This window comes from Polycladomyces subterraneus (genome assembly GCF_030433435.1).
GTDB classification, from domain to species: domain Bacteria; phylum Bacillota; class Bacilli; order Thermoactinomycetales; family JIR-001; genus Polycladomyces; species Polycladomyces subterraneus.
Genome location: NZ_JANRHH010000031.1, coordinates 115344 through 168657 on the forward strand (window position 1 = coordinate 115344; position 53314 = coordinate 168657).

General features: G+C 50.1%; 48 protein-coding genes, 2 pseudogenes and 1 riboswitch. Of the genes and pseudogenes, 36 read left to right on the forward strand and 14 right to left on the reverse strand.

Annotated features, from left to right (window positions below):
* Positions 1 to 94: 94 nt before the first annotated feature.
* The gene (locus tag NWF35_RS07600; RefSeq protein ID WP_301238453.1) at positions 95 to 853 is read right to left on the reverse strand and encodes a DUF3153 domain-containing protein; all 759 of its coding nucleotides are present in this window, start codon (positions 851 to 853) and stop codon (positions 95 to 97) included.
* A gap of 142 nt (positions 854 to 995) precedes the next feature.
* Here NWF35_RS07600 and cobT point away from each other — a divergent pair, with 142 nt between their 5' ends.
* Positions 996 to 2072, forward strand: coding sequence for a nicotinate-nucleotide--dimethylbenzimidazole phosphoribosyltransferase (gene cobT, locus NWF35_RS07605; RefSeq protein WP_301238454.1), 1077 nt, complete (start codon positions 996 to 998; stop codon positions 2070 to 2072).
* A gap of 114 nt (positions 2073 to 2186) precedes the next feature.
* Here the strand turns inward: cobT and NWF35_RS07610 are convergent, their stop codons facing one another.
* From NWF35_RS07610 to cydD, 8 genes are all read right to left on the reverse strand, one after another.
* Positions 2187 to 2903 carry a GNAT family N-acetyltransferase gene (locus tag NWF35_RS07610; protein ID WP_301238455.1) on the reverse strand — a complete coding sequence of 239 codons (717 nt, stop codon included), beginning with the start codon at positions 2901 to 2903 and terminating at the stop codon, positions 2187 to 2189.
* A gap of 32 nt (positions 2904 to 2935) precedes the next feature.
* Positions 2936 to 3793: a carbon-nitrogen hydrolase family protein gene (locus NWF35_RS07615; RefSeq protein ID WP_301238456.1), complete on the reverse strand. Its 858-nt coding sequence runs from the start codon at positions 3791 to 3793 to the stop codon at positions 2936 to 2938.
* Positions 3794 to 4126: 333 nt separating this feature from the next.
* Positions 4127 to 5071, reverse strand: coding sequence for an L-lactate dehydrogenase (locus tag NWF35_RS07620; protein WP_301238457.1), 945 nt, complete (start codon positions 5069 to 5071; stop codon positions 4127 to 4129).
* A gap of 54 nt (positions 5072 to 5125) precedes the next feature.
* A complete protein-coding gene (locus NWF35_RS07625; protein ID WP_301238458.1) occupies positions 5126 to 6769 on the reverse strand; it encodes a lactate permease LctP family transporter in 1644 nt (547 codons plus the stop codon).
* Between the two features lie 411 nt (positions 6770 to 7180).
* Positions 7181 to 8194, reverse strand: coding sequence for a cytochrome d ubiquinol oxidase subunit II (gene cydB / locus NWF35_RS07630; RefSeq protein ID WP_301238459.1), 1014 nt, complete (start codon positions 8192 to 8194; stop codon positions 7181 to 7183).
* A 43-nt stretch (positions 8195 to 8237) separates the two neighbouring features.
* A complete protein-coding gene (locus NWF35_RS07635; protein WP_301238460.1) occupies positions 8238 to 9623 on the reverse strand; it encodes a cytochrome ubiquinol oxidase subunit I in 1386 nt (461 codons plus the stop codon).
* A 95-nt stretch (positions 9624 to 9718) separates the two neighbouring features.
* Positions 9719 to 11506 (reverse strand): thiol reductant ABC exporter subunit CydC, encoded by a 1788-nt coding sequence (gene cydC / locus NWF35_RS07640; protein WP_301238503.1) that lies wholly within the window; start codon positions 11504 to 11506, stop codon positions 9719 to 9721.
* A gap of 20 nt (positions 11507 to 11526) precedes the next feature.
* Positions 11527 to 13380, reverse strand: coding sequence for a thiol reductant ABC exporter subunit CydD (gene cydD, locus NWF35_RS07645; RefSeq protein ID WP_301238461.1), 1854 nt, complete (start codon positions 13378 to 13380; stop codon positions 11527 to 11529).
* A 578-nt stretch (positions 13381 to 13958) separates the two neighbouring features.
* On the opposite strand from cydD, the gene hpf reads away from it, so the two are divergent.
* Positions 13959 to 14510 carry a ribosome hibernation-promoting factor, HPF/YfiA family gene (gene hpf, locus NWF35_RS07650; protein WP_301238462.1) on the forward strand — a complete coding sequence of 184 codons (552 nt, stop codon included), beginning with the start codon at positions 13959 to 13961 and terminating at the stop codon, positions 14508 to 14510.
* Positions 14511 to 14633: 123 nt separating this feature from the next.
* Positions 14634 to 15089, forward strand: coding sequence for an MDR/zinc-dependent alcohol dehydrogenase-like family protein (locus tag NWF35_RS07655; protein WP_301238463.1), 456 nt, complete (start codon positions 14634 to 14636; stop codon positions 15087 to 15089).
* Between the two features lie 142 nt (positions 15090 to 15231).
* On the opposite strand, the gene NWF35_RS07660 is transcribed toward NWF35_RS07655, so the two are convergent.
* The 3 genes from NWF35_RS07660 to NWF35_RS07670 form a co-directional block, all read right to left on the reverse strand.
* On the reverse strand, positions 15232 to 15543 hold the full coding sequence (locus NWF35_RS07660) for a cupin domain-containing protein (RefSeq protein WP_301238464.1): 312 nt from the start codon (positions 15541 to 15543) through the stop codon (positions 15232 to 15234).
* Positions 15544 to 15563: 20 nt separating this feature from the next.
* The gene (locus tag NWF35_RS07665) at positions 15564 to 16112 is read right to left on the reverse strand and encodes a hemerythrin domain-containing protein (RefSeq protein ID WP_301238465.1); all 549 of its coding nucleotides are present in this window, start codon (positions 16110 to 16112) and stop codon (positions 15564 to 15566) included.
* Between the two features lie 152 nt (positions 16113 to 16264).
* Positions 16265 to 16960 (reverse strand): Crp/Fnr family transcriptional regulator, encoded by a 696-nt coding sequence (locus NWF35_RS07670; RefSeq protein WP_301238466.1) that lies wholly within the window; start codon positions 16958 to 16960, stop codon positions 16265 to 16267.
* A 570-nt stretch (positions 16961 to 17530) separates the two neighbouring features.
* Between NWF35_RS07670 and hcp the strand changes: the two genes are divergently transcribed.
* Both hcp and NWF35_RS07680 read left to right on the forward strand, forming a co-directional pair.
* Positions 17531 to 18817, forward strand: coding sequence for a hydroxylamine reductase (gene hcp / locus NWF35_RS07675; protein ID WP_301238467.1), 1287 nt, complete (start codon positions 17531 to 17533; stop codon positions 18815 to 18817).
* Positions 18818 to 19624: 807 nt separating this feature from the next.
* Complete coding sequence (locus NWF35_RS07680; RefSeq protein WP_301238468.1) at positions 19625 to 20665, forward strand: zinc-dependent alcohol dehydrogenase family protein; 1041 nt, start codon at positions 19625 to 19627, stop codon at positions 20663 to 20665.
* A 510-nt stretch (positions 20666 to 21175) separates the two neighbouring features.
* On the opposite strand, the gene NWF35_RS07685 is transcribed toward NWF35_RS07680, so the two are convergent.
* On the reverse strand, positions 21176 to 21871 hold the full coding sequence (locus NWF35_RS07685) for a Crp/Fnr family transcriptional regulator (protein ID WP_301238469.1): 696 nt from the start codon (positions 21869 to 21871) through the stop codon (positions 21176 to 21178).
* Positions 21872 to 22416: 545 nt separating this feature from the next.
* Between NWF35_RS07685 and adhP the strand changes: the two genes are divergently transcribed.
* From adhP to NWF35_RS07765, 17 genes are all read left to right on the forward strand, one after another.
* Positions 22417 to 23427: an alcohol dehydrogenase AdhP gene (adhP, locus tag NWF35_RS07690; protein WP_301238504.1), complete on the forward strand. Its 1011-nt coding sequence runs from the start codon at positions 22417 to 22419 to the stop codon at positions 23425 to 23427.
* A 130-nt stretch (positions 23428 to 23557) separates the two neighbouring features.
* On the forward strand, positions 23558 to 24595 hold the full coding sequence (locus tag NWF35_RS07695; protein ID WP_301238470.1) for an aldo/keto reductase: 1038 nt from the start codon (positions 23558 to 23560) through the stop codon (positions 24593 to 24595).
* 423 nt (positions 24596 to 25018) lie between these two features.
* Entirely contained in the window at positions 25019 to 25936 is a 918-nt protein-coding gene (locus NWF35_RS07700; RefSeq protein ID WP_301238471.1) for a ubiquinol oxidase subunit II, read from the forward strand.
* A gap of 21 nt (positions 25937 to 25957) precedes the next feature.
* Complete coding sequence (gene qoxB, locus NWF35_RS07705; RefSeq protein ID WP_301238472.1) at positions 25958 to 27898, forward strand: cytochrome aa3 quinol oxidase subunit I; 1941 nt, start codon at positions 25958 to 25960, stop codon at positions 27896 to 27898.
* A 13-nt stretch (positions 27899 to 27911) separates the two neighbouring features.
* The gene (locus NWF35_RS07710) at positions 27912 to 28529 is read left to right on the forward strand and encodes a cytochrome (ubi)quinol oxidase subunit III (RefSeq protein ID WP_435873851.1); all 618 of its coding nucleotides are present in this window, start codon (positions 27912 to 27914) and stop codon (positions 28527 to 28529) included.
* Positions 28526 to 28840: a cytochrome C oxidase subunit IV family protein gene (locus NWF35_RS07715; protein ID WP_301238473.1), complete on the forward strand. Its 315-nt coding sequence runs from the start codon at positions 28526 to 28528 to the stop codon at positions 28838 to 28840. The genes NWF35_RS07710 and NWF35_RS07715 overlap by 4 nt, the downstream gene beginning before the upstream one ends.
* A 22-nt stretch (positions 28841 to 28862) precedes the next feature.
* Complete coding sequence (locus NWF35_RS07720) at positions 28863 to 29783, forward strand: heme o synthase (protein WP_301238474.1); 921 nt, start codon at positions 28863 to 28865, stop codon at positions 29781 to 29783.
* 41 nt (positions 29784 to 29824) lie between these two features.
* Positions 29825 to 30202 (forward strand): COX15/CtaA family protein, encoded by a 378-nt coding sequence (locus NWF35_RS07725; RefSeq protein ID WP_301238475.1) that lies wholly within the window; start codon positions 29825 to 29827, stop codon positions 30200 to 30202.
* An 8-nt stretch (positions 30203 to 30210) separates the two neighbouring features.
* A complete protein-coding gene (locus NWF35_RS16845) occupies positions 30211 to 30792 on the forward strand; it encodes a COX15/CtaA family protein (protein ID WP_363321578.1) in 582 nt (193 codons plus the stop codon).
* Between the two features lie 32 nt (positions 30793 to 30824).
* Positions 30825 to 31580, forward strand: a complete 756-nt coding sequence (gene hemQ, locus NWF35_RS07730) for a hydrogen peroxide-dependent heme synthase (RefSeq protein WP_301238476.1) — start codon at positions 30825 to 30827, stop codon at positions 31578 to 31580.
* A gap of 385 nt (positions 31581 to 31965) precedes the next feature.
* Complete coding sequence (locus NWF35_RS07735) at positions 31966 to 32712, forward strand: arginase family protein (RefSeq protein WP_301238477.1); 747 nt, start codon at positions 31966 to 31968, stop codon at positions 32710 to 32712.
* 238 nt (positions 32713 to 32950) lie between these two features.
* A complete protein-coding gene (locus NWF35_RS07740; RefSeq protein ID WP_301238478.1) occupies positions 32951 to 33904 on the forward strand; it encodes an aldo/keto reductase family protein in 954 nt (317 codons plus the stop codon).
* Positions 33905 to 34338: 434 nt separating this feature from the next.
* On the forward strand, positions 34339 to 35370 hold the full coding sequence (locus NWF35_RS07745) for a nucleotidyltransferase family protein (protein ID WP_301238479.1): 1032 nt from the start codon (positions 34339 to 34341) through the stop codon (positions 35368 to 35370).
* A complete protein-coding gene (locus NWF35_RS07750) occupies positions 35367 to 36557 on the forward strand; it encodes a glycosyltransferase family 4 protein (protein ID WP_301238480.1) in 1191 nt (396 codons plus the stop codon). The genes NWF35_RS07745 and NWF35_RS07750 overlap by 4 nt, the downstream gene beginning before the upstream one ends.
* On the forward strand, positions 36538 to 37659 hold the full coding sequence (locus tag NWF35_RS07755; RefSeq protein ID WP_301238481.1) for a glycoside hydrolase family protein: 1122 nt from the start codon (positions 36538 to 36540) through the stop codon (positions 37657 to 37659). The genes NWF35_RS07750 and NWF35_RS07755 overlap by 20 nt, the downstream gene beginning before the upstream one ends.
* Positions 37634 to 39052: a phosphomannomutase/phosphoglucomutase gene (locus NWF35_RS07760; protein WP_301238482.1), complete on the forward strand. Its 1419-nt coding sequence runs from the start codon at positions 37634 to 37636 to the stop codon at positions 39050 to 39052. Before NWF35_RS07755 ends, NWF35_RS07760 begins: the two co-directional genes overlap by 26 nt.
* 45 nt (positions 39053 to 39097) lie before the next feature.
* Complete coding sequence (locus NWF35_RS07765) at positions 39098 to 40069, forward strand: type I phosphomannose isomerase catalytic subunit (RefSeq protein WP_301238483.1); 972 nt, start codon at positions 39098 to 39100, stop codon at positions 40067 to 40069.
* A gap of 889 nt (positions 40070 to 40958) precedes the next feature.
* Here NWF35_RS07765 and NWF35_RS07770 read toward each other — a convergent pair.
* The gene (locus NWF35_RS07770; protein WP_301238484.1) at positions 40959 to 41501 is read right to left on the reverse strand and encodes a methyltransferase family protein; all 543 of its coding nucleotides are present in this window, start codon (positions 41499 to 41501) and stop codon (positions 40959 to 40961) included.
* Positions 41502 to 41788: 287 nt separating this feature from the next.
* Between NWF35_RS07770 and NWF35_RS07775 the strand changes: the two genes are divergently transcribed.
* The 14 genes and pseudogenes from NWF35_RS07775 to NWF35_RS07840 form a co-directional block, all read left to right on the forward strand.
* A complete protein-coding gene (locus NWF35_RS07775) occupies positions 41789 to 42409 on the forward strand; it encodes a PadR family transcriptional regulator (RefSeq protein ID WP_301238485.1) in 621 nt (206 codons plus the stop codon).
* 28 nt (positions 42410 to 42437) lie between these two features.
* On the forward strand, positions 42438 to 43106 hold the full coding sequence (locus NWF35_RS07780; protein WP_301238486.1) for a class I SAM-dependent methyltransferase: 669 nt from the start codon (positions 42438 to 42440) through the stop codon (positions 43104 to 43106).
* 239 nt (positions 43107 to 43345) lie between these two features.
* Complete coding sequence (locus tag NWF35_RS07785; RefSeq protein ID WP_301238487.1) at positions 43346 to 44257, forward strand: ABC transporter ATP-binding protein; 912 nt, start codon at positions 43346 to 43348, stop codon at positions 44255 to 44257.
* Positions 44254 to 44412 (forward strand): hypothetical protein, encoded by a 159-nt coding sequence (locus NWF35_RS07790; protein ID WP_301238488.1) that lies wholly within the window; start codon positions 44254 to 44256, stop codon positions 44410 to 44412. The genes NWF35_RS07785 and NWF35_RS07790 overlap by 4 nt, the downstream gene beginning before the upstream one ends.
* On the forward strand, positions 44369 to 44995 hold the full coding sequence (locus NWF35_RS07795) for an ABC transporter permease (protein ID WP_301238489.1): 627 nt from the start codon (positions 44369 to 44371) through the stop codon (positions 44993 to 44995). The genes NWF35_RS07790 and NWF35_RS07795 overlap by 44 nt, the downstream gene beginning before the upstream one ends.
* Positions 44996 to 45148: 153 nt before the next feature.
* Positions 45149 to 45385: riboswitch (cobalamin riboswitch) on the forward strand.
* Positions 45386 to 45561: 176 nt separating this feature from the next.
* Positions 45562 to 47775: a ribonucleoside-diphosphate reductase subunit alpha gene (locus tag NWF35_RS07800; protein WP_301238490.1), complete on the forward strand. Its 2214-nt coding sequence runs from the start codon at positions 45562 to 45564 to the stop codon at positions 47773 to 47775.
* Positions 47776 to 47931: 156 nt separating this feature from the next.
* Positions 47932 to 48966 carry a ribonucleotide-diphosphate reductase subunit beta gene (locus tag NWF35_RS07805; RefSeq protein ID WP_301238491.1) on the forward strand — a complete coding sequence of 345 codons (1035 nt, stop codon included), beginning with the start codon at positions 47932 to 47934 and terminating at the stop codon, positions 48964 to 48966.
* 181 nt (positions 48967 to 49147) lie between these two features.
* Entirely contained in the window at positions 49148 to 50278 is a 1131-nt protein-coding gene (cobD, locus tag NWF35_RS07810) for a threonine-phosphate decarboxylase CobD (RefSeq protein WP_301238492.1), read from the forward strand.
* Positions 50275 to 50814 (forward strand): bifunctional adenosylcobinamide kinase/adenosylcobinamide-phosphate guanylyltransferase, encoded by a 540-nt coding sequence (locus tag NWF35_RS07815; RefSeq protein WP_301238493.1) that lies wholly within the window; start codon positions 50275 to 50277, stop codon positions 50812 to 50814. Before cobD ends, NWF35_RS07815 begins: the two co-directional genes overlap by 4 nt.
* Positions 50811 to 51539, forward strand: coding sequence for an adenosylcobinamide-GDP ribazoletransferase (gene cobS / locus NWF35_RS07820; protein WP_301238494.1), 729 nt, complete (start codon positions 50811 to 50813; stop codon positions 51537 to 51539). The genes NWF35_RS07815 and cobS overlap by 4 nt, the downstream gene beginning before the upstream one ends.
* Positions 51540 to 51543: 4 nt before the next feature.
* Positions 51544 to 52140 (forward strand): histidine phosphatase family protein, encoded by a 597-nt coding sequence (locus NWF35_RS07825; RefSeq protein ID WP_301238495.1) that lies wholly within the window; start codon positions 51544 to 51546, stop codon positions 52138 to 52140.
* Positions 52125 to 52451, forward strand: a complete 327-nt coding sequence (locus NWF35_RS07830) for an endonuclease V (protein WP_301238496.1) — start codon at positions 52125 to 52127, stop codon at positions 52449 to 52451. The genes NWF35_RS07825 and NWF35_RS07830 overlap by 16 nt, the downstream gene beginning before the upstream one ends.
* A gap of 24 nt (positions 52452 to 52475) precedes the next feature.
* A pseudogene (gene tnpA, locus NWF35_RS07835) lies at positions 52476 to 52835 on the forward strand (IS200/IS605 family transposase).
* A gap of 4 nt (positions 52836 to 52839) precedes the next feature.
* Positions 52840 to 53314: pseudogene (locus tag NWF35_RS07840) on the forward strand (RNA-guided endonuclease TnpB family protein); the annotation flags it as partial.

The following is a 53314-nucleotide window of genomic DNA, read 5'->3' on the forward strand; positions in this document are numbered from 1 at the left end:
AAAAGGAAACCGTCTCCCGACTAACGATTACGTGAAAGCAGGAAACGGTTTTCCTTGATCAAAACGCCCCTGAAAAGGCTGATTCCCATCAAGGTCATGAAATATTGGAACCATTGCTGACGGTCGGCGGATGTTGACGCTTTTTGCGAACACGCCGCACGATCAACAAAATCACGACGATAAGGAGGATTGCGCCCCAGCCCAATGGGTTGGGAAACTCCGCTTCCATAAAGATGGGGTTATCTTGTCCTGGCTTCAGATCCCACGTCAAGATTTTACCATCGTCGGTGACGTTGTTGGCATTGTGGTGATCTGGTGCGATGGGCAACGTCAGCATCAATCTCAAGTGCAGGAGGTCACCTAGCGAGTCACCCAAAAATGTGCCCCCCAAATCTTTCATCGAGCGCAGGTCGACATGGGTGTCGACACGGAATTTCAGTGTAAAAAACCCCGGATCAAAATGAAAAGCGGGTTGACCGGAACTGCCGCTCTGCGGTACGGCATCGGTAGAAACGGCCGCCAAACTGGCGGACGGTTGATTGGGCAATAAGTCTTTGAACATGTTTTGATCCGGCGGTTCCTTCAATACGTTGTCGACATGCTTTTCGGCCACCCATCCCGTTTGATCTCCTTCATTCACCGTTTTGACCTGATATCCTTTTTGTTGGAGACGGTCTTTGATTGGTGCGATCTGTTCGGCCAACAACGGGTTGGAAAGCAGTTTCAGCTGATAAACACCGGAACCGTCGGAGTGAACAGTGATGTGCATGGTGGCGTTCACACAACCGGTCAACAGCATGACGCAGACCATCGTCAGCAGCACCCATCCGTAGCGTGAGCGTTTTGGTTTCATCGGTTCCTCCCTTTCTCCTGGATTCCGAAGTCAGTACAATAGAAAAAGAGCATGAACATGAACATATTAGCACAAAAATTGACCAATTGTTGGGAAACACATGTCGGATTCGCAAAAATCTCAGAAAAGGAGCAAAACGAACGTGCAACAACAACTGAATCGACCCGATCTCCTAGAATTGGAGTCGCTGACGAGACTGATTTCGCTTCCGGACGAGACACTCAAGCAACAAGCGAGAGAACATATCGACCAATTAACCAAACCGCCGGGTAGTTTGGGATTGTTGGAGGAGATGGCGATCCGCTTGGCGGGCATCACTGGTGAACGGACCCCTGACATGAGCAAAAAAGCGATCGTCGTCTGTTGCGGGGACCACGGCGTGGTGGAAGAGGGGGTGACGGCCTATCCCTCCGAAGTGACGGAAAAAATGATGGCCAACTTCGCGGCGGGCGGAGCAGCGATCAATGTGATCGCCCGGCAAACCGGAGCAGACGTTTTTGTGGTAGATGTGGGCAGTCAGGCGAGGACGGTTCCCGACGGCGTTATCGACTGTAAGGTACGTCCGGGTACAGACAATATGGCATCCGGCCCCGCCATGTCCCGCGATGAAGCGGTCCGGGCAGTGATGACGGGGGTGGACGTAGCCCGCAGATTGAAACAGGAAGGCGTCCGCGTCATCGGCGTGGGGGAAATGGGTATCGGAAATACAACACCGGCTACGGCCATTGCTGCGGTGATGACTGGCAGTCCGGTTGACCAGTTGACGGGACGCGGCACCGGAGTGGACGACACGGGAATGCTTCGAAAGATTCACGTCATCGAGCAGGCGATCCGCGTCAACCAACCCGATGCACAAGATCCCATGGACGTGTTGGCCAAAGTGGGCGGGTTGGAGATTGCCGCGATGGCGGGGGTGATGCTGGGAGGCGCGCTGGAGCGCATGCCGGTCGTGATTGACGGGCTTATTTCCACCTCTGCCGCGATGATCGCCGCCTGTCTGACTGAACGGGTGAAGCCGTATTTGTTTGCCTCCCATTTGTCCGAGGAACCGGCACATCGCATTCTATTGGAGAAGTTGGGATTAACGCCGCTGATCCACGCCCGGATGCGTTTGGGAGAGGGAACAGGAGCGGCGCTGTTGTTTCCGTTGATGGAAACAGCCGTGGCATTGATGCGGGAGATGGCCACCTTTGCTGATTTGGGTTTGGAGGGACCTTGACATCTTGTAGCCATTTCAGGCGATATTGTCAACAGCCTAAAAAGCCATTTTTCCAAGGGGACTTGGAAAAATGGCTTTTTTGCTATTTTAGCTTGTTGCATAATGAATAAGGGGTCATTGGATTTCTGCGATATTCCGCCTCCATCGTTCCCCTTGTGAAGACTTTGATGCATAGAAAGGATTTTTCCATTCCATCAGTGTTGCATAATTACATGATTCTTCATCCTCTAAATAGTTCGCCACCACTTTCACAGGGGTACGGCCACAGCGAAGCAGGAAGGTTATAACAGGGTCCTTCAATTCCCCTTTTACTACAGCTTCGAGGTATTGTTCCGCTGTCATCTCATCCGCTTTCTTATGATAGCCAGGCATTCTTCCTCCGCCTAACAACCGTTCCAACCCCTTGTGAACAACGACGTCAAACATGGAGAACATCAACCATTTTCCCAACCCTAATTTGCGATAGGAGGGGCGCACGCAAATATCAACGACATAGAGCGTGTTCCCGTTTGGATTATGGTTACGAATATACCCATTATCGGTAATCTCTTCCCATGTATGGTCCGGATGGTTGGGGTCAAAGTCCACAATCAACCCCGTCATCGATCCCGCGATTTCCCCATTCACCTCAATACATAAGGCTCCCTCCGGGAATAGCGTAACATGGTTTTTCAGCTGTTCCGTGTTCCACCATAACTCAGACGGGAATGGGGGAGGGAAACTTTCCTGTTGAATTTGAATCAAACCAGGAAAGTCCCTTTCTTCATAATTTCGGATGATCGCCGGGACAGGTTGATCCTGGTCAAAAACGTAAAACTCTTTTCGATACACCCTTCTCCCTCCTTGTAGAAGGCTAAATCTCCTTAGTTCCAATCCGGATAGAGATCTGTACGCCGATCACGCCACGTGGTGACGGAACCACTTTCACGAACCTGATATAACAGTTCTAAATCAAGATCGGCGGTGACAATCATATCATCATTGATTTCCCCTTCTACCAAGATCCCCCGGGGAGGGAACGGAATATCGTTTGGTGTAATAACCGCCGCTTGCCCAAAATTCGCCCGCATAAAGTCGACCGTGGGAAGGGAACCTACTGTACCCGTAGTTACGACATAGACTTGGTTTTCTACCGCTCTCGCATGGCAGGAGTAACGGACACGATGGAATCCATGACGATCATCGGTACAAGAAGGGCAGAAAATCACATCAGCTCCTCTGGCTTTGGCCATTCGAACGATTTCTGGAAATTCGATGTCATAGCAGGTTAATACGGCGATTGTTCCCTTGTCTGTCTCGAACACCTGCAGACTTTCGCCAGGAGCCATTTTCCATTCCCTCACTTCCGTTGGCGTGATATGAAGCTTTGGTTGTTCCGCGATCCTTCCATCCGGATAGAACAAATGAGCGACATTGTATAACCGGTCACCTTTGCGGATAACATGGGTTCCTCCGATAATGTGCATCTTCGTTTGCTTCGCCAAGGATGAAAACAAATCGCGATACTGCTCTGTGAAATCGGGTAAATCATTGATGGTTAAGGCATTTCCTTGTTTGTCACCGATGGACATCAATTGAGTCGTAAAAAACTCGGGGAATAATACAAACTCTGCGCCGAATTCCTCGGCTGTTTTGATATAATGCTCCGATTGCTTGGCGAAATCTTCAAAGGATCGGATCGTATGAAGATGATATTGGACAGCTGATACTCTCAGTTTCATATGGCTCCTCCTTTTACCTGGTTCCCGTCATGCTCTGCTTTTCTTCTATCTAAGAAAACAAGTTATAGTGGATGATACAGTAATTATTAGGTATATAGCGTTTATTAACAAGTACGTACTTTGTTTTAACTAATTATCCTTAATTATGAAGGAGTTAATGAATGATGGGGAAGTTTGAAAAGAAAAAGTACCTCCTGTTAACATACGAGGTGTCCATGTGCACAGGACCCTTTAAAACAGAGGAGGTACTCAAAATGAAATCAACTAACTTTCATTGCAGGAGCAGATGTTAGTAATCATCTGGGCCTGCATTCTCTTAATAAAAAGTGGTGCTTAGAATATTTTTTTCAACACTTGACTTAACACTTGTGCCGAATGATGCAGTTTTTCCAGTTCCTGCTCTTGCAAATTCAACTCGATCACTTCGCGAATGCCGGAACGATTCACCACTGCTGGAACACCGATATAAATATCCTTTAATCCATATTCGCCACGGAGTAGCGTGGAAACAGTTAACACTGAGTTTTCATCGTTTAAAATGGCGCGAGTTAAACGAGCCAGTCCCATTGCAATTCCATAGTAGGTGGCTCCTTTTCGTTCAATGATATGGTAGGCTGCATCGCGTACATTGATAAAAATTTGATCCAGTTCATCCTGATTTGGACCTTTTCCTTCTCGTAAATAGTCCGAAATCGGACGGGTTCCAATATGGGCATGACTCCACACGGGCAATTCTGTATCCCCATGTTCCCCGATGATATAGGCATGTACATTCTGTGGATTCACTTGATAAGCTTCACCGAGTAGATAGCGCAAGCGAGCTGTATCAAGGATGGTACCCGATCCAATCACTCGATGAGCCGGCATGCCGGAATATTTCCATGTCGCATAAGATAGGATATCAACCGGGTTTGTCGCAACCAAGAACAATCCATCAAAACCGCTTTTCATCACTTCGCTAATAATGGATTGAAAGATTTTCGCGTTCTTATCCACAAGATCGAGACGGGTTTCTCCAGGCTGCTGGTTGGCACCAGCGGTGATCACCACGAGGTCCGCATCTTTACAATCGCTATAATCTCCAGCCCAGATGCGCATCGGTGAACCAAATGGCAAGGCGTGATTCAGATCCATCGCGTCCCCTTCCGCCTTTTTCTTGTTAATGTCAATTAACACCAATTCGTTAGCCAAACCTTGGTTCAGTACCGCATATGCATAGCTCGATCCAACAAAACCGGTTCCAATTAAAGCGATTTTGGTTACTTTCGTCACTTTCATAAGGGGACAACTCCTTTGTTCTTATATAGTATTTGGCTGGCTTCCTGCTATAAATCACAGGAGAAAGCGGAAAATATATGCCAGCAGATAGGTAAAGATACAGGTGATGAATAGGAAAGCCAAACTATATTTCAAAGTGAAGCGGAACAAACTGGATTCATCGCCGGATTGACCAACAGCTGCTGTAGCGATCGCCACCGATTGTGGACTGAGCAATTTCCCCATCACCCCCCCACTGGTATTAGCGGCTACGAGCAAAGCCGGCGATGCCCCAATCTGTTGCGCCGTCACCAGTTGCAGGTGACCAAACAAAGCGTTGTTGGCGACAACCGAACCCGTCAGAAATACACCGATCCAACCCAGAACGGGTGAGAAGAAGGGGAATAACTTGCCGGTTTTCGATAAAGCTAAGCCCAAGGTGGACGAAATGCCCGAGTAGTTGGCTAGATAAGCAAAAGCGAGTACGAAACCGATGGTGACAACGGGTTTCCACAGTTCAAGCAATGTTTCTTTGATCAATTGTAATGTTGTTCGCATATTGACGCGGAACAACAGAAGGGTCAGGATGACAGAGAGCAAGATCGCGGTACCTGTCGAAGACAGCCAGTCCAGTTTGAAAACCGCATCATATGGCGTCAGATCCTTGGCGATCGGAGGAGCAATCAACACATGTTGATGCAGTCCGGGAATTTTAATCTTGGTGACAAGAGATTCCAATGGCCCTCCTTGGTCGAATAAATGTTTAAAAGCTTTGCTGCTCCAGATGCTGACCATGATCGTCAGGATGTAAAATGGAGACCATGCTTTGATGATTTGTCCCGTTGTCACACGCTTGGAGCGGACAGTTTGTGTACCATTATTAAGATGGAAGATGTTTTTTGGTTTCCAGAACTTCGAAAACAGCGTTAAAGCACCCATACTGATTAGTGAGGAAGTAATGTTAGCCAACTCAGGTCCGATTAAAGTGACGGTCAAGTATTGTGCCACTGCATACGATCCTCCGACAACGAGCAGAGCGGGAAATACTTCTCTCACACCGCGTAATCCATCCAAAATCCAAATCATCAAAAACGGCACAAGGAAGGAAATGATCGGTAATTGAATCCCCAGAATTTTAGACAACACGATTTTATCGATGCCGGAGACTTGACCGGCCACAATGACTGGAATCCCCATTGCCCCAAAAGCTCCAGATGCTGCGTTGGCAATCAAGCAAAGCGAGGCGGCTTGCAATGGTTGAAAGCCTAGTTCGACGAGCAATGCGGCAGAGATCGCAATCGGAACCCCAAATCCTGCTGCGCCTTCCAGAAATGCGTTAAACGAAAATCCGATCAGCAATAGTTGTAATCGTTGATCGTCGGAGATCGAGATGATACTGGATCGAATAACATCGAAATTCCCCGTTTTTACCGTGATCTTATACAGTAAAACAGCTGTAACCACAATCCAGGCGATTGGCCATAAACTATAGGCAAAACCAAAACCAAAACCAACCGCACCTAGTGTCATAGAAATTGGCATGCGATAAACGAAGATGGCAATCACGAAGGCGATGAACGTTGTATAGAAAGCGGCTATATATCCTTTTAGACGTAAGATTGTTAAAGATATCACAAAGAAGATGATCGGAATGGCAGATACGAATGCTGATAGCCATAACTGGTGAAGAGGATCATAGGTTTGTGTCCACATGTCCATAGGGAACACCCCTTAAAGAAGAGTGAAGGATGAGCTCGTACATTCACTGCAATGTAGTATTGATTGACCAGTTTCATTATACTCCCCAACGTAAATAAATGGGATGAACAATTTGTGAATGATTTCACTTATAATCATGAAATAGAATAATGAATATTTCGATCAAAAGCACAAACCCCTTATTTTCAAGGGATTTTTGCTAGGTAAGATGAAAAGGATGGAACGGTCATTATGTGATTTTATGAACAAAATGTCCGTGTGCATGGAACGCTGGCACATCCAATTGTGTCTGTACCTTGCTCACGTGAGTTTGTCTTGATGTGGTGTGACCCGGATAGCACAAGAAAAAGGGCCCTTTTTCAGGTGCCCCTTGTCTGGATGATGGCTTGAATTACAATTATTCGCTTAATCTTAATAATCCAAGTGACCACCTGGACGCAGACGATGTCGAAACACCCAATAGGTCCAAGCTTGATACGCCAACACAAAAGGTAACACAATGACAGTGATGATCGTCATCACGCGCAACGAATAGGGCCCCGATGCGGCATTATAGATCGTGAGACTCCAGCTGGGGTTGAGCGAGCTGATCATCACGCGCGGAAACATATGGAGAAAAACCGTGATCGACGAGAATACGATTGTCAGGCTGGTCATTAAAAACGCCCATCCGTCGCGTTTGGCGTAAATGAAAAAGGGCACCGACAATAACGTCATGGCTGCCAGTACAGGCACTCCACCGGGGTCGATACCGGTTTTGCTGAACAGGTCAGTATTATAGAAACATATAAGGGCAAACAAGAACATCACCAGACTGGTGAGCGCCCCGATTCCTCTTGCGGTTTCCCGCGCCCTTGCCTGCATCTCGCCTACTGTGCGAAGGGAAATGTACAGAGCACCGCTTAACGTTGAAAGCAGCAGCAAACTTAAGCCACCCATGATACTGAAAGGCGTAATGAGGCTCCAGAAAGTACCGACATAGTTCATGTGGGAGTCGATGGGCACACCACGTATGAAATTGGCGATTGCTACACCCCATAGAAAGGGTGGTAAAACACTTCCCACAAACAGGAGCCAGTCCCAAGTGGTACGCCATCGCGGATTATTGATTTTACTGCGAAACTCAAAGGCCACTGCACGCACAATCAGCGCCACCAATAGCAGGAAAAGAGCGATGTAAAACCCGCTGAATAAAGTCGCGTACCAGTGTGGGAAAGCTGCAAACATCGCTCCGCCTGCGGTGATGAGCCAGACCTCATTTGCATCCCAGAACGGACCGATCGTGTTGATAATCAGTCGGCGCTGTTCATCCGTCCGTCCAAGGAAAGGGGTTAAAATGCCAACGCCATAATCAAACCCTTCCAATACAAAAAATCCGGTAAATAATATGGCAATCAGAATGAACCAGACGATGTTAAGAATCAATGATCCTCACCTCGTTATCCATAATCGTTACATCTGCCGGTTTCTAAGTTGCCGGATGGGGGAGTTTGGCATCCATTTCTGACGGGTCCTCCTCGAAATCCGGCCCCTGACGGATAATGCGAACAAACAAATACACGTCGACAATCCCCAGAACAAGATACAGGATTCCAAACCCGAGCAACGTCGTCCATATCATGGGTGTGGTGACTGTAGATGAAACACCGTCAACTGTTTTCTGAAGGCCCATGACCACCCATGGCTGCCTGCCCATCTCCGTCATGATCCATCCGGTGCTGTGTGCGATGGGCGGTAGGAATATAGCCCCAATCATCGCTCGCAAAAAGGCGGGATGCTGGCTCAACTGGTTTTTCAGTACCAGATATACACCATAAAGGGCCAATAACAACATCAATATACCGGCCAGTACCATCACGCGAAAACTCCAGTACGTTACCCAAACGTTTGGAATGTAATTTCCCGGACCATATGTTCGTTCATACTGTTTCTGCAGCTGATTGATCCCTTCGACCTTACCGTAGGTGTGATTATAGGCAAGAATACTCAACAAATAAGGAATTTCCACATTCAACGTGTTACGGTGATGTTCTTCATCGATGAGTGCGAACACGGACCAAGGCGCATGTTCCGGGCTGGTATTCCATAGCGCTTCTGATGCTGCCATCTTCATGGGTTGTGACTTCATTAAATGTTGAGCCTGCGAATGTCCCAGCACAATTGTCAGAACGCTAGAGGCTAAAGCCACGACGATACCGATTTGAAAAGAGCGCGTAAACTCCTTCAGGTGCCGCCTTTTCAGTAAATACCAAGCACTGACACCGGTGATAAAGAAAGCACCTGTAGAAAGAGCACCAAACCACACATGTGGAAACTCCACCCATAATTGGGGGTTGCCAAGCAGTGACCAAAAATTGCTCATCTCCGCCCGGCCGTTATGGATCACATAGCCCCTTGGCTCCTGCATAAAGGCATTCGCTGTCAAAATCCAAAGTGCGGATATCGACACCCCGGCGGCAGTAAGCCAAATTGCGAGCAGATGCACACGTTTGGACAACCGATCCCATCCGAACAGCCATACCGCGACGAAAGTCGATTCGAGAAAGAAGGCAGCCAGTGCTTCGATCGCCAGGGGCGGCCCGAATACATCGCCGACGAAGCGGGAATAGGCGGACCAGTTCATGCCAAACTGGAATTCCTGCATGATTCCGGTGGCCACGCCCAGAGCGAAGTTGACAAGAAACATTTTGCCCCAAAATTTCGTCATCCGTTTATACGTCTCATCGCCTGTTCGAACATAAATCGTCTCCATCAAGGCAATCAGAACAGCCAATCCGATGGTGAGAGGTACGAATAGAAAGTGGTAGACCGTAGTGATCCCAAACTGCCAACGGGCTAACAAAACATTCAACATGCCTGTTCCCCTTTCACATACCGATCGGTTTAAATATCAGGTAGGTGGAACCCGAGCCTAGAATTAATTTGTAGGATATCCCATTAATAGGGGTTTTATCTGTTGATTTCCATATTCGCGTGCAGTCTGTCTCTCTCAACCTCCCACATTGCACGGTAAATGCCGCGCAAATTAAGTAATTCCATGTGTGTCCCTCTTTCTGCAATGCGGCCATCTTTCAGTACCAGAATTTCGTCAAAGGATTCCAACCCGCTTATACGGTGGGTAATGAGCAAAACAGAACGACCGGCAGCCACCATCTGAAGCGTCTTCATAAACCTTTGCTCAACGATCGCGTCCAAACCGGTTGTTGGCTCATCCAATAGAAGAATGGGCGCTTCTTTCAGCAATGCCCGTGCCAAGGCCAAGCGTTGCCGTTCCCCTCCAGATAAACGCGCACCGAGTTCGCCAAGAAGCGTATCGTATCCTTCCGGCAATTCCCGCAACACCTGATCGATCTGTGATTTTGAGGCGGCATCCTGCAGTTCCGTCAAGGTCGCTGTGGGGTGTCCCAGGCGCAAATTATCGGCCGCCGACTCATGGAACAAATAGGTTTTTTGTTCAATCACAGAAAACCAACGGCGGATCACCTTCGGCTCCACATCGCGCAGATTGACCCCGCCAAGCTCAATCTGTCCGTTCATTGGCTCCCAAAGACGCAATAAGAGGCGAATGAGCGTGCTTTTTCCAGCGCCGCTGGCTCCGACCAAGGCCATGTGTTTGCCCTGTGGCAAATCGAAAGAGATGTCTGCCAAAATTTTGCGATCCGAACCGGGGTAGATAAATGATACGTTACGTACACGCAAATCCGCTGACCGGGGAAGTTGTGAGCAACCCTGTTCCGTCACCGGAGGGGTTTGGTCTGTCAAACGAAACATCCTCCGACCGGCCTCGATGCACTCTCCCAAATGCTTGAACGCTGTCGGCAACGGCATCACCACTTCGAACACTGCTAACGCTGTCAGTACCAGCATGGCCAAGTACACCCCGTCCATGCGTCCGGTTTGCAAGTGCTCAATACCAAGCCACAACACAACCCACATTGTAAAATGGCTGGAAATGAACAAAAGCCCGTTGCCGAGGCCGTCCACATGGGCCAGCCATAATTGACGGCGGTTCCATATCTGTTGTTCCCTTTCCCATTCCTGCATCACCTTCGTTTCCAGGTTATAGGCCAACACATCAGCAATCCCCTGAACAGTGTCTACCAGCTTCGTTTGCATACGTGCCCGCACTTGAACCGATTCCGCTCCTGCTCGCCGTGCCAGGAAATGTGTAAGCAAAGGAACACCTGCTGCGGCGGTAACAAGTCCCGCAAACAAAACCAGAACCAAATCGCCGCCAAAGGGGGCCATCAGCACGAAGCCCAATCCCATCACCAGCAATGCCACCAATAGTGGTGCTATCGCCCGCAAGTAAAAATTTTGCAGTGTATCAATGTCTCCGATTGCCGACGCCAATACATCACCGCTGTACTGACCTTGCCACATCATCGGTACCAATGGCTCAATGCGCCGGTACAGCCACACACGGATCTGCCGGAGGATGCGAAAGGTCAAGTCGTGGGAGAAATATCGTTCAGCGTAACGGAACACGGCGCGGGACAAGCCAAAAAATCGAACCCCTACAATGGGCATCCACAGCAACAATATGGTGGCAGGGTGAAGAGCAGCTTTGGCAATCAGGTAACCGGAAGTTGCCATCAGCCCAATGTTTGCTCCTACAGTACAAAAGCGAAGCAGAATTGACAGGGTAAAGCGCCAGGGAAATGGTCGTTGAAATTGAAACAAACGGACGATCACCCTCCAGAGCGACAACTGTGTCTGTCTATTTTTCGGTGTCATCCTCTGTATCACCAGTCTGCTCACGCTTCTTCACCTCCGGCATACGCGGTGCGTAATCGCCGATACATTCCTTGAACAGCCATCAGTTCCGTGTGGGTTCCTTGTTCAACAATCTTTCCGTCTTCCATTACAATGATCCGATTCGCCCGCTTCACCGTGCTCAGACGATGAGCAACCACAATCACCGTGCGCCCCGCAAGAAGCCGCGCGATCCCTTCCTGCATCGAACATTCGGTTTCCGGGTCAAGGTGGGCGGTAGGTTCATCGAGCAGCACCAGCGGAGAGTCCTTGAGCAAAGCCCGTGCCACCGCCAATCTTTGGATCTGCCCCCCGCTTAAACCGTATCCGCCTTCACCTAAGGGGGTGCTATACCCTTGGGGCAAAGAGATAATCCAATCATGTGCCTTTGCCGTACGCGCAGCCGAAATAACCTCCTCCATAGAAGCGTTGGGACGAGCCAGGAGCAAATTATCCATAACGGTGCCGGCAAAGATATGCGTGTGTTGACGTAACACCGCCATTTGTCTTCGCCATTCCTCGATTGGCCAATCACTTAACGATTGACCGTTGATACGGATCTCCCCAGCCGTTGGGCGCAAAAAACCCTGCAATAGGTCGAGGAGCGTGCTTTTACCCGCTCCACTGGGCCCGACCAGCGCCAGTGTTTCACCGGGGTGAACAGTTAGATTGATATCGTGTAATATTGGCGGCAATCCGGGATCGTATGAAAAAGTGACATGGACGAAATCAATTGTGAACGGATCATTCCGCGATCCATGATGTGTTGGTATCCACGGTGCCCTCTTTGGCCCGTGTTTGGGTTGCAAATCCCTGTGGAGATCTTTATCAGATGCACAGGATACACGCACATCCTTTTCGATCTTCCAACCTTCCTGTACCAGGCTGGGCGATTTGGCTTCGAGAATCTCGAATATTCTTCCGGCAGCAGTCACTCCGTTGAGACCTGCATGAAACTCGCTCCCCAGTGCCCGAAGGGGCTGAAAAAATTCAGGTGTCAACAACAGGATCAAAAAAGCCGTGAAAAAGGGCATACGATCAGAAACCAAGCGTAAGCCGAGTGTAACGGCGACAACTGCTGTGCTTAGCGTAGCAAATAATTCCAGTAAAAAAGAAGACAAAAAAGCAACCCGAAGGGTACGCATCGTCGCCAAGCGATAGGCTTCACTTGCACGCCCCATCCACTCCGCCCGAGCGCGGCTGCGTCCAAAAACCTTCAGCGTGGTCAAGCCTTCCAAGACATCAAGAAACCGTGCAGCGAGCAAGCTTAATTGCTGCCATTGACGCGAGCTGGCCGATTCTGCCGCTTTGCCGATCAAAATCATAAAGAATATGATCAATGGCGCAGCCACTGCAAGAATGAACGACGTTAAACTGTCGCGTGTCAGCACGAAACCGAAAATGGCCAACGGCATCAACGCCGACAGTGCCATTTGCGGAAGATATCGGGATAAAAAGCTTTCCAACTGTTCAATTCCGGTCATCGCCGTGTTGACCAACTCGCCGCGTTGCTCTTGGGCTGTCCAAACCGGCCCAAGACGCAACAGATGTGCGATCAGCCGGCGACGCAAATCCGTTTTTACACGCACAGCCAGATGCGCTGCGACCGCCTGATCCAGCCAAGTGAGAACACCGCGGGTGATGATAAGACCGCATAAGATCCAAAGCCAAGGACTGACCTGATGCAATGGAGCGTGCTCCAAAAACACAGCGTTGACCACGCGGGCCAGGTAATAGGCCTGAAGGATCAACAGCACTCCGCTCGTCAACCCTACTCCCACAGTGACGGCCAGAAGCACGCGAACCATTCGTATTTGTCGTACAAGCTGCTTGATATGTATACGAATTTCCTTCAAATGTCGAAGCCCCTCCACTCACCGAATCAACGGTGGCAAAATGATCATTGGCCACTATTGATCATTTTTGCCGTTCACGATGGTCATATACCATTAGGATTTTCCATTGGGACTTCTAGCAATTTGTTGTGCCATCTGTGCCATCGTTTGGAATCTTGAATCGCTGTAGACAACTTGTCATGAGACGAGTAGTTGCTTCTTTCAAGAACCGCGGAGCGGACATAATGGCATTCAATACGGTTTTATCATGATGCATAAGTGGGTTTGTAAATCAGTTCACATGGTTTTCATTCACCCATGCTTTCACTTTTAAGATTAGTCACGTGATAAAACGTTTATCGTAATGCTGAGTTTCTGTGAACATCCCCCTTTATGTGAAATTTATCACATTCATTTCGATCCGTATGACTTATGCTAATGTACACAGACCAAATTTCAGTTTCACTTTGGGAGTGTGAAACCTTCGGAGAAATAGGTAAAAATTGGCGTCATGGCTCCTGCTTTAAAGGGGCGTAAACATCGAGGCTCATGATAACACGTTGATTAGAATGTATAAAGCGAAAAGGGGGATTCGCTTCATGAATTATGTCATTCGTGGGAATAACCTTGAAGTGACGGATGCTTTGCGGAGTTTTATCGAAAAAAAGATCAGCCGTCTGGAAAAGTATTTCAACACCCCTCCTTCCGCCGATGCACACATCTCCCTCAGCGTGATCCGCGATGATCACAAGGTGGAAGTGACGATTCCTTTTCCGGGCGTGCTGGTTCGCGCGGAAGAAAAAAGCGCGGACATGTATGCTTCCATCGATCTGGTCGTGGAAAAATTGGAACGTCAGATCCGGAAGTACAAAACCAAGATCAACCGCAAACTCCGTCAGGAAGGAAGCCTCCGTTCGCAGCTTGTTGAAAACGAAAACACAACAAACGCTTTCGTGAATGGGGAAGACGTACCTATCGAAGTGGTTCGTACGAAGCGTTTTCACTTGAAACCGATGGATGTGGAAGAAGCCATCATGCAAATGGAACTGCTCGGACATCACTTCTTTGTGTTCTCCAATGCAGAGACTGATAAAGTGAACGTAGTATACCGCAGAAAAGACGGGCGTTACGGTTTGATCGAGCCAGAGTGAGGATATGAAAATATAAGGAAATTGAGTTTCAGGTATAATGCCCTGCTGAGAAACAAAAGGGTGAAGCCGGAAAACACCTCTGCCCCCAAAAGAATTGAAAGGAACACAGAAAGGCCACCAGGAGTGAACAGCTCCACGGGAAATGTGGCTGAGCAAGTGATGGAATTAACCGACTGTAAGGGTGTCGATGTAGCGATTGAGGCTGTCGGTTTCCCGGTGACTTTTGACATCTGTCAGCAACACGGCAAGCCTGTCGAATTGCACCTGGAACAATTGTGGATTCGCAATGTCAAGATCACGACAGGGCTGGTTAGTACGAGCACGACACCGATGCTGATCAAAACGGTGCAGTCCGGGAAGATCAAACCACAACAGTTGGTCACCCACCGTTTTCCGCTAGACCAGATTATGCAGGTGTACGAGGTATTTCGCAATGCAGCCAAAGAAAAAGCGATGAAAGTGATTTATACCATGATTGACTCTTTGGACAAAGGAACGGTTCAAATCGTCTCCTTTGTCCGTTTTTGTTGCGTTCCCCCAGACAGTTCACCGCTTTGTAAGAATGCAGTTTGTGGATAAAGTGATGCGGGCTCCGATTTTCCGTCTGAAGGTCCGCATTCGACGAGAAAATGGGGCCCGCCATACGAGCGACAATTGAGCGCTTGCGAAACAGGAGCGAGAGGATAAACGGCGCACCCGAACACGAATGGTTCACCACATTTCAAGCATGAAGATTACAACCAGTTTGGGAACCTGTTTTTATAACGAGCAAGCTGGAATCTTGTATCGCTTCAATATCATGTTCCTCATACGGATTCATGTGAAGGAAGGAACCCGCTTTTAAGTGGAATCGTTGGTCAGATACACCAAACCATACTTCTCCGCTGATCACAAAAACGAGCACATGACAATTCGCATGGTGTCGGGGAATTTTTTTCCCCGCTTTTAATTGCAGGTTCACAACGATTCCTTGGTCAAACTCCAACACTTGAGTACGGGCAACCCCTTTTTCACCAGCAATTCCTTGTTTCATCTCAACGACAGTCATTGAAATCATTCTTTTCTGGTTGATGTATGAAGATGGACATCATGGGCGATCGCCGTTTTTTCCTCTTGAGTCAAAATCACGCTAAACAATGGGAACAGGTAATGATCCTCCTTCTCAATATGTTTTTTTAACAGATAGGCAAGCAGCCCCATTTTTTGTATGAGTTCATGTGAAGGGTTTTCGGGATCATGATTTTGAAACAGGGCCATTGCTTCTTGATAATGTTTCCGGATGATGTTGTGTTCGCTTTTTAATTTGGCGATGGGACCCACTTCCGTCTCTGTGATATGATTTGCCAAACGAGAAAGAATATATTTTTCTTCGTACAAAAAATGATGCTCCAATTCATGACCGATTGTATCCAAAGCCTTGTGGTAAAGCTCGGCATGATAGCCTTCCCTTACCTGATCCATCAACTGGCTTAAAGTAGCGTGTTCTTCGATAAAAGAATGTAGTTCGGGTGCTACGATCATTAGAATTTTATCGAATTCCCGTGTATCTGTTTTTTTCCAATCCGTTAAATCCAGATTGGGTTGATAGCTCGGTTTTGCCATATCGATTCACTCCTCACGAAAATGGATTACAGTGGTATCACTTGTGCGCAATGCCACCCCCCATCTCGTTGACCCCATGTCTCACTACAAATGTACATGAGTTAGATCAATCTCATTGTGATTTTTTGCATAAAAAAAGCCCCTGTTTTTTGTCATTCTTTAACAGGGGAGAGTGTACGTTGCAGTACATCCGGATCGTAAATCAAGATGCCTTTTCGATTGATATCAAGCAACTGATCTTTTTTTAGTTGGTTAAGCACACGGTTCACCGATTCACGTGACATTCCCAACATATTGGCAAAATCTTGATGGGTTAACGGAATGGAAACGAAAACCCCATCTTCCCTCCGAATTCCGTATTCCTCCACCAACCGTAACAAGGTCACCACAACTTTTCGATGGACATCTCCCGAAATCACCTCTTGCAAGCGTTTTTGCAAATAAAGAAGCCTTTTATCCATCATTTTCATGACTGATTTTGCGATGAGTGGATTCGAATCCAACAATCGATCGAAGTCATCCGTCGATACCGCTAACAATTGGCTGTCCGTAACAGTTACAGCCGTTCCGGGATACGGTGAATCGCCGAAAAATCCCACATGGGGAAACATATCCCCTTTTTGCAGAAGACAGATGACCTGCTCGTTTCCGTTTTTCTCGACCTTAGTGACCTTAACGATCCCCGATTGAATGAAGTAGACCGTGCGAAGCTGCTGTCCCTCCACAAAGATCGTTGAATTCTTTCGATAGTTTCTTAAAACCGTTATACGTGCGATTTTCTCCAAATCATCATCTGTTAGTCCACTGAACAGCGGAACACGTTTGAGAATCTCGAATTTCCGGTCCAACCATACCGCCTCCACATTTTTTATGCGGTAGTGGCAGCAAAGCTGCAATTAGACATAATTTGCCCAATTAAATTCATTACAATATCCCTCTGAGTAGTCAATGACAAAACTCCAATCGTAATATTGACTTTCTGTGAACAACCTATTTTTGTGAAATCCATCACATTCACTTTCTCCAACTCGGTTTACGCTAAGTATACAGACAACATTTCAGTTTGATGATGGGAGTGTGAAACCTAGAAAAAAGGGGGGGATTAAGCCGAATAAAATGTTTCTTTTGGGCTGCGTCCTTTTATTCCTTTTGCCTGGATGCAGTGACCAATTTGGTCCTGGTTGATGGAGATGAGAGGTTGGCCGTTTCTACCTCAGATGGTGACCTTTTTTGAATGCACTTCTTAGCTCTCTCCGACAAAGAGTGACCTTGACAAGCTTGGGCGACCGCGAACCATATCCATGGTATGGAATATATAACAAATCAATAGATAAGAGTAATTTATGTGGCTGACAAAGAGTTTGCTGCTATAGCTTGGATGGATTCACGTGAGTTATGTGAGAAGGAGGAAGGGAAATATGTTTTGTCACCAATGTGAGCAGACACCAATGGGTGGATGTAAAATTATCGGAGTTTGTGGAAAAAACGAAGTGATCGCTAGTCTGCAAGATATTTTGGTTTTTGGGTTAAAAGGGATCGCTGCATATCGTACACATGCTTATCAGCTCGGATATACAGACCCGTTAGTAGATGCTACCACACATGAAGCACTTTACATGACACTGACCAATTCCAACTTTAATGAGCAAGAGCATTTTGAGATGGCGATGAAAGTTGGGCAAGCAGCGATCCGGGTGATGGAATTGCTAGATCGAGCTCATACAGAACGCTTTGGGATTCCACAGCCCGTTCGTGTTAGCCAAAATAAAATAGAAGGAAAAGCAATTTTGGTAACAGGGCACAATTTGCTTGCACTTGAAAAATTATTAGAGCAAACGATGGATAAAGGGATCAATATATATACACATTCAGAAATGTTACCAGCACATGGTTATCCTAAATTGAAAAAGTATCCTCATTTAAAAGGGAACATCGGGAAATCATGGTTTGATCAAAGAAGGCTCTTTGAAAGATTCCCAGGCGCTATTTTAGCAACAACGAACTGTGTCATGCCCATTAAAGGTACATATGCAGACCGCTTCTTCTCTTACGATGTAGCTGGGCTTGAAGGAGTACAAAAAATTGAAAATGATGATTTTACACCATTGATTAAGCGTGCTTTAGAGCTTCCGGAAGTGAATATAGAGTCTGATCAAGAGCTCGTTACAGGTTTCCACCATGAGACAGTACTGGGAATAGCGCCGGAAATTATCCAGGCTGTGAAAGATGGAAAAATTAAGCGCTTCTTTGTCATTGCAGGTTGTGATGCTCCAGGGAAAGGTGGCGAATATTATCGAAAATTAGCCACATCCTTGCCACCAGAAACGGTTATTCTAACCACTTCTTGCGGCAAGTTTCGCTTTAACGATGTAGATTACGGAGTCGTACCAGGTACAGATATTCCACGCTATATTGATTTAGGACAATGTAATAATTCGATTTCCACTGTGAAGATTGCGGCTGCACTAGCCGAAGCATTTGGATGTGAGATAAACGAACTGCCAGTCAGTATCGTGTTATCTTGGTTTGAGCAAAAAGCAGTTGCCATCCTATTGGGGTTGTTTAGCTTAGGTATTCAAGATATCCGTATTGGACCGAAAGCTCCTGAGTTTATTTCGCCAGGCGTGTTGCAAGTATTACAAGAGAGATTTGGCTTAAAATTGATTGGGGATGTACAAGCAGATATGCAAGTCATGTTAACGTAGAGCTCTACACACCTGACCATCTCATCTTAAAAGGGAGCGCTATAGGATTTGGCCGATTATGTTTGGTTTAATACAGAAGTATGTGGCCGAGAAGGCCATAAGGGCTCTTGTCCCGCTGTCGGTCACGATGTTGGATCTCACTTGGTGCAAGTGGGATCTTTTATTTTTACATCGGAAGTTAGAGTTGCATTGGGGGAAAAGGGAGACTAGGACGAAACCGGTGGTTCCTCATGAACATGGTGAATGGGCATTTCTGACAGTGCCTTGTTTGCTTGGTACTGGGTTGATCCATTCTTTAAACGCATAAGTAGCATATAGAACAACAACCATCCCATAAACAACAAAAGATGATACCAACTGGGATTACCATTCCACGGAGAATCCTTAATTTCTTTGTCGGCAAATAGTACGGTAGCTGTACTGGTCAGCACACGTTTTGGAATGGGGGTATCGTTTGGTACATCTCTCCCCCGTAATACCCCAGAATGGCAAATGAAATGACGAATACAAGTGTCAAGCTGACCCCTTCTAAGACTCATTATCACAGGCATCGCGCTAATTTTTCCCATTTCACATGGATAGTTTAAACTACGCGATCGTTCATTATTTGAAATGATGATCAGCTGGTAGGTCCCCGTAAAAAATTGGAATGGACAGAAGAGCAAATTGGCATATTAACGATAGACAGTCATCGTTCGATTAGTTCAAAAGAAGTCCCATATAATCCCCGTTAGATTCGGACGGACAACCTTAAAATTGGGTAGCTTGAAAGACAACTTCGCGACAAAAATGAGGGGGCGCAGAATAATGAAAGCGCTTGTATTCCGTGGTCCGGGAAAATTTGAGTGGGTAGAGAAGGAAAAGCCGACGATTCAAAATCCGACGGATGCCATCGTAAGAATCACCAAAACGACGATTTGCGGCACAGATTTGCATATCTTGGGCGGTGATGTACCGGCGGTAACCGACGGCCGAACCCTGGGACACGAAGGGGTTGGAATAGTAGAAGAAGTCGGCTCGGGTGTCAGCAATTTCAAACCCGGCGACAGAGTGCTGATTTCTTGTGTCACTTCCTGTGGAAGATGCGATTATTGCAAAAAAGCGATGTACGCCCACTGTGAAGACGGGGGTTGGATTTTGGGGCACCTGATCGACGGTACTCAGGCGGAATACGTTCGGATCCCTTATGCCGATACGAGCTTGTATCATATTCCTCCGGGAACCGATGAGGAAGCACTTGTCATGTTGAGCGACATTTTTCCGACGAGTTTGGAAATCGGGGTGATCAACGGCGAAGTTCAGCCGGGGGAAGTCATTGCTATTGTCGGGGCCGGACCGGTCGGGATGGCGTCACTCTTGACAGCGCAACTTTATTCGCCGGCGGAGATCATCATGATCGACCTCGACGATAATCGCTTGGAGATGTCCAGAAAGTTCGGGGCCACCAGGACAGTGAACAGCTCCAAGGGAAATGCGGTTGAGCAAGTGATGGAATTAACCGACGGTAAGGGTGTCGATGTAGCGATTGAGGCTGTCGGTTTCCCGGTGACTTTTGACATCTGTCAGCAAATCCTGAAGCCCGGAGGACGGCTGGCCAACGTCGGTGTCCACGGCAAGCCTGTCGAATTGCACCTGGAACAATTGTGGATTCGCAATGTCAAGATCACGACAGGGCTGGTTAGTACGAGCACGACACCGATGCTGATCAAAACGGTGCAGTCCGGGAAGATCAAACCACAACAGTTGGTCACCCACCGTTTTCCGCTAGACCAGATTATGCAGGCGTACGAGGTATTTCGCAACGCACCCAAAGAAAAAGCGATGAAAGTGATTTTATATAACGATTAATACTCTTGGCAAAGAAACGGATCAACCCGTTTTTTCGCTTACACGTGCCCCCTGTAGCCAGCGCGCCACTTTGTAAGAATGGCGCGGTGGAATACCGGCGCCAGGTAGTTGATAAAGTTCGTGGGCTTTGATCTCCCGTCTCCGTGTCTGGCAAATTGATCAGGACGCAACGTTTCCCGGTAGAGCGACTGACCAAGCCCTACCGAGCGGAGAACCAGAAAGTGCAGGAATTCATCGCGTGCAATTTCCTTTAGTGAAGCGGACTTTGCCCGCGTCCTGTGCTCACCGGTTTGGAGCGGCCAAGACTGGCTTCCTTGCAGGGCGTAGGTGGAGCGAGCCGGGAAAGCCAAGCGGACAGACTCATCAGATACAAACTCAGCCACTTTGTCAGCAGTCTCATGACGGTGGAATATACATTAACCCCTTTTTCCTTTTTCATCTCAGCAACTGACATCAGATTGATGGATCAAACTCTTTGTGATTTTTGCATAAAAAAACCCCTGTATTCTTTCATTCTTTAACAGGGGAGAGTGTACGTTGCAGTGCATCCGGATTGTAAATCAAGATGCCCTTTCGATTGATATTCAGCAACTGATCTTTTTTTAGTTGGTTGAGCACACGGTTGACCGATTCCCGTGACATTCCCAACATATTGGCAAAATCTTGATGGGTTAAAGGAATGGAAATAAATATACCATCTTCCCTCAAAATTCCGTATTCCTCTACTAGCCACAATAAGGTGATCACAACTTTTCGATGGACATCTCCCGAAATCACATCTTGTAAACGTCTTTGAAAATAAAGGAGCCGTTTATCCATCATTTTCATGACTGATTTTGCGATGAGTGGATTCGAATCCATCAATCGATCAAAGTCGTCTATCGATATGGCTAACAATATGCAATCCGTGACTGCTACAGCCGTTCCGGGATACGGTGAATCGCAGAAAAACCCTACGTGGGGAAACATTTCACCTTTTTGCAAAAGACAAATGATCTGTTCATTTCCATTATTTTGCACCTTTGTGACCTTGACGATCCCCGATTGAATGAAGTAGTCCGTACTAAGCTGCTGACCTTCCACAAAGACTGTTGAATTCCTTCGATAGTGTCGCAAAACCGTAATATGAGAGATTTTCTCCAATTCATCATCTGTCAACTCACAGAACAGAGGAACACGTTTGAGAATCTCGAATTTGCGGTCCATCAATACCGCCTCCAAATTTATTATTGGGGGCAGAGGCAGCAAAGCTGCAACCAGACATAATTTGCCCAATTAAATTCATTGCAATATCCTTCTGAGTAGTCAATGACAAAACTCCAACCGTAATTTTGACTTTCTGTGAACAATCGTGAAACATATCACATTCACATAGTCCAATACTGCTTACACTTATTATATCTGTAATATAGATTTTCTGTGAACGAGCCATTTTTTGTGAAATACATCACATTTTCTTTCTCCAACTCGGCTTACGCTAATGTAAACAGACAACATCTCAGCTTGATGATGGGAGTGTGAAACCTTTGAAGAAAACAGGGCAATCAAATTGCCTGGATAGAGTGACTGATTTGGCCCTGATTGACGAGGGTGAGGGGTTGGCCGTATCCATCGTGGATGGTGACCGCGGTCATCTTCACTGATATCCACTACACCCCACGATTCTTCTGTCGACAATACAACACGGCAGATATTGGCACAATCATGGCGTTCATGCTTTGTTGGGAGGTGTGAAGAGATGGCTAAAAAAAATTCTGGCCGCGGTTGTACGAGACTTTGCGGAACCGGTTCGAATTGAGGAGGTGAATATTCCGGAACCCGGAGTAGGACAGGTTCGTGTGAAAGTCGAAGCCTCAGGATTGTGCCACACTGATATTCACGCGGCAAATGGGGAGTGGCCGGTCAAACCGAAATTGCCCTTTATCCCGGGACATGAAGGGATCGGTATCGTGGAGGTGGTCGGAAAAGGAGTAACGGGGATCAAGGAAGGGGACCGGGTGGCCCTCCCTTGGCTGGGTTACGCATGCGGAAATTGTGAATACTGCAACTCCGGCTGGGAGACACTGTGCCAGTCCCAGTTTAACACCGGTTACTCCATCGACGGCACCCATGCCGAATACACGATCGGCTACGCCAAACACATCGTCAAGGTGCCTGACGGCATCAGCCCGCTGGATGCGGCGCCCTTGACCTGCGCTGGGGTGACTACCTACAAGGCGGTGAAGATGTCCGGTGCTCGGCCGTCGGACCTCGTGGCCATTTTCGGCATCGGCGGGCTCGGCCACCTGGCCCTGCAATACGCCAAAGTGACAGGGGCGACGGTGGTGGCTGTCGATCTCTTCAATAAGAAGTTGCAACTGGCCAAGGAGTTGGGAGCGGACTATGTGGTCAACGCCCGGTACCAGGACCCTGTGGAAGAGATCAAAAAACTGGGCGGTGCCGATGCAGCCATCAGCGTGGCTGTCTCGCCCAAGGCCTTTGAGCAAGCTTTCCATTCCCTACGCCGCGGCGGCCGCCTCGTCCTTGTCGCGTTGCCAGCGGACAACTACATGCAGTTGCCCATTTTTGAGACCGTATTCAACGGTATCCAGGTGATTGGGTCCATCGTAGGTACCCGCACCGATCTGGAGGAAACGTTCCAATTGCATGCGGAGGGGCGGACAAAAGTCATCTATGAGACCAGACACCTTCATCAAGTGCACGAAGCCTTTGAAGAAGTAGAAAAAGCGCAAACGAAAGCACGACTGGTCTTCAAACTGTAAACACAATACAAAGCTCCAAACGGATTTTTAGCTATCGGTAAACAGGACGGTGTCGAGGTTTTCGACTGAACACACAGTATTATCCCATCGCCACCGTGCGATGTGAAGATATGAGAAGGAGGTTATTTTGATGAAATACCGCAACATGCCTGGCATCGACACATCAGTCTCCGAAGTTGGTTTCGGCGTTTGGTCCGTTGCTACACCATGGTGGGGCGTCAAAGACGATACGCTCGGCAAACGCCTGTTACGCATGGCATATGAAGATTACGGTATTACGTTTTTTGACACCGCGGACGTGTACGGTCAAGGAAAAGGAGAAACCCTCTTGGCGGAAGCGTTGGAAGGGCTTCGTGACAAAGTAGTGATCGCCACCAAATTCGGCTACGATATCTATGCCAAACGGGGCGACCGACACGGCAGACACTCCGAATTGCCCCAGCGCTGGGACGCCGCCTCGATCCGTCAATCCTGCGAAGAAAGCCTACGCCGATTGAAGACCGACGTGATCGACCTCTACCAATTGCATAACGCACGAATGGAAGCGATCCAGAGTGATGAAGTGCTTGAGACGCTGGAACGGTTGAAAGAGGAAGGAAAAATCCGCACCTATGGTGTTGCTTTGGGACCGGACCTTGGCTGGCGGGACGAAGGATTGGCCACGCTCCGTGACGAGCGGTACGTCATGGCGCAAATCATTCACAACTTGCTGGAGCAAGATCCTGCCCGAGAACTGATCCGGGAGGCCGAAAAACTGAATAAATCCTTGATTGTCCGCGTCCCGCACGCATCAGGTCTCCTCGACGGCACCTATGATCCGGACAAGCATTTCGATAAACGAGACCACCGCTCCCACAGGCCGATCGAGTGGATGAAAGCTGGTCTGGATGCGGTTCGCAGGTTGAGATTCCTGTATGAAGGAACTGACCGGACCATTGGTCAAGCAGCCATTCTCTTCTCTTTGGCGAGCCCCGCGATCAAATCCGTGCTGCCCAATATCACCAGTGAAGAGAACTTGCGCGAATTTGCGGAGGCGCCGGAGAAAACGCCGCTTACAGAAGAGGAAATGAAGATGATCGAAGTGTTGTGGGAAACTGGCATGAAAGAGCAATTGAAACAGCCGTTCTCCAATAGCAAAATCAAGCCGACACCCGTGGCGGCTCGTTAATCACCGCACCAAGAAAATTCCGGTAAATTCGGGCGGGGATCTTTCCCCGCCTGGATGTATCCCACTGTCGGCGTATAGATTGCGTCTATTTCCTTCTGCGACGGGATTCTGTTCAACGCGACATCCCTTTGAGCTGTTAAGTGACAAAAATGTAACCGCAATGTCGATATTCTGTGAACACCTCTTTTTTTGTGACATCCATCACAATTGCTTAGCCCGATAACGCTTACACTCATTTATACAGACAAAATTCAGTTTGACTATGAGATATAGCTTTGGAGTAGTTAAGTGACAAAACGATAACGAAACGCCGATATTCTGTAAACATCCTTTTGTGAAATTCATCACATTTATTTTGTCCAATGTCGCCTACACTCATTTCACAGACAAAATTTCAGTTTTGATTATGGGAGGGAGAAACCTTTGAAGAAAACGGGGATATCAAGTCGGCTAAAACAAGTTCTTTTCAGCTCTGTTCTGTTATTCCTGTTGCCAGGATGCAGTGACCGATTTGCCCTGCTTGATCCTGCTGGACCTGTAGCGCATACAGAATATCGGTTCATTGTGCTTTCAGCGATTTTAGTCTCGCTGGTAGTCATTCCCGTCCTTGGTCTCCTGATCTACATTGTGATCCGTTACCGGGATCGTCCCGGAAATCAGGCTCCTTATCGGCCCAACTGGACAGAGAGTAAAATTTTAGAAGCGATATGGTGGGGAATTCCCATACTGATCGTCGCTATTCTTGGAGTATTTACCGTTCGTGACACATACGCACTGACCCGGCCACCGACAAATCATAAGCCCATCACCATACAAGTGGTTTCGTTGGATTGGAAGTGGATGTTTCTTTATCCTGATTCGAAGATCGCCACTGTCAACTACTGTGAAATTCCCACAGGGGTACCGGTGCAATTCGTGTTAACTGCAGACGCACCCATGAACTCCTTCTGGGTTCCGCGGTTGGGCGGCCAGGTGTACACCATGCCGGGGATGGAGATGCAACTTTGGTTGCAGGCAGACCGTTCGGGGGTGTTCGAAGGGCGTGGAGCCAACTTTACCGGAAAAGGCTTTGCTCACATGAACTTTCAAGTGGTTGCGAAACCGCAGTCTGAGTTTGAGTCGTGGGTAAAAAGTGTCAAAGCATCTGCACCTGCTTTAACAAATGAAAAATACAATCAGCTCGTAAAACCAAGTGTCGTTAAACAACAATCTTATTCCTCTTACCCAACCTCGCTTTATAAAAATATCGTCAATAAAAACGGAGGGATGTATTGGCACGGGAAACATGAGCAACATCCAATGCCAATGGATGGACAACATCAAATGCCTATGGGAAATTGATGAGAAAGGTGGGAGTGGAGGATGTTCAAAAGTCTGGTTTTGTATTTGAAAAACGCTGACCCCTTGATACAGATGTCAGCGGTTGCGATCGTTTTGACTCTTATCGGTATCGTGGTCGCTCTGACGTACTACAAAAAATGGGGATGGCTGTGGCGCGAATGGATCACGACAGTCGATCATAAAAAGATCGGGATCATGTATCTGATTTGTGCCCTGTTGATGTTGTTTCGTGGCGGCGTAGATGCTCTGCTGATGCGAACCCAACTCGCTTTTCCAGGTATGAATTTTTTGGACGCACAACACTACAATGAAATCTTTACCACACACGGAACCATCATGATTTTGTTCGTGGCTATGCCTATGCTTTTTGCCATGATGAATATCGCTGTTCCGCTGCAAATCGGAGCTCGTGACGTAGCCTTTCCCTTCTTAAACGCCGTAAGTTTTTGGCTGTTTTTCTTCGGTGCATTGTTGTTTAACCTTTCCTTCGTACTGGGTGGTTCTCCTGACGCCGGGTGGGTCAGCTATCCACCGTTGGCGGAGTTGTCACACAGTCCAGGACCGGGGATCAATTATTATGTTCTTTCCCTTCAAATATCCGGGATTGGAAGCATCGCAACAGGTATCAACTTTATTGTCACGATCCTGAAAATGCGTGCACCCGGTATGACGCTGATGAGGATGCCGTTATTTACTTGGTCCGTCCTTGCATCCTGTATTGTGATTATCTTTGCCTTTCCCGCTTTGACAGTCGCACTGGCACTCTTGGGACTGGATCGCATTGCCGGAACCCATTTCTTTACGATGTTGCATGGCGGGAATCCCATGATGTACGTCAACCTCTTCTGGATTTGGGGACACCCGGAAGTTTATATTGCCATCCTTCCTGTGTACGGTATTTTCTCTGAAATTGTCAGCACATTTAGCAAGAAATACATTTTCGGTTACAAGTCCATGGTCATTTCACTCATGCTGATCAGTGTCATCGGCTATTTTGTCTGGGTACACCATTTCTTCACGATGGGTGCGGGTCCGGGCGTCAACAGTTTCTTTGCGGTGGCTTCGATGGCTGTCGGCATCCCTACAGGTGTCAAGGTTTTCAACTGGCTGTTCACGATGTTCAGAGGCCGGATCCGACTCACATTACCGATGCTTTGGACGCTAGCCTTTATCCCCTGTTTTGCCATCGGTGGAGCGACCGGGGTCATGCTTGCGGCGGCTCCTGGAGATTACCAGTTTCACAATAGTTACGTTGTCATCGCCCACTTCCATCAGACATTGATCGGAGGGGCGGTATTTGGGTTGCTTGCAGGGATGTATTACTGGTGGCCGAAAATGTTTGGCTTTAAATTGAACGAAACCCTCGGCAAATGGGCGTTCTGGTTCTTCAACATTGGATTTTACGTTTGTTTCATGCCGCAATACGCGCTGGGGCTCATGGGAATGACCCGACGTGTGTACACGTATCCCGCTGCAACAGGGTGGGGGACACTCAACTTTGTTTCAACCATTGGTGCGTATTTGATGGGTATCGGGTTTCTCTTTATCGTGGTTCAAGTCCTTTACAGTATTCGTTACGGGGAACGCGATATGACGGGGGACCCATGGGATGGCCGCACTTTGGAATGGTCCCTGCCATCGCCCGTCCCGTATTACAATTTTGCCCAAATCCCCACAGTAAATGGGCGGGATGCCTGGTGGGAGATGAAACAACAACGAAAAGAATACAGCCTTTCATCGACAAAAGAGTTGAAACCCATTCACATGCCGAACAATTCATCTCTGCCTTTCTTTATGGGGTTGGCGTTCTTTGTCGCCGGATTCGGTTTGGTCTTTAACCAATTCATGATCGCTACAGTCGGGCTGATCGGTGTGGTGGTGTGCATGCTGTGGCGTTCGCTTGAAAAAGATACGGGCCACTGGATTTCCGTTGACGAAATTAAGCAAATGGAAGCGTCATAAAGGGGGTTGTAATATGGTTGAAGCAACCGGAAGCCCGATCTCCAATCAGCAGTCATTCGAACATGGAATGGAAGAAGAAGAAAAACATATCCTTGGTTTCTGGATTTTCCTGGCGACGGATCTTGTGCTGTTTGCTTGTCTGTTTGCCACCTATCTCGTACTGCGCACGCATACGGATGGGGGGCCGACGGAGGCGCAGCTGTTTGACATTCCGATGTTTACGCTTGAAACCTTTATCTTGTTAACCAGCAGTTTTACCTGTGGACTGGCTGTGCGTGAAATGCGCAATGGCCATTTAGGACGACTCATGGGGTGGCTGGCTGTGACCATCTTGCTCGGTCTCGCGTTTGTCGGGATCGAGGTCAATGAATTTCTATCCTATTCGTTGGAAGGGGCAACGATGCAGCGCAGTGCGTTCCTGTCCGGGTTCTTCACTCTGGTGGGCACACACGGTCTTCATGTGTCCCTGGGGATCGTCTGGATGATCTCTGTCGGGATCCAGCTGATGCGTGACCGGATCCAACCCACGACAGCCCGGAAATTATTCAACGCTGGATTGTATTGGCACTTCCTGGATGTGGTATGGGTAATGATCTATACGGTCGTTTATCTCATGGGGGTGATGAAATGATGAACAAAGAACATTTATCAAAGAAGTCTTTTCCTTGGGCGCATGTGATCGGTTATGTCGGATCCATTGTGCTGACGGTTTTGGCGCTGTGGTTCACTGTGAAAGCTCCCTTGTCCCAAGGGAGCATCATTACCATCTTATTGGCACTGGCCATCCTTCAGATCCTGATACAATTGATCTTCTTTATGCATATCACAGAAAGCCGCGGGCCGGCTTATCATTCCATTGCGATCGCACTCGGGTTTTTGTTCACGTTTGCCGTTGTTGCCGGATCATTATGGGTCATGACTTTTAATTCCCAGGTTCAATGATCCCCAGTGAGGAGTGGGAAAGATGTCGGCTCCGTTGTTGGATTCTATTCAATCACAGCAACGAACCTTTTTGATAGCGATGGAGAAATTCAAAGCATACCTTGCGCTCACCAAACTGCGAATCGCGATCTTCATGATTTTTACGGCGATCTGCGCAGCAATCGTTGCCAAAGGAGAATTGCCCGATGTTTGGACAATGGCCGCAATGGCGATCGGTCTGGCCCTGTCCGCCGCAGGGGCGTCGGCGATTAACATGTGGTACGACCGTGACATCGACAAAATCATGAAGCGAACGATAGGTCGACCGCTTCCGAACGGACAACTCCGGCTGCAATCTGCTCTGCTCTTTGGTATCGGCTTGGAACTGTTGTCCCTGATTTGGCTTTGGGTGTTTGTTAACGGACTTACGTCAATTTTGTCTCTTGCCGGTTTTTTGTATTACACCGTAATTTACACCATGTGGCTGAAAAGAAAAACACCACAAAATATTGTGATAGGGGGTGGGGCCGGCGCCATTCCGCCCATGATTGGCTGGTCGGCGGTGACAGGGAATATCGGCTGGCCGGCCGTGATCATGTTCGCGATTATCTTCTTTTGGACCCCTCCCCATTTCTGGCCGCTGGCGATCGTGAAAAATGACGAATATGTACGTGCAGGCGTTCCGATGATGCCGGCCGTTCGTGGCCAAAGGAACACGAAAAGACAGTGCTTGTTTTACACCTTCGTTCTTTTGCTCACTACTTTCAGCCTGTATTTCACCGGTGCTGTAGGCGGCTTGTATTTGGCAGCAGCGATCATATCCGGCTTGGCATTTTTGTTCTTTCAAATACGCATGTGGTATGAACCAGATGATCGCACCGTGTGGGCGAAACGAACATTTTTCGCTTCACTGATTTACTTGGCGGTTTTGTTTACCTCTATGGCGATTGATTCACTGCTTTAGTTCTTCGTTTTCTCCTGAAGAGGGGAGGGGGCTGTTAAGGTATGATAAAATCTGGTGAGAGACGAACCAATATTTTTCCACTCGCTTTCGTAACTCTCGTCGGGTTGTTTTTGATCAATATCTTAGGTTTTATTGACACCCAAACCGGTTCAGAGCTAGGATGTGGGAGAGATTGGCCGTTTTGTAAAGGGGGGATCATTCCTGCCGAGTGGGATTTTCATACGGCTATTGAGTTTATCCATCGATTGATTGTGGTCATTGATCTCGTTCTCTTGGTCTGCCTAACAGTAGCCACATGGAAACGATACCGAACAAGAAAAGAGATTCGGGTTCTAATGGGGATCTGCTTTGCTGGCTTTGTTGGGGAAGCTGCTCTGGGAGCGATGACTGTTTTTTTGATAATCCCCCTTCAGTACTAGCCCTTCATATGGGATTGTCACTCGTCTCATTGACCGCTTTGTATTTGTGGACGGCCATCCTTCGACAGATGGAAACCGGAAAAGGCCAAATGTTTGTCATACACAAGACCGATCGTGTGAAACAGTTGGGTAAATGGGCATGGGGAACGTTCATTTACTGTTTTTTGGTCATCTATTTTGGTTCGTATGTTTCGTTCACAGGGTCTGGTATCTATTTCCAGGGATGGCCCTTTCCAACGGAGTCCTACAGTCAAGTGCATGAAGCCTTGTTCATTGATTTGACTCACCGACTGATGGCCTTTGTGTTGTTGTTACTGATTTTAAGATTAAACCTATTGGCTTATCGGATACGCTTAGAAAGAAACGATTTATGGGCCGGAAGCGTTCACGCCCTTCTTCTGGCTGTTCTGCAAATACTCAGCGGTGCACTGCTTATTATCACAAAGTTACACTTAATGGCGTTTCTCCTCCATGTATCGATCGTGACCCTTTTGGTTTGCTCTTTAAGTTTACTGGGATTCAAAACATTGCTTTCCCACAAGGGGGCTAACCTTGACCCATCAGAACGGGTAACCCTCAAGAGTTCATAACGATAAATCAATCTCGAAAAGGAAGTGAAAAAATGAGCCAAGCTGTAAACACCTACGAAGGATGGTTTGTCTATCATGATTTTCGCAAGATCGATTGGAACAAATGGAAATCCATCAACCCCTCAAAAAGGGAACAAATGATTCAGGAGTTGCTTGACACCATCCAGGAATGGTCAACGGTTGAGGACAACCGTAAAGGTAGCTTTGGTCAATATGCCATCCTTGGGCATAAAGCGGATCTATTGTTTGTCCATCTTCGCCCCACAATCGACGAATTAAACGAAGTAAAGTTGCAGTTTGATAAACTGGATATTGCCGATGTCACTTCAACTCCCTATTCCTTTACTTCTGTTGTTGAACTCAGTTCTTACACGATTCCTCCGGGTACCGATCCCTTTAGTGATCCTGCTTTCCGGGAACGTCTCGAACCGATCCTGCCAAAGACGCAATATGTATGTTTCTATCCCATGAATAAACGGAGACTTGGGGAAGATAACTGGTATATGCTCTCGGTAGAAGAACGCAGAAAAATGATGAAAAGCCACGGAATGATCGGCCGTTCGTATGCGGGAAGGGTTCGGCAGATCATTACAGGCGCGATCGGCTTTGATGATTGGGAATGGGGAGTTTCCTTGTTTTCAGACGACCCCTTGACTTTCAAAAAGCTGGTAACTGAAATGAGATTTGATGAGGTAAGTGCGCGATTTGGAGAATTTGGTCCCTTTTATGTCGGTTGCAGGTTGACGAGTGACGGGTTGACCTCTTTGCTCAGCGACAATATCAAGTGATCCATTTGAAAGAGGAACTGAACCCCTCTTCTTGAAGTGATGGACAAACCCTCGACTTTTTCGATAGAAATGGCCGAGGGTTTGATATTTCAGGGAAACGATCGACAATACCTAAGCCCGACCGAGCATCGATTCGGAAAACGCAGGAGCAAGATTCGCGGGCAATTTCCTCTATGAGCGTACTTTGCCCGCGACCCGTTTCCAGTACCAGTGACCTTTTTTGCTCCCTGGCGGGCGCAGGTGAAGCGAGCGGGGAAAAGATGCCCCCTCTCTTAACTCCTTTGTGTCATTTTAGTATATTTATATCGACCAAAGTTCATATCTCCACCTCATGAAAGGAAACCTGATCGTTCATTTCGTTTTCGCAAGGAAAGGAAGGATGATCATGGGACTCCTTCATCATGACGTGACGTTGTTGAACTTTGGCGACGCTTATCCTTGGCAACCTAAACTGTCCGGCTTTGCTGACGAATGGATTGAACTTACGGACATCTCGGAGGCCAATCTGTTTTGCGCACACAAGGCGTTTACAGAAATTGGCCACAGGTTGTCCGACCGGATCGGTCGCGGGATCACGTTTATCGGCAACGGAAATTATCACTACGTCACGTATCTTTTGCTCAGCGAAATCAACCGGCCGTTCAGCCTTGTCTTGTTTGATAATCACACCGATGCGAAGCTTTCGAACGGCATTTCCGGGCTGTTGTCGTGCGGATCGTGGGTAGCCGAGGCGGCAGCGCGATTTCCGCATCTACGGCAAGTGCTGATCGTCGGGGTTTGCGCGGAGCGAAATCTCGATCCTTTTAAATCGCATCGTAAAATTGTCCTTTGGCCAAACACAGGTGATCCGCAGAAGCTGCTTTCCGCGATCCCGACCGAAGACATTTACATCAGTATCGACAAGGACGTATTGGATCGCGCCTTTGCCGTAACCAACTGGGATCATGGAAATATGCATCTGCAGGAACTGCTCATAGCACTGCAAACACTCGTTCGGCAGAAGAACGTCATTGGAATCGACGTCTGCGGTGAACTGCCGGTCCCCCCTGCTGACGTCTGGCGTCACACCGATCAACTCCGGCTGAACGAACAGGCCAATCTGGCGATCCTCCAATCTGTACTGTGCGCGTAGTCCGCTCAGGTAGTGTCTGGTCATTCGGTATGGTGCAACGTTTTTCAAGTGAGCGACGCCCTAAGCCCGACAGAGCGGAGGACAGTCGGATTCCCGCTTCGCACCTGGCCGAGTGGCTGTCCCCCAAAAATAAAGAACACCACGATTCGGACGATGAAATGAAGTTCGTGATAATATAATATTGGGAATCGCGGCGGCTACCCATTTTTCGAAAACTTTCATGGGAAGGTGATCGAAAATGAAGTACCGTCGACTCGGAAACTCCGGACTGAAAGTGAGCGAAATCAGTCTGGGAAGCTGGCTGACGTATGGTGGCTATGTCGGTAAGGAGCAGGCGATCTCCATCATTGACAAGGCTTACGAACTGGGAATCAACTTCTTCGACACGGCCAACATTTATATGCACGGCGAAGCGGAGAAGATCGTTGGCGAGGCCCTGCGAAAGTATCCCCGCGAATCGTACGTGTTGGCGACCAAAGTTTGGGGACCGATGGGCGAACGTCCCAACGATCGAGGATTGTCCCGCAAGCATATCATGGAACAGTGTGAAGCAAGTTTGAAACGGCTGGGTCTCGATTATATCGACGTATATTACTGCCACGCATTCGACTACGATACGCCCATGGAAGAAACACTGCGGGCGATGGACGACCTCGTCCGGCAAGGCAAAGTGCTGTACATCGGCATCAGCAACTGGACAGCGGCGCAAATCGCTGAAGCAGTATCGATTGTCGACAAATATCTGCTGCATCGCATCGTGGTGAATCAGCCGCTGTACAACATGTTTGCGCGGGAGATTGAGAAGGAAATCATCCCGCTGTGCGAGCGGAACGGCATCGGACAAGTCGTCTACTCGCCACTTGCTCAAGGCGTGCTTGCCGGCAAGTACAAAGCGGTGAACGATGCGCCTGCGGGCAGCCGGGCGACCGATAAACACGGCACGGAAACGGTAAAATCGTGGCTGAAAGAGGAGAACTTGAGAAAAGTAGAACGTCTGCGTCCGATTGCCGAAGAACTCGGCCTCTCCTTGGCTCAGCTTGCGCTGGCCTGGACGCTGCGTCAACCGAACGTCTCCAGTGCGATTATCGGGGCGAGCAGGCCCGAACAGGTGGAAGACAATATCAAAGCCTCGGGAGTTGTGATTCCGGACGAGGCACTGGCGAAGATCGACGAGATTTTGCAGGCATCCTAATGCCCAAACGCGGCATCATCCAGCAATTCGGCTCGGATGCTGTGATCAATCAACCAATGCAACAAGCCGGTTCCCCTATGAAGAGGGGAGCCGGTTTTTTCGTTGTTGGTCTTGGATATCAAGAACGAAATATTTTTAACCTTTTGGGATGAGAATCTGGAGTCCGCATGTATCTTTCACGGAGTACCAGATGTGCCGTGCGTCGGCCTATCTTGGCCGACTTGTGTTTTTCCACGAATTAGTATATAATGAATTTGTCGTTGTTATCAGCCGCTTGATGTGAGTGCTAACAACCTACAGTCAGTCGGTGATTTCGGCAGAAGACTTTAGCAGCGCTGCAAACTGTCTTGCTGTCCGGGATGCCACTCTCTTTCATTTACCATTCGTCTCTCTTTGGTGATAGATTCCATATCTAGCCAAATGGGGGGATGTAAATGAAAGCACTGTTGTTAGCTGGCGGGTTGGGAACACGTTTGAGACCTCTGACTGAACGCCTCCCCAAGCCTATGGCTCCGGTCGTCAATCGGCCATGGCTTGAACACCTCATCCTACACCTCAAATCGCAAGGCATTTCTGAGTTCGTCATTGCTGTCAAGCACAACGCGGATGTCATTCGAAAACACTTCGAAGACGGGCGCAAATTCGGTGTTCGCATCGAGTACAGTCAGGAGCCTGAGCTGCTCGGTACAGCTGGGGCTATCAAGCATGCGGAACAATTGTTGACGGACCGATTCATCGTCGTGAACGCCGACATCATCAATCATGTTGAGCTCGTGCCGTTGCTGGAATTCCATCAGACGAACGGCGCGCTGGTCACGATTGGCTTGACGGAAGTAGAAGACCCCTCTCACTACGGCGTGGTCCAGCAAACCATGTCGGGCCGGATCGTCCGCTTTGTGGAGAAACCGCCGCGTCACGCCGCACCTTCCAACCGTATCAATGCGGGTATTTACGTGATGGAGAAAGAGGCGTTGGAATGGATCCCGGCCGGGCGCGAGGTGTCGATCGAGCGTGAGACATTCCCGACACTGATTCGCAAGGGTTTCCCCGTCTACGGCTGGCTCGTGCGTGGCTATTGGTTGGACATGGGGACGCTCGACCGTTATCTTGCGTTGCACCGGGACGTTCTCGACGGCAAGTGCGCCCTTCAACTCTCTTACCCTGAGCAAAAAGAAGGAATATGGACAGGCGAGGATGTCGACATCGCCGACGATGTGGCGCTGGTTCCGCCTGTGGTCATCGGAAACGGCGTGAAGGTTGGGCGCGGTTGCGTCGTCGGTCCTTACGCGGTGCTGGGTGACAAAGTGACGGTTGAATCCGGTACCTCTTGTTCACACTCCGTCGTCTTGCCAGGTGCTCGCCTTGAGGGCAACCGTACAATCAGTAACACTATCGTCGGTCCGGAATTTTCGGTCGCAGTGCAGCCTCCATTCTATGTCGCCAACAAGAAGGTGGTCCAAAGATGAGTCATGTTGCTTATGTCAGCACATATGTACCAAAGCGGTGCGGCCTCGCCACCTACACCAGCCATCTCCGGCAGTACGTCCAGAGCGCGGAGAAAGGGTGCGAGGCTGACACCGTGATCGCGATGGTCGACCAAAGCGAAGACTTACAGGAGTATGACCCGTCACTATGGTTCCTCCGCCGCGATGTCCGCGAGGATTACCGCAAGTTGGCCCAACGCGTAAACGACAGCCCAGTCACCGTGGTTTCGCTACAGCACGAGTTTGGGATATTCGGCGGCAACGCCGGCGAATACGTACTGGATTTCGTGCGCGAGTTGCGCAAGCCGTTGGTCACCACGTTCCACACGGTGCTTGAATCTCCTCAAGAGCCTCTACGCAGTGTGCAAGAGGAAATCGCGCGACGCAGCGACCGCATCGTGGTGATGAACCGGCGGGCCATCGACCTGTTGGCCAATGAATACCAATTGCCGAAGAGCAAATTGGTGTACATCCCGCACGGTACGCCGGTGCCCGCGCCGGACCGGCGCGAGCCGCTGCGCAAGCAACTCGGCTGGTCTGACAAACGAGTCGTGATGACGTTTGGGCTGCTCAGCCGAGGCAAGGGCCTTGAACTGATCCTCAAAGCCTTGCCGAAAGTGATCCACCAGGTTCCGAATGTCCTGTACGCCATCGTTGGCCAAACCCACCCAGAGGTGAAAAAACGCGAAGGTGAGGCGTACCGGGAACAGCTCAACGATATGATCCGGGAGCTCAACTTGGAGCAGCACGTGGTGATGATCGACCGCTACCTCTCCGAGGACGAGTTGGTCGATCACATAATGGCATGCGATCTGTACGTCACGCCGTATCCCGGCATGCAACAGATCACGAGCGGAACGCTGGCCTACGCGGTGGGACTAGGCCGACCTGTCTTGAGCACGCCGTACGCGTACGCGCAAGACTTACTCGGCGAATTTCAGGATCTGCTCATCCCGCACGACGATGTGGACGCTTGGGCGCAGGCCATCAGCCGTCTCTTGTCCAGTTCCACCACTTTGCAGCAATGGGAGCGACGAATCCAGCAGATTGGTCGCGAAATGTCTTGGCCGCGCGTCGGAGAGTCGCACGCCCGGTTGTTCGGTGAGCTGTCGCAGACACACCGGAAATCTGAATCTGAAGGCAACGTTGTTGGGTCCGTTTCCCGTTAAACTGACCCACCTGCGCCGGCTCACCGACGACACGGGAATCATCGAACACTGCATCGGGAAAATCCCACGTCGAAAGGAAGGCTACTCCACGGACGACAACGCCCGGGCACTTTGGGCATGCGTCGAATGGGGTCGATACGCTCATCGTACCGGGAACAACGAAGAAGGCGAGCGACTGGCCAGCTTGGCCGACACGTACCTGGCGTTCTTGGCTTGGGTACAAAAAGATGATGGCCACTTCCACAACAACGTCGCGTACGACCGACAATGGGAACCTGAGCAGCCTTCGGACGACTGTCTGGGACGCGTGCTGTGGGCCACTGCGACTGCTGCGGTGTGGGATATCGACCGCGATCGTGCTCGCGTAGCCCAACGCTTGTGCCAAAACGGGTTTCGCGCGATCGGCAGCATTCAGTTTCCGCGCGGCATGGCGCACGTGCTGTCAGCGGCAAGTCTGCTTGTGCGCGAAGCGGAAGCGAATCCCGAATTGGAACAACCGTTCCGAGATTGGGTGCTGCGTGAGCTGCCGTCTGTCGCTCGGCAGTTCGGCGATCGGCTGCTCCATCAATACCGCCGCCATACCAAACCGGGTTGGCGGTGGTTTGAAGAGACCATGACCTACAGCAATGGCGTCTTCCCGTGGGCTTTGTTCCACTGGTATGCGACGTTCCCGTCCAGCGAGGCGCAACAGGCGGCCAAGGATAGCCTGGATTTTCTGATTGAAAAAATGACTGGATCACACGACGTGATCCGACCGATCGGCAACCGGGGATGGTGCACGCCGCAAGGCATCAGCCAGTGGGATCAGCAACCGGTGGAAGTAATGAAGTTGGCCATGGCATGCCAACAAGCGTACGAGGTCACCGGGGATAAGGGTTACCGGGCGGTGCTGGACAAGTGCCGGGCATGGTTCCACGGCGACAACGACCTGGGCGTACCGATGGCCGACGCGTCGGACGGTTCCTGTTGCGACGGACTGACCGAGAACGGCCCCAATCGCAACAGAGGCGCCGAATCCACATTGGCCTATTTGATCACGGAAGCGATTTTCCATCAAACCATGGAGGGGGATGACGATGAGTGTGCTGACGAACAAAGCTAACGCGATCGCTAAGCATGTGTTTCGGGAGTACGACATACGGGGAGTCGTCGGCGAAGAAATCCACGAGTCATTCGCCTACTGGTTAGGTCGGGCGTTTGCCCGCCGGGTGCGCGAAGAAGGCCAACGAACGGTGGTCGTCGGCCGCGACAACCGGCAGAGTTCGCCCGCGCTTGCCCGTGCAGTCGCCGCGGGCCTGAGCGACGAACAGTGTGAAGTGCTGGATATTGGGGAAGTCACCTCGCCGATCTTCTACTTCAGCCTCGAACATCTCGATGTACCATCCGGCATCATGATCACAGCGAGCCACAACCCTCCCAACGAGAACGGATTCAAAGTGGCGCAGAACAAGACGACCCTGTTCGGCAAATCAGTAAAAAACCTGTACAATGAAATGGTGGCTGTAGCCGAAGAAACCGGCCCCAAACCGGTCATTCGGCAGGATGCTCCGACGAAGGCAGTCGACATTCGCACGCCGTACCTCAACATGTTGCAACAAAAGATCCAACTGGGCGACCGCAAATTAAAAGTGGTCGTGGACTGTGGTAACGGCACCGCGTCTTCGTTTGCGCCGGAGGCACTGAAGCGTTGGGGATGTGAAGTCGTGCCCCTGTACTGCACGTCGGACCCGACGTTCCCAAACCACCATCCAGACCCCGTCGACCCGGATAACCTCAAGGATCTCATCCGAGTGGTCAAAGAAACAGGCGCGGATCTCGGGATCGCATTTGACGGTGATGGCGACCGTCTCGGTGTGGTGGACGAAACAGGCTGCATCCGCTGGGGAGACCAGTTGATGATCCTTTACTGGCGTGAAATTCTCCCCAAATACCCGGGATGTGATGCATTCGTTGAAGTCAAATGTTCGCAGGCGCTGGTCGAAGAAATCAAACGACTTGGTGGCAAGCCCCAGTTCCACCGCACGGGTCACTCGCATATCAAAGCGACTCTGCGCAGGACGAACGCGCCGTTTGCAGGGGAAATGTCGGGGCACCTGTTCTTCAACGATGAGTACTATGGCTTTGACGATGCGCTGTATGCCGCGGGGCGGCTTTTGCGGATCCTGTCTCGGGACACGCGGCCACTCTCCGCATTGTTTGCTGATGTCCCGCAGTACCACGCAACACCTGAGACGCGCGTTACCTGCGAAGAATCGCAAAAGTCGTTGGTGATCGAGCAGGTGAAGGAGCACTTCGCGAAGCGGTATCCGATTGTCGACGTTGACGGTGCACGTATCCAGTTCCCGTCCGGGTGGGCGTTGGTGCGCAGTTCAAACACGCAGCCCATTCTCGTGTTGCGGGCTGAAGCGGACAGCGCCGAGAGCTTGGAGGAGATTAAGCGCGAAGTGGCGGACGTCGTGCGTTCTTGCGGCATCACCTCTACTATCCCGTGGTAATGCCGCGGCATGCACAGTGGACAACCTTGGATAGGGGTGGAACCGATGAACCCATGTGAACCTGTCAAATTTACCCCCATCGCTGTGCCGCGGATCTGGGGTGGACACACGCTGAAAACTTGGTTCGGCACCGATACCAACCAACCGATTGGCGAATACTGGGTAGTTTCCAGCCATCCACATGGCACGAGCGTCGTCGAACAGGGGGCGTTTCAAGGCAATACGTTGAGCGATTTGGTGCGGGAACATCCAGAAGCATACCTCGGCGACAGCCCGCAACCGCGGTTCCCGCTCCTGATTAAGTTTATCGAGGCAGCACAAGATCTGTCCGTTCAAGTGCATCCGGACGATGAGTACGCGCGCAGGGTGGAGTCGGACTTCGGTAAGACCGAGGCGTGGTACGTGCTGGATTGCCCGGATGATGGGCGCGTCATCTACGGTCATCACTTCAAGTCGCGCCAAGAGTATATGCAGGCTGTCGAAGAGAAACGCGTAAAATCGTATCTTGAGTACGTGCCGATTTCGCCGGGGCGGCTGGTGTTTGTTCCTTCGCGGACGATGCACGCGCTGTTGGCCGGTACGGTAGTGCTCGAGATCCAGCAAACCTCCGACGTGACGTACCGCGTCTATGATTGGGATCGTGTGGACGAACACGGACGGAGTCGTGAGTTGCACGTAGAGAAAGCAGCCGATGTCCTGCAGTACGGTTCGCAGCCTAACCCCTTCCCGGCAGCACAGGAAATTCCCGCGGCAGCCGGCATGCGAGGGTCTCGCTTGGCTGCTTGCCCGTATTTCACCATTGACAAGTGGAACTTGCAGTCTGGACGGCACTCCTTTGTGCACGGGCGCAAGGGCAATCCGGACATCGTGATTGTGACGGGCGGCCAAGGTAGTCTGCACTGGCCTGACGGTGACATGCCACTGCGTCGCGGAGATGCCGTAATCGTCCCCGCCACGTTGTCCGACTACGCAGTATCCTGTGTGGGTGAGATGGAGCTCATTCGCGTGTTTTATTAAGGGCAAGCGAGAAAACCCAGCCCTTCAGGTTGGGATAGTAGCGAACATCGGACGCGGGAAGGCTGCAGCCCTCCCGCAAGTCCGACAGCATTTTGGCACAATCAAGTCAAGCAGTGGAAAACATTTAAAACGACTATGCGAGGAAAACTCGTGAAAAGATGGATATGGGTTGCCACGCCAGATGAAGCGAGAAGCCCACGGCAACCAAAGGGAGTGCCTCTGGCATTTCAGCCGTGTGGGGCGAGCCACTAATCGGAACCCTAGATAGGCATACCAATGGGCGTGATTCTGCACGCGAGGTCGTTACAGTCTTCCAATAAGAAGTCACGCGCCATTGTTGAAACAGTTTGGTAGTCGATCGGAGCGATGGCGACTGACGATAAAAAAATCCGGTCCCTTAACACAGGGTACCGGGTTTTTTTTGTGTATGCAGCTGTTGGCAGGAGGGTGTGCTCACGTAGCACCATCGATTACGCACGGTGAGCTCCTGTTACGGACACGGATAGGTGGTTTCTCGCTTAGAACCTTCGGCCAAACGGAAATCCACCAAATCCACCGAATGGACCACCAAAACCCCCGAAAGGAAATCCGCCGAATCCACCAAAGGGACCTCCAAATCCCCCGCCAAATTGATCAGTATATGCTGGACCTTGATGTTGAAGATACTCGTTTTCCATGGATGATGTACCCCCATTTTGGTTTTTCAGCTTTATGATACTCCGGTGTCAAAGAAGGGTGCCTAATTTCAAGGATCTACATCATCAATCCCCATAACATCATCGGCGGGCAGGGCTGGATGACGATTACGACGAATAACGGTGGGAATCGCTGTCCATTGTGGATCGGTAAACTCAAACTTGGAACATCAGATTTAAAAAATAGCTTCCACTCAAAACACTAGCGGAATCAATCGCCAGGAAGATTTCCGATACCGTCGGTACGCCTCCCCAAATTGGTCCTCCATCATCCGTTCCTCCACGCTCATACGGTAGGAATACGCCGCCAAGTACACCATCAGATTGACTACTACCGCCGTGATTGACAATGTGGATACGGCAAATCCCAAAAAAACCAACATCGTCCCCAAATAGCCTGGGTGGCGAATGTATCGGTACCATCCAGATTGTACCAAGTGATGTCCCTGTTGAATCCCGATGAAGCGACTGAACAATCTACCCAAGGTGTGCATGGCGGAAGCTCTGATCCAGACACCCGACAAACCGATCACGATGCCGAGAATAAACCATGGATTTCCTATTGTCGGCTTTGGATCCATCACGTAGATCACAGTGGGTGCAACCGCCAACAAAAAAAGCGCCAAACCCAGAATGTAAGTGGATAGACAATATTGGCGTATTTCCTTCACTGGCGGTTTCCGTAACCATTCCAACCCCACATACAGTACGACCGGCAAATAAGCAAACGCGATCAAGAAATCATCTCCCCTGCCATTTCTTTCGTTGTGTTTTCAAAAATATGCAGAATAAAGAGGAGTGGACAGGGATAAGAGAAGACCGTCATTGGCGGAAAATTGTTGCTATGGTATGAAATACATCACATGGTGCAACTGTTCGTTCCAGTCTCGTAGCCTATCAATAAATATTTGTATCGGACATAGTCCAGAATTGCACAACCTCCGTTTTCCCAGGCAGTACCGACAGATAGTATGGGTGTGTATACCCATTGTTTAGATATAAAATACCTAGTAAAATAATGACTATGGCACGATCATTTCAACGCTCACCTTTAGCTCTAGCTGTACTTGTGCTCCTATATGAGAAACCCATGCATCCCTACCGGATGCAGCAACTGATCAAGGAACGCGGGAAGGATCAGGTCATCAACGTTCAGCGGCGGGCGAGCCTCTATCAGACCATCAAACAACTACGGCGGGAAGGGCTGATTACTGTTCGGGAGACCTCGCGTGAGGAAAACCGCCCTGAGCGGACGATTTATGAACTGACCGAGAAAGGGCTACAAATCGCTCGGGATTGGTTGCGGGATATGCTTTCAACATCTGCTCAGGAGTTCCCAGAATTTCCGGCAGCGGTCTCCCTATTACCTTTGCTTACCCCCGCTGATGTGTTATGCCAACTGGAGAAACGGGAGGCTGCAGTTACTGACAAGTTGGCTCGTATCGATTCCGAGCTTCGCCAAGAGGGAGGTGTATTACCCAGACTCTTTCTGCTTGAGATGGAATATTTACGCGCGATGCTCGAAGCTGAGCTCCAGTGGGTCCGCTCACTCATCGACGATTTGCGTTCCAAACGGATTACTTGGAGCGAAGAGTGGCTCCGCCAGTTCATAGCCTCTGATACAGAGATGGACACAGGGGAATAAGTTCACACCTTTATAAGGAGGAAGTTACATGTCCAAAAAAGCCCAAAAGGGTTATAAGGGCATCGGAATGGACGGTCCCATTGCCACGTGGTATGCGAAAAGTACCCAGAACAACATTGAGGATTACAAAAAAGATGCGGAAAAGGTGGCTGCATGTGTCCCGGAAGAAGCAGCTGTTCTTGAGCTTGCCCCTGGCCCGGGATACTTGTCGATCGAACTTGCAAAGCTCGGCAATTACAAAATAACCGGTTTGGACATCAGTAAAAAATTTGTTGAAATTGCGCGCGAGAAAGCCAAAGAAGCGGGTGTGGAAATTGACTTTCGTCAAGGGGATGCTTCCCGGATGCCCTTTGATGATCAAACATTTGATTTTATCATCTGTCGAGCGGCCTTTAAAAACTTTTCACAGCCCGTCGCTGCCCTTGACGAGATGAATCGGGTGTTGAAGGACGGCGGAAAAGCCGTGATCATCGATTTGCGGGGAGATGTTTCCCCGGAAGCAGTGGATAAACATATTGAAGAGGAGTTGGGTTTAACCGGATTTCAATACCTCCTGACAAAATGGATATTTCGATTGTCACTCATCAAACGGGCTTATACGAAAGAGGAGTTTAGGCAGTTGGTATCAAAGAGCAAATTTCAGACATGCAAGATTCAAGAGGATACGATCGGTTTGGAGGTTTGGCTTGAAAAGTGACTTCTCAGCTTGACAAGTGATCCGTTCGACATGTTGGTTCCCAAAGGGGGCTATTTTTTTAGCCCTCCAGTAACCGGACAGTTGAAAAGATGGGGAGTGAAGCCGCTCCAGATCTGCTTGTCCCCATATTTTCCCGAATGTTCAGTCGAGTGGTTGCAGGGAATGGAAATCTCCAGTTCGAAACGTATGGTGAATGCTTTGTTGCAATTCGAATGGATGTGGAAAAGGAGTGATTCGTGATGGAACCGGTCATTGTTGTGGAACATTTGCACAAACGCTACCGAAATGTCCATGCCGTCAACGATGTGAGCTTTTCGGTGAATATGGGCGAAATCTACGGAATCTTGGGACCAAACGGGGCGGGTAAAACGACGACGATTGAAATGTTGGAAGGATTGAGGAAGCGGGATGAGGGAACGATTCGTATTCTCGGGTTAGACCCGGATACGCATCCATACGAATTGCGGGAACGCATCGGAATCCAGTTCCAGTCCACGTCGGTACAGGAACGGATGAAAGTGAAAGAGGCCCTTCAATTGTTTTCTTCCTTCTACAGAAATAGGCGGGAAATCGACCCGATTGTCAACGCATTGGGCTTGGAACCGTACCTGGATACACCCTTCGGACAGCTGTCCGGCGGTTGGAAACAACGGGTCACGCTCGCGCTCGCCACAATTCATGATCCGGCAATTGTCTTTCTCGATGAACCCAGCGCCGGATTGGATCCGCACGCCCGGCGGGAATTGTGGGAACTCATTCTCCAGCTGCGCAAAGAAGGAAAAACGATTGTCCTTACCACCCATTACATGGAAGAAGCGGAACGCTTGTGCGACCGGGTGGCGATGTTTCACAAAGGACGGATCCTCGCTGTGGACAAGCCGCAAAGACTGGTGGCCACATGGGGCAAAGTCCGTTATCTGCATGTCGAATCGTTTGAGGCGGACGAACAGCGGCTGCGTATGCTGCCGGGAGTGTCCGAAGTGAAACGGGACGGACATGTGTATCACGTGTTTGCCCGGGATTTGCAATCGGCCGCATTGCATCTGTTCCGGTTAGCGGACGAGGAAGGATGGATCATTCGTTCTTTCCGCTTTGAAACGGGGAGTTTGGAGGATTTGTTCATTTCTCTGGTGAAGGAGGAATCCGCATGAACGCACTCGGCAGATTGACTTGGATGGAAATGAAGTTGTTTTTCCGGGAAAAGCAGGCTGTCTTCTGGACGTTTCTCTTTCCCCGTCCTGATGATCTGGCTGTTCGGCTCCATGTTCGGCAACAAAAAGATGCCGGGAGGATGGAGTTACAGTGACATGTACATCCCTTCCTGGATTGCGGTCAATTTGCTGACAACTGCGCTTTTCACCATCGGAACGGTGTTGGCGGCATACCGGGAGCAGGGAGTTCTACGTCGGTACCAGGCCACCCCTGTCCACTCCTGGATGGTATTGGGGGCCTATATGTTGTATGGTACCCTTATCTTTCTCATCAGTGCGGTCGTCATCGTGGTGTTCGGTTGGTCGGTGTACCATTTGGACGCACCCAAATACCCTTTGAGTGTCATCACCGGGTTGCTGTTGTCGATCTTGGCACTGCTCCCGTTCGGATTATTCCTCACTTCCCTGGCGAAAAACAGTCGGACAGCCACAGCGATCAGTTCCCTGTTTTTGAATTTGATGCTGTTTTTGTCGGGGGCCACGTTTCCTCTCGAGATGATGCCTTCCATCCTGCAAAAGGCGGCCAAGATTTTGCCGCTCTACTATGTGGTCGACCTGCTTCGCCGAACATGGAATGAGTCATCCATCTGGGATTGCGGTCGTGATGTAACCGTATTGATCGGGATCGCTGCGGCATCCATCGTCTTGTCAATCCGATTCTTCCGATGGGGGGATTGAAAAACACAAGTTGTAGTATTGGTCAAAAAATCATTATACAAGGTATAGTGTTTGAATAGATCTTCCGCGATCGATTTTTCGTCTGTTTTTGACGGATGAAGAGGTTGGACAATTGGAAAACCGGTAAGATACAATGGACCTACTTTTGGACAACGACATACCGTGGGAAAAGGTGGAGTGGATTGTCCACTCTCGAAGAGGGAAGCCGGTGAAAATCCGGCGCGGTCCCGCCACTGTGAATGGGGAGCCGGGCCGTATGTCACTGTCGAAAGACGGGAAGACACGGCCATCAGGGGGCAGTATGTCAGGTCAATTCTCAGATCGATCAACTAGCAGCCCCCAATGCGATGATCCATGAGCCAGGAGACCTGCCTTTTCCGACAACACCGTTGACCTACGAGGATAGGGAGGTGTTTGATGTGCCGCGTGTCGCGATCGGTACGATCGGCTTATGCGGGTCGTGCCGTTTTTGTGTTCACGGTTGGATTAGTGCCCCCATCAAACACTTCCCTTGAAAGGGAAGTTTTTTATTTGTCCGCATCTGAAATGGGAAAGGGTGCTTGTAGATGGAACAAGTAGAAGTAAAAAAAGAGACGGACTGGGAGTCGCTCGTTCGCTCGGTCTGCGAAGAGACGGGAAATCTTGATGCCCATTCACTGATCGTCGCTGCCAAGGCGCAGCTGCGGGAAGGCATGACGGACCGAGAAGTTTTGCGGACATTGGCACATACGGCGGTAGAACAAACCAGCGTCGATCAACCGGGTTGGCAGTTTGTCGCAGCCCGTTTGCTGGCGGAGGAATTGTATCGTACGGCAGCGCACAACCGGGGATATGATCGCGAGCAGGGAACGTACGGGGATTTTTACGATCTGCTTCAACAGTTGACGGCGAAAGGGTTGTATGGTTCCTATCTGCTGGAACATTACACTGAGGCGGAAATCCGCGAACTGGAAGTTTCCATCCGTCCGGAGCGGGATCAGTTGTTTCATTACATCGGATTGAAGATTCTGGCGGACCGGTATCTCGTGCGGAATTATGACGGTGCGGTAATGGAGTTGCCGCAGGAACGATTCATGGTGATCGCCATGCATCTGGCGATGAAGGAACTGGACCGGTTGACGTGGGCCAAACGGATGTACGACGTGTTGTCCCGTTTGGAGGTCACGGTGGCGACACCGACGATGAGCAATGCGGGGCGACCGTTGCACCAGCTCTCTTCCTGTTTCATCGATACCGTCGACGATTCGCTGTGGTCTATTTACAATACCAACACCGCTACCGCCCAGGTGTCCAAACACGGTGGCGGTGTGGGCATCTATCTGGGAAAGGTGCGGTCCAAGGGGTCCAAAATTCGCGGGCACAAAGGCGCTTCCGGCGGTGTCATCCCCTGGGTGCGTAATTTCAACAACACTGCCGTAGCGGTGGATCAACTGGGTGTGCGTAAAGGGGCATTCGCCATCTATCTGGATGTGTGGCATGCAGACATCCTGGACTTTTTGAACCTGAAGACCAACAACGGTGACGACCGTTTAAAAGCGCACGATATCTTCCCCTGTGTATGCATCCCCGATCTGTTTATGCGACGGGTGAAGGAACGGGGTATGTGGTACCTGTTCGACCCGCATGAAGTGCGTGAGGTGATGGGATTCAGCTTGGAAGACGCCTGGGGAGAGGAGTTTGAACGGCGGTATGAGGCGTGTGTCAATCACCCGGAACTGAGCCATAAGGAAATCCCGGCGATTGAAGTGATGAAGCGTATCATGGTGAGCGCCTATGAAACCGGGACGCCGTTTCTGTTCTTCCGCGATACAGTCAACCGACTCAATCCCAATAAACACAAGGGAATGATCTATTCTTCCAACTTGTGCACGGAGATTTGCCAAAACATGTCCCCCACCGAGCTGATCAGCGAGGAGTTGGAGGACGGTGTCATCGTCACCAAGCAAAAACCGGGGGACTTTGTCGTCTGCAACCTGTCGTCCATCAATTTGGGACGAATCACGTCCCTGGAGGATTTGACGCGCATCATCCCGATCCAGATGCGCATGCTCGACAATGTGATTGACCTCAATCTGTATCCGGTGAAACAGGCGGAAGTGACCAACCGCAGGTACCGGGCCGTCGGATTGGGTACGAGCGGATACCATCAATACCTGGCACAAAAAGGGATCGATTGGGAATCGGAAGAACATCTGGCCGAAGCGGATCGGTTGTTTGAGGAGATTGCCTATCAGACGATCCGGGCCTCTATGGAGCTGGCCAAGGAAAAAGGAGCGTATCCGGCGTTTGAAGGAAGCGAGTGGCAGACTGGCGCGTTCTTTGACCGGCGCGGCTACACCGGAGAGCGTTGGCAAACACTGCGGGAGGAAGTGAGCCGATACGGGGTGCGCAATGCTTGGATGATTGCCGTCGCACCGACGGGGTCCACCTCGCTCATCGCCGGTTCGACTGCCGGGATCGATCCGGTGTATGCCAAGTTTTTTGTCGAGGAGAAACGGGGAGCGCTGATTCCGCAGACCGCCCCCAATCTCTCGGAGAAAACCTTCTGGTATTACAAAGAGGCGCACCGGATCGACCAGATGTGGAGCATTCGCGCTGCCGGCATTCGTCAACGCCACATCGACCAGTCGCAGTCGTTCAATCTGTTTATCACGCCGGACACCAACGCCAAGGCATTTTTGTCCATGTATCTGGCCGCATGGGAAAACGGGCTGAAAACCGTCTACTATGTGCGCAATCAATCGTTGGAAGTAGAAGAATGCGTCAGCTGTTCGTCCTAAAGTGTGTCCCAACCCTGAGACTTCGGGTGGATCGATTTTGCTCGGATGAGTGACAAAGGGGTGTCTGGTCATTCCGTAAGGGAGCAATGTGGACAGTGTTCACCAGACACACCCTAATCCTGCTCTACTTTTGCTCAATTGGTAGGAGGAAAGAGAATGGAGAAACTGCAACGAAAAAAAATTTTCAACGAACACGGTCAACGCGGCACCCAGCGCATGATCAACGGCAACACCACCAATCTGCGGGAATGGAACCGGATCAAGTACGATTGGGCGTACAAAATGTATCGCACGATGCTGAACAACTTCTGGATTCCCGAGGAGATTTCGCTGACCGGTGACGCCAAACAATTCGAGGAGCTGACACCGGCCGAGCGGCGTGCTTTTGACAAAACGATTTCGTTTCTCAACTTTTTGGATTCCATCCAGTGCGAGAACCTGCCCAACATCCGGGAGTACGTCACGGCACCGGAAGTGGCGTCACTGCTCAACATCCAGGCGTTCCAGGAAGAGATCCACGCCCAATCCTATAGCTATATCCTGGATACCGTCTGTTCTCCACAGATGCGGGAGAACATCTATGACGAGTGGCGGAACGACGAACACCTGCTGCGTCGCAACCGATTCATCGCCGATCTTTATCGACAGTTTGTCGAACACCAGGACGACTGGCAGTTTGTCAAAACATGCATGGCCAACTTTTTGCTGGAGTCGCTCTACTTCTACAGCGGATTCACCTTCTTCTACACTTTGGCCCGGCAAGGGAAAATGACGGCCACAGCCACGATCATTAAATATATTCAACGGGATGAGCTGACCCACGTCGTGCTCTTCCAAAACATGATGAAGGAGATGCAAAAGGAGAATCCGAACTTGTTCACGCCGGAACGGATCGAAGAGTTGCGTGACATGACCCGTACGGCCGTAGAGCATGAAATTCGGTGGGGGCAATACATCACCAACAACGAAATCGACGGGTTGAGCAATGAGCTGATTGAACGTTACATCAAATATTTAGCCAATGAGCGGATGAAACGACTCGGCTTCGGCATTCTGTATCCGGAACAAACGGAACATCCCTTGCGCTGGGTGGAACATTTCTCCAACCTGAACCAAACCAAAACGGATTTCTTCGAACAAAAGGTGACCAATTATGCCAAAGCGGGCGGATTGGACTTCGGTGATTTGTGATTTTCATTGATTTGGTGAAGAAAACATGGTGAAATGAAAAAGAGAATAATCGCGTGTGGTTAAAAGCTTTTGTCAGTAGTCTCATGGTGTCTCCGTTACCATGGTGTAATGAACGGTTTTTCAGGCAGGGCATCGGGCCCTGCCTTTTGGCGAATGAACAAGGATTGAGGAGGGGATCAGTTTGTCCCGATTGGAACGATACGGTCATGGTGGCGACAGAGTGACGGCATCCGAGTTGTTCGGTCTTGACCCTGATTCGTTCCTGGATTTCAGCGCCAATATCGTGCCTTTTGGTCCTCCGCCATCGGTGAAGCAGGCTTTGAAAGGCATACTGGAAACGGAAGGATTGCCGGTGATCACCCAGTATCCAGACCCTCGGTCGCGCAGGTTGAAGGCATTGTTGGCAGAGCGGCACAACCTGACGCCGACCCGGATCGCCATTGGCAACGGTGCCGCCGAGTTGATCGAGCTGATTCTGGATGTGGTGCGACCGTCAGTTGTCGGGATCGTGTATCCTGCATTCTCGGCTTATACCAGCAGTGCCAAAAAGCGTGACATCGAGATTGTCCCGCTATATGGGGAGGAAGAGAGTCATTTTTTGCCGCCGGTGGAACGCCTTTGCGAACTGGTGCGCAAAACGGATCTGGTGTTTCTGGGCTATCCCAACAATCCGACCGGACTTTGCATCTCTTTTGACGAACTGAAACAGGTGGCCAAAGAGGCGATACGTTGCCAGACGGTACTGGTGGTGGATGAGGCATTTCTCGATTTCATTCCCGACGGGGAGCGCATGTCGTTGATTGGCCAGATCGAATCGTACCCGAGCGTGATCCTGCTCCGCTCTCTCACCAAATTCCATGCGTTGGCAGGGGTTCGTCTCGGCTATGCGGTGGCCAGTCCCAAGTGGGTCAAACGATTGGAACAACGTCAGGTTCCATGGAGCGTCAATGCGGTCGCACAGGTGCTCGGCGAAGCGGCCCTTCAGGATCAGGAGTACGAACAGAGGGTGCGTGAATGGGTGCAGCAGGCGCGGATGTCTTTGCGCATGCAGTTGAGCCGGATCCCGGGGTTGAAAGTGTACCCGAGCGAAACCAACTACCTCCTGGTTCGTCTCGAACGGGAGGGAAAAACTGCGGCATGGTTGCAGGAACAACTGGGACAGCAGGGGATTCTGATTCGCAACTGTGCTGATTACCCCGGACTGGACGAGCGTTATTTCCGCGTGGCCGTGCGGACCGACGAAGACCATGAACGGTTGGTGAAGGTCCTGAAACAATGTTTAGATGAGGATGAGGAGGCGGCTTCTTCGTGAGCGTGGTGATGGTGACCGGCGGAGTTCGTTCCGGAAAAAGCGCCTTCGCGGAAGAAATTTGTCGGTCGTGGGGAGGACGTGTCCTCTACGTTGCCACGGGTGGAACTCCCCGGGATGAAGAGATGCGGGCGAGAGTGGAGCTTCACCGCCAACGTCGTCCGCATGATTGGGGATTGATCGAGGAGCCGCTGGAACCGCAAAAATGGCTGTCCCATCCCGAACCCTACGACATCGTGCTGATCGACTCCCTTTCCGCATGGGTGGCCAACCGGGTGATGAATGTCGACGAATCAGACCGGGAGCAATTTCGCCGATTGCCTGAAGAGTTGGAAACGGAATGGCACCGGCTCCTTCCCTGTTTTGGCCGACAAAAAACGGTGATCGTCACCGATGAAACGGGGTTGGGCGGTGTGGCCCTGTCACCGATGGGGCGGTTGTTTCAGGAAACGTTGGGGAGAGTCAACCAACTCACGGCCCGATTCGCCGATGAAGTGTGGATGGTGGTTTCGGGGATTCCCTGGAGGTTGAAAGGATGAGAGGGTTTTGGTCCGCATTGGCCTTTATGACACGTATTCCAGTCCCCGCCCGTTGGCTGCATTCGGACGGATGGAGAAGCAGTTCTGGGTTCTACCCTGCGGTGGGCGGTGTGATTGGGTTGTGCCTCGCCGGGTTCAATTGGTTGACGGAGCCTTGGCTGCCGCCTTGGATTCGCACCGTACTGGTCGTGGGGGTGTGGGTACGACTGACGGGAGGCCTTCATCTGGACGGATTGATGGATACGGCGGACGGGATGGGGGCCAACCGGGACCGGGAACAAACCTTGGCCATCATGAAGGACAGCCGGGTCGGGGCGATGGGCGTTTTGGCAGCATTGTTTGTGATATTGGTGAAAATGGCGGCGGTACATGATATGGGAATTCACGCCACTGTTGCGCTGTTTTCCGCCCCCGTGGCCGGTAGGATGGCGATCCTGTCGGCCTTATATTTCTGGCCTTATGTTCGGCAGGACGGGATTGGTTCCCAGTTAAAAGCGTCGCTAACAGGGTGGCAGATGGCCGGGGCGTGGGCTTTCGGCATCATCCTGCTCGCAGTGGCAGGCGGAGGGTTTGCCATGTTGCCGTTGATAGTCACCCTGGTGGTGACGGTATGGATGGCCTGGCGGGTGATCCGCAGGGTCGGTGGATTAACGGGAGACGTGTACGGCGCGATCGTGGAAGTGACGGAGGCGGCGGTGTTGGTCGCTTTTTGTGTGTGGAGGTGAGGGTGTGCGGCTGATCTGGGTGCGTCACGGAGAGACGGAGGGCAACCGGCAAAGACGGTATGTCGGCCATTGGGATGATCCGCTCAATGAACGGGGGAGACAACAGGCGCGTAAGGTGGCGGAGCGGCTGTCACGCGAACCGGTGTCGGCGATCTACACCAGTGATTTGTGCCGAGCCGAAGAAACAGCTTCAGTGATTGCCGCCCATCACCCGTCCGTACCGGTTCAGGTAACCCCCTTGTTACGGGAATGTGCCTTCGGAGAATGGGAAGGGCGAACGTACGATGAGATTGCGGCGAATGGAGAGATGCATTTGCAGCGCTGGTATGATGATCCCTGGTGTGTGTCACCGCCCGGCGGCGAATGTTTGCAGGAAATGGAACAACGCATAAGTTTATGGCTAGAAGCATTGGCCGTTCGCCATGGAAGCGGGGATACGGTAGTGGCGGTTGCCCACACAGGCCCGATTCGCCTGTTTCATGCCAAGTGGGTGAAACGGAATCCGCGTGAACTGTGGGATTTTTCCCTGCCGCACGGTGAAGTATGGGCGGTACGCCGAAGGGGAGACGGGTGGGAGGTAGAACCATGGAACCCGTCATGATGCATAGGTGGGATCTCGATCCGGTGGAAGCCGAACGGCTTCAGCGCGGTCTATCAGCTCAAGTGATCAGAACGGACCAACTGCATGATGTCCGATACGTGGCTGGGGTGGATGTGGCCTATGATCCGGAAACGGACAAGCAGTTGGCCGCGGTGGTCGTATTAAATGCACGTTCTCTCCAGGTGGTTGAAACCACCGTAGCGGAGGAGCAGGTGTCGTTTCCTTACAGAAAAAGTCGCCTAAAAGCCCACGGTTTCAATCGTGGGATGAAAGGCGGCGTTAGCTCTATGCCCTCTGAAGAGGGCGCTTAGAGAAGGACCAAAAAGACGGTATCTTTGATTCACTACCACTTTGTTTTCTGCCCACGTTATCGCAGAAAAATGTTGATCAACCAAGTGGAAGAGAGATTCAAACAGTTGGTGAAAGACATCTGTTAGGAAAACGGCTGGGATATCCTTGCCATGGAAGTGATGCCAGATCACTTTCATCTGTTTTACAACTGTCTACCCAGTGATTCGCCATCTGGCATCATGGCAAAATTGAAGGTGGTGACTTCTAGAAAACTGAGGCAAGATTTCAATTACTTGTCTCATTTGCCCAGCTTGTGGACACGCTCATTCTTCGTTAGTACAGCTGGAAACGTTTCAAGAGAAACGATCCAGCGATATGTGGAAGAACAAAAGAAAAGGGGGTGAATGGATGCCCACCATCACACTCAAGCTGGAACTGTATCAACCAACCAAATTCAAACAGGCCATGTATGAACGAATGACCCAGATCAACACGGAGTTTGCAAACTGGCTCTTGCTTCATCCCGACGTGAACAAGGCGACCAGCAAGATTTTCAAGGAGTTTTCTGACGAGAAGTTCCCGTCTGCAATCATTAACCAAACGATCCGGGATGTGAAATCGCAGAAGAAACACCAACAAGCTCGGGTATTCAGGAAGATGTGGTGTTCGTTCAACAATCAGAACCTAAAAGTCGAGAAAAACGGCGACTTCTACACGGTGTCGTTCCCTATGCTGGAGAAGCGCATCGGTGTGCCGGTTGTGGCTCGGTCATATCAGCAACAATGGCTGGATCGGATCATCGACGGAATGGCCAAACAAGGAACGGCGAAGCTCTACAAGAAGAAGCGCAAATGGTTCATTGCCTTGCCGATCACGTTTGATG

Bases quoted from the DNA above. Each gene is read 5' to 3' on its own strand.
- NWF35_RS07600 (WP_301238453.1), bottom strand. From the start codon at position 853: ATGAAACCAAAACGCTCACGCTACGGATGGGTGCTGCTGACGATGGTC.
- NWF35_RS07615 (WP_301238456.1), bottom strand. From the start codon at position 3,793: ATGAAACTGAGAGTATCAGCTGTCCAATATCATCTTCATACGATCCGA.
- NWF35_RS07620 (WP_301238457.1), bottom strand. From the start codon at position 5,071: ATGAAAGTGACGAAAGTAACCAAAATCGCTTTAATTGGAACCGGTTTT.
- NWF35_RS07625 (WP_301238458.1), bottom strand. From the start codon at position 6,769: ATGGACATGTGGACACAAACCTATGATCCTCTTCACCAGTTATGGCTA.
- NWF35_RS07635 (WP_301238460.1), bottom strand. From the start codon at position 9,623: ATGTTGAATGTTTTGTTAGCCCGTTGGCAGTTTGGGATCACTACGGTC.
- cydC (WP_301238503.1), bottom strand. From the start codon at position 11,506: ATGACACCGAAAAATAGACAGACACAGTTGTCGCTCTGGAGGGTGATC.
- hpf (WP_301238462.1), top strand. From the start codon at position 13,959: ATGAATTATGTCATTCGTGGGAATAACCTTGAAGTGACGGATGCTTTG.
- NWF35_RS07660 (WP_301238464.1), bottom strand. From the start codon at position 15,543: ATGAAACAAGGAATTGCTGGTGAAAAAGGGGTTGCCCGTACTCAAGTG.
- NWF35_RS07665 (WP_301238465.1), bottom strand. From the start codon at position 16,112: ATGGCAAAACCGAGCTATCAACCCAATCTGGATTTAACGGATTGGAAA.
- hcp (WP_301238467.1), top strand. From the start codon at position 17,531: ATGTTTTGTCACCAATGTGAGCAGACACCAATGGGTGGATGTAAAATT.
- NWF35_RS07680 (WP_301238468.1), top strand. From the start codon at position 19,625: ATGAAAGCGCTTGTATTCCGTGGTCCGGGAAAATTTGAGTGGGTAGAG.
- NWF35_RS07685 (WP_301238469.1), bottom strand. From the start codon at position 21,871: ATGGACCGCAAATTCGAGATTCTCAAACGTGTTCCTCTGTTCTGTGAG.
- NWF35_RS07695 (WP_301238470.1), top strand. From the start codon at position 23,558: ATGAAATACCGCAACATGCCTGGCATCGACACATCAGTCTCCGAAGTT.
- qoxB (WP_301238472.1), top strand. From the start codon at position 25,958: ATGTTCAAAAGTCTGGTTTTGTATTTGAAAAACGCTGACCCCTTGATA.
- NWF35_RS07710 (WP_435873851.1), top strand. From the start codon at position 27,912: ATGGTTGAAGCAACCGGAAGCCCGATCTCCAATCAGCAGTCATTCGAA.
- NWF35_RS07715 (WP_301238473.1), top strand. From the start codon at position 28,526: ATGATGAACAAAGAACATTTATCAAAGAAGTCTTTTCCTTGGGCGCAT.
- NWF35_RS07720 (WP_301238474.1), top strand. From the start codon at position 28,863: ATGTCGGCTCCGTTGTTGGATTCTATTCAATCACAGCAACGAACCTTT.
- NWF35_RS07725 (WP_301238475.1), top strand. From the start codon at position 29,825: ATGATAAAATCTGGTGAGAGACGAACCAATATTTTTCCACTCGCTTTC.
- NWF35_RS16845 (WP_363321578.1), top strand. From the start codon at position 30,211: ATGGGATTGTCACTCGTCTCATTGACCGCTTTGTATTTGTGGACGGCC.
- hemQ (WP_301238476.1), top strand. From the start codon at position 30,825: ATGAGCCAAGCTGTAAACACCTACGAAGGATGGTTTGTCTATCATGAT.
- NWF35_RS07735 (WP_301238477.1), top strand. From the start codon at position 31,966: ATGGGACTCCTTCATCATGACGTGACGTTGTTGAACTTTGGCGACGCT.
- NWF35_RS07740 (WP_301238478.1), top strand. From the start codon at position 32,951: ATGAAGTACCGTCGACTCGGAAACTCCGGACTGAAAGTGAGCGAAATC.
- NWF35_RS07745 (WP_301238479.1), top strand. From the start codon at position 34,339: ATGAAAGCACTGTTGTTAGCTGGCGGGTTGGGAACACGTTTGAGACCT.
- NWF35_RS07750 (WP_301238480.1), top strand. From the start codon at position 35,367: ATGAGTCATGTTGCTTATGTCAGCACATATGTACCAAAGCGGTGCGGC.
- NWF35_RS07760 (WP_301238482.1), top strand. From the start codon at position 37,634: ATGAGTGTGCTGACGAACAAAGCTAACGCGATCGCTAAGCATGTGTTT.
- NWF35_RS07765 (WP_301238483.1), top strand. From the start codon at position 39,098: ATGAACCCATGTGAACCTGTCAAATTTACCCCCATCGCTGTGCCGCGG.
- NWF35_RS07775 (WP_301238485.1), top strand. From the start codon at position 41,789: ATGGCACGATCATTTCAACGCTCACCTTTAGCTCTAGCTGTACTTGTG.
- NWF35_RS07780 (WP_301238486.1), top strand. From the start codon at position 42,438: ATGTCCAAAAAAGCCCAAAAGGGTTATAAGGGCATCGGAATGGACGGT.
- NWF35_RS07785 (WP_301238487.1), top strand. From the start codon at position 43,346: ATGGAACCGGTCATTGTTGTGGAACATTTGCACAAACGCTACCGAAAT.
- NWF35_RS07790 (WP_301238488.1), top strand. From the start codon at position 44,254: ATGAACGCACTCGGCAGATTGACTTGGATGGAAATGAAGTTGTTTTTC.
- NWF35_RS07795 (WP_301238489.1), top strand. From the start codon at position 44,369: ATGTTCGGCAACAAAAAGATGCCGGGAGGATGGAGTTACAGTGACATG.
- NWF35_RS07800 (WP_301238490.1), top strand. From the start codon at position 45,562: ATGGAACAAGTAGAAGTAAAAAAAGAGACGGACTGGGAGTCGCTCGTT.
- NWF35_RS07805 (WP_301238491.1), top strand. From the start codon at position 47,932: ATGGAGAAACTGCAACGAAAAAAAATTTTCAACGAACACGGTCAACGC.
- cobS (WP_301238494.1), top strand. From the start codon at position 50,811: ATGAGAGGGTTTTGGTCCGCATTGGCCTTTATGACACGTATTCCAGTC.
- NWF35_RS07830 (WP_301238496.1), top strand. From the start codon at position 52,125: ATGGAACCCGTCATGATGCATAGGTGGGATCTCGATCCGGTGGAAGCC.